The 57,671-nt window shown below is 67.5% G+C and carries 43 protein-coding genes (2 of these 43 only partly in view); 22 read left to right on the top strand and 21 right to left on the bottom strand.

All coding sequences use genetic code 11. The annotated features are described in order from the left end of the window. From U858_RS0110100 to U858_RS0110090, 3 genes are all read right to left on the bottom strand, one after another. A protein-coding gene (locus U858_RS0110100; RefSeq protein ID WP_025137039.1) for an efflux RND transporter periplasmic adaptor subunit crosses the window boundary here: on the bottom strand, positions 1 to 536 show its 5' portion. The gene continues 595 nt to the left of window position 1, outside the view; 536 of the gene's 1,131 nt are visible here — the first part of the coding sequence; its start codon is at positions 534 to 536; its stop codon lies off the left edge, out of view. Between the two features lie 185 nt (positions 537 to 721). Then, positions 722 to 2,692: a choline BCCT transporter BetT gene (locus U858_RS0110095; RefSeq protein ID WP_025137038.1), complete on the bottom strand. Its 1,971-nt coding sequence runs from the start codon at positions 2,690 to 2,692 to the stop codon at positions 722 to 724. A gap of 124 nt (positions 2,693 to 2,816) precedes the next feature. Further along, the gene (locus U858_RS0110090) at positions 2,817 to 3,440 is read right to left on the bottom strand and encodes a TetR/AcrR family transcriptional regulator (RefSeq protein WP_025137037.1); all 624 of its coding nucleotides are present in this window, start codon (positions 3,438 to 3,440) and stop codon (positions 2,817 to 2,819) included. A gap of 160 nt (positions 3,441 to 3,600) precedes the next feature. Here U858_RS0110090 and U858_RS0110085 point away from each other — a divergent pair, with 160 nt between their 5' ends. Genes U858_RS0110085 through U858_RS0110075 form a run of 3 tightly spaced genes read left to right on the top strand, consistent with a single transcriptional unit; the run spans position 3,601 to position 9,445 of the window. Further along, a complete protein-coding gene (locus U858_RS0110085) occupies positions 3,601 to 4,707 on the top strand; it encodes an efflux RND transporter periplasmic adaptor subunit (protein WP_025137036.1) in 1,107 nt (368 codons plus the stop codon). Next, positions 4,704 to 7,874, top strand: coding sequence for an efflux RND transporter permease subunit (locus U858_RS0110080; RefSeq protein WP_025137035.1), 3,171 nt, complete (start codon positions 4,704 to 4,706; stop codon positions 7,872 to 7,874). Before U858_RS0110085 ends, U858_RS0110080 begins: the two co-directional genes overlap by 4 nt. Positions 7,875 to 7,876: 2 nt before the next feature. After that, positions 7,877 to 9,445, top strand: coding sequence for an efflux transporter outer membrane subunit (locus U858_RS0110075; RefSeq protein WP_025137034.1), 1,569 nt, complete (start codon positions 7,877 to 7,879; stop codon positions 9,443 to 9,445). 58 nt (positions 9,446 to 9,503) lie between these two features. Here U858_RS0110075 and U858_RS0110070 read toward each other — a convergent pair whose 3' ends face one another. Then, a complete protein-coding gene (locus U858_RS0110070; RefSeq protein WP_029953712.1) occupies positions 9,504 to 10,274 on the bottom strand; it encodes an IclR family transcriptional regulator in 771 nt (256 codons plus the stop codon). Between the two features lie 266 nt (positions 10,275 to 10,540). On the opposite strand from U858_RS0110070, the gene U858_RS0110065 reads away from it, so the two are divergent. From U858_RS0110065 to U858_RS0110045, 5 genes are all read left to right on the top strand, one after another. After that, positions 10,541 to 11,554 (top strand): tripartite tricarboxylate transporter substrate binding protein, encoded by a 1,014-nt coding sequence (locus U858_RS0110065; RefSeq protein WP_025137032.1) that lies wholly within the window; start codon positions 10,541 to 10,543, stop codon positions 11,552 to 11,554. After that, positions 11,554 to 12,444: a polysaccharide deacetylase family protein gene (locus U858_RS33640; protein ID WP_025137031.1), complete on the top strand. Its 891-nt coding sequence runs from the start codon at positions 11,554 to 11,556 to the stop codon at positions 12,442 to 12,444. Before U858_RS0110065 ends, U858_RS33640 begins: the two co-directional genes overlap by 1 nt. Beyond that, complete coding sequence (locus U858_RS0110055) at positions 12,441 to 13,277, top strand: polysaccharide deacetylase family protein (protein ID WP_025137030.1); 837 nt, start codon at positions 12,441 to 12,443, stop codon at positions 13,275 to 13,277. Before U858_RS33640 ends, U858_RS0110055 begins: the two co-directional genes overlap by 4 nt. 125 nt (positions 13,278 to 13,402) lie before the next feature. Next, positions 13,403 to 14,539, top strand: a complete 1,137-nt coding sequence (locus U858_RS0110050; RefSeq protein WP_025137029.1) for a C45 family peptidase — start codon at positions 13,403 to 13,405, stop codon at positions 14,537 to 14,539. A gap of 35 nt (positions 14,540 to 14,574) precedes the next feature. Next, positions 14,575 to 16,137 (top strand): ABC transporter substrate-binding protein, encoded by a 1,563-nt coding sequence (locus U858_RS0110045; RefSeq protein ID WP_025137028.1) that lies wholly within the window; start codon positions 14,575 to 14,577, stop codon positions 16,135 to 16,137. 310 nt (positions 16,138 to 16,447) lie between these two features. On the opposite strand, the gene U858_RS0110040 is transcribed toward U858_RS0110045, so the two are convergent. The 7 genes from U858_RS0110040 to U858_RS0110010 form a co-directional block, all read right to left on the bottom strand. Next, a complete protein-coding gene (locus U858_RS0110040; protein ID WP_025137027.1) occupies positions 16,448 to 18,007 on the bottom strand; it encodes an ABC transporter substrate-binding protein in 1,560 nt (519 codons plus the stop codon). A 203-nt stretch (positions 18,008 to 18,210) separates the two neighbouring features. Then, the gene (locus U858_RS0110035) at positions 18,211 to 18,831 is read right to left on the bottom strand and encodes a GntR family transcriptional regulator (protein ID WP_025137026.1); all 621 of its coding nucleotides are present in this window, start codon (positions 18,829 to 18,831) and stop codon (positions 18,211 to 18,213) included. Between the two features lie 93 nt (positions 18,832 to 18,924). Beyond that, the gene (locus tag U858_RS0110030; protein WP_025137025.1) at positions 18,925 to 20,580 is read right to left on the bottom strand and encodes an ABC transporter ATP-binding protein; all 1,656 of its coding nucleotides are present in this window, start codon (positions 20,578 to 20,580) and stop codon (positions 18,925 to 18,927) included. Then, entirely contained in the window at positions 20,577 to 21,398 is an 822-nt protein-coding gene (locus U858_RS0110025) for an ABC transporter permease (protein WP_025137024.1), read from the bottom strand. Before U858_RS0110025 ends, U858_RS0110030 begins: the two co-directional genes overlap by 4 nt. After that, positions 21,395 to 22,339, bottom strand: coding sequence for an ABC transporter permease (locus U858_RS0110020; protein ID WP_025137023.1), 945 nt, complete (start codon positions 22,337 to 22,339; stop codon positions 21,395 to 21,397). Before U858_RS0110020 ends, U858_RS0110025 begins: the two co-directional genes overlap by 4 nt. Positions 22,340 to 22,400: 61 nt before the next feature. Continuing rightward, positions 22,401 to 23,261, bottom strand: a complete 861-nt coding sequence (locus tag U858_RS0110015) for a hydrolase (RefSeq protein ID WP_025137022.1) — start codon at positions 23,259 to 23,261, stop codon at positions 22,401 to 22,403. A gap of 616 nt (positions 23,262 to 23,877) precedes the next feature. Next, complete coding sequence (locus U858_RS0110010; RefSeq protein WP_025137021.1) at positions 23,878 to 24,303, bottom strand: Lrp/AsnC family transcriptional regulator; 426 nt, start codon at positions 24,301 to 24,303, stop codon at positions 23,878 to 23,880. 288 nt (positions 24,304 to 24,591) lie between these two features. Between U858_RS0110010 and U858_RS0110005 the strand changes: the two genes are divergently transcribed. Next, a complete protein-coding gene (locus tag U858_RS0110005) occupies positions 24,592 to 26,835 on the top strand; it encodes a TonB-dependent siderophore receptor (RefSeq protein WP_025137020.1) in 2,244 nt (747 codons plus the stop codon). Positions 26,836 to 26,941: 106 nt separating this feature from the next. Here U858_RS0110005 and U858_RS0110000 read toward each other — a convergent pair whose 3' ends face one another. Continuing rightward, a complete protein-coding gene (locus U858_RS0110000; protein WP_025137019.1) occupies positions 26,942 to 27,853 on the bottom strand; it encodes a DUF808 domain-containing protein in 912 nt (303 codons plus the stop codon). 79 nt (positions 27,854 to 27,932) lie between these two features. Next, the gene (locus U858_RS0109995; RefSeq protein ID WP_025137018.1) at positions 27,933 to 28,286 is read right to left on the bottom strand and encodes a gamma-glutamylcyclotransferase family protein; all 354 of its coding nucleotides are present in this window, start codon (positions 28,284 to 28,286) and stop codon (positions 27,933 to 27,935) included. 178 nt (positions 28,287 to 28,464) lie between these two features. On the opposite strand from U858_RS0109995, the gene U858_RS34760 reads away from it, so the two are divergent. The 4 genes from U858_RS34760 to U858_RS0109975 all read left to right on the top strand — a co-directional run bounded on the left by U858_RS34760 (position 28,465) and on the right by U858_RS0109975 (position 43,274). After that, positions 28,465 to 29,133: an STN domain-containing protein gene (locus U858_RS34760; RefSeq protein ID WP_157838794.1), complete on the top strand. Its 669-nt coding sequence runs from the start codon at positions 28,465 to 28,467 to the stop codon at positions 29,131 to 29,133. Then, the gene (locus U858_RS0109985; protein ID WP_025137016.1) at positions 29,130 to 29,642 is read left to right on the top strand and encodes an RNA polymerase sigma factor; all 513 of its coding nucleotides are present in this window, start codon (positions 29,130 to 29,132) and stop codon (positions 29,640 to 29,642) included. The genes U858_RS34760 and U858_RS0109985 overlap by 4 nt, the downstream gene beginning before the upstream one ends. A 108-nt stretch (positions 29,643 to 29,750) precedes the next feature. After that, positions 29,751 to 30,725: a DUF4880 domain-containing protein gene (locus tag U858_RS0109980; protein ID WP_025137015.1), complete on the top strand. Its 975-nt coding sequence runs from the start codon at positions 29,751 to 29,753 to the stop codon at positions 30,723 to 30,725. 156 nt (positions 30,726 to 30,881) lie between these two features. Continuing rightward, on the top strand, positions 30,882 to 43,274 hold the full coding sequence (locus U858_RS0109975; RefSeq protein ID WP_025137014.1) for a filamentous haemagglutinin family protein: 12,393 nt from the start codon (positions 30,882 to 30,884) through the stop codon (positions 43,272 to 43,274). A gap of 118 nt (positions 43,275 to 43,392) precedes the next feature. Here U858_RS0109975 and U858_RS0109970 read toward each other — a convergent pair whose 3' ends face one another. Further along, positions 43,393 to 43,650: a hypothetical protein gene (locus tag U858_RS0109970; RefSeq protein WP_025137013.1), complete on the bottom strand. Its 258-nt coding sequence runs from the start codon at positions 43,648 to 43,650 to the stop codon at positions 43,393 to 43,395. Between the two features lie 42 nt (positions 43,651 to 43,692). Next, positions 43,693 to 43,896, bottom strand: a complete 204-nt coding sequence (locus U858_RS0109965) for a cold-shock protein (protein ID WP_025137012.1) — start codon at positions 43,894 to 43,896, stop codon at positions 43,693 to 43,695. Between the two features lie 506 nt (positions 43,897 to 44,402). Between U858_RS0109965 and U858_RS0109955 the strand changes: the two genes are divergently transcribed. Beyond that, positions 44,403 to 44,852, top strand: coding sequence for a hypothetical protein (locus tag U858_RS0109955; RefSeq protein WP_025137011.1), 450 nt, complete (start codon positions 44,403 to 44,405; stop codon positions 44,850 to 44,852). Positions 44,853 to 44,873: 21 nt separating this feature from the next. Here the strand turns inward: U858_RS0109955 and U858_RS0109950 are convergent, their stop codons facing one another. Continuing rightward, the gene (locus tag U858_RS0109950; protein WP_025137010.1) at positions 44,874 to 45,224 is read right to left on the bottom strand and encodes a hypothetical protein; all 351 of its coding nucleotides are present in this window, start codon (positions 45,222 to 45,224) and stop codon (positions 44,874 to 44,876) included. Positions 45,225 to 45,405: 181 nt separating this feature from the next. Here U858_RS0109950 and U858_RS0109945 point away from each other — a divergent pair, with 181 nt between their 5' ends. Continuing rightward, positions 45,406 to 46,005, top strand: a complete 600-nt coding sequence (locus U858_RS0109945) for a LysE family translocator (RefSeq protein ID WP_025137009.1) — start codon at positions 45,406 to 45,408, stop codon at positions 46,003 to 46,005. A 131-nt stretch (positions 46,006 to 46,136) separates the two neighbouring features. After that, entirely contained in the window at positions 46,137 to 46,901 is a 765-nt protein-coding gene (locus tag U858_RS0109940; protein WP_025137008.1) for an SDR family oxidoreductase, read from the top strand. Positions 46,902 to 46,953: 52 nt separating this feature from the next. Here U858_RS0109940 and U858_RS0109935 read toward each other — a convergent pair whose 3' ends face one another. From U858_RS0109935 to U858_RS0109925, 3 genes are read right to left on the bottom strand one after another with little or no spacing between them, the layout of a single operon-like run. Further along, positions 46,954 to 48,207 (bottom strand): amidohydrolase family protein, encoded by a 1,254-nt coding sequence (locus U858_RS0109935; RefSeq protein WP_025137007.1) that lies wholly within the window; start codon positions 48,205 to 48,207, stop codon positions 46,954 to 46,956. Between the two features lie 13 nt (positions 48,208 to 48,220). Beyond that, positions 48,221 to 48,733 (bottom strand): GAF domain-containing protein, encoded by a 513-nt coding sequence (locus U858_RS0109930; RefSeq protein ID WP_025137006.1) that lies wholly within the window; start codon positions 48,731 to 48,733, stop codon positions 48,221 to 48,223. Positions 48,734 to 48,735: 2 nt separating this feature from the next. Beyond that, positions 48,736 to 50,094, bottom strand: coding sequence for an MFS transporter (locus U858_RS0109925; protein WP_025137005.1), 1,359 nt, complete (start codon positions 50,092 to 50,094; stop codon positions 48,736 to 48,738). A gap of 123 nt (positions 50,095 to 50,217) precedes the next feature. Here U858_RS0109925 and U858_RS0109920 point away from each other — a divergent pair, with 123 nt between their 5' ends. From U858_RS0109920 to U858_RS0109910, 3 genes are all read left to right on the top strand, one after another. Next, a complete protein-coding gene (locus tag U858_RS0109920; RefSeq protein WP_025137004.1) occupies positions 50,218 to 51,144 on the top strand; it encodes a LysR family transcriptional regulator in 927 nt (308 codons plus the stop codon). Between the two features lie 96 nt (positions 51,145 to 51,240). Continuing rightward, a complete protein-coding gene (locus tag U858_RS0109915; RefSeq protein WP_025137003.1) occupies positions 51,241 to 51,516 on the top strand; it encodes a helix-turn-helix domain-containing protein in 276 nt (91 codons plus the stop codon). An 87-nt stretch (positions 51,517 to 51,603) separates the two neighbouring features. Next, complete coding sequence (locus U858_RS0109910; RefSeq protein WP_029953706.1) at positions 51,604 to 52,002, top strand: hypothetical protein; 399 nt, start codon at positions 51,604 to 51,606, stop codon at positions 52,000 to 52,002. 25 nt (positions 52,003 to 52,027) lie between these two features. On the opposite strand, the gene U858_RS0109905 is transcribed toward U858_RS0109910, so the two are convergent. Further along, positions 52,028 to 52,768, bottom strand: a complete 741-nt coding sequence (locus tag U858_RS0109905) for an SDR family oxidoreductase (protein WP_025137002.1) — start codon at positions 52,766 to 52,768, stop codon at positions 52,028 to 52,030. 25 nt (positions 52,769 to 52,793) lie between these two features. Next, on the bottom strand, positions 52,794 to 54,134 hold the full coding sequence (locus U858_RS0109900) for a CitMHS family transporter (RefSeq protein WP_025137001.1): 1,341 nt from the start codon (positions 54,132 to 54,134) through the stop codon (positions 52,794 to 52,796). 305 nt (positions 54,135 to 54,439) lie between these two features. On the opposite strand from U858_RS0109900, the gene U858_RS0109895 reads away from it, so the two are divergent. The 3 genes in view from U858_RS0109895 to U858_RS0109885 are tightly spaced (at most 3 nt apart) and all read left to right on the top strand, a layout consistent with a single transcriptional unit that may run on beyond the window. After that, entirely contained in the window at positions 54,440 to 55,213 is a 774-nt protein-coding gene (locus tag U858_RS0109895) for a response regulator transcription factor (protein ID WP_025137000.1), read from the top strand. Positions 55,214 to 55,216: 3 nt separating this feature from the next. After that, positions 55,217 to 56,620: a sensor histidine kinase gene (locus U858_RS0109890; protein ID WP_025136999.1), complete on the top strand. Its 1,404-nt coding sequence runs from the start codon at positions 55,217 to 55,219 to the stop codon at positions 56,618 to 56,620. Beyond that, positions 56,610 to 57,671: the 5' portion of an ABC transporter substrate-binding protein gene (locus U858_RS0109885; protein WP_029953703.1), read on the top strand. Its footprint extends 9 nt past the window's final position; 1,062 of the gene's 1,071 nt are visible here — the first part of the coding sequence; its start codon is at positions 56,610 to 56,612; its stop codon lies off the right edge, out of view. Before U858_RS0109890 ends, U858_RS0109885 begins: the two co-directional genes overlap by 11 nt.

Genomic DNA, 57,671 nt, shown 5'->3' with positions numbered 1-57,671 from the left:
TTCACGCGGCGCACCCCCAGCACGCCGTCGAACGGCGCCTTGATGCGTTTTTGCTCGATCAGCGCCTGGATGCGCTTGATGTCCCCGGCGGCCTGGTCGTAGTCGGCCTGCGCCTGGTCCAGCTGTTCCCGGGTGGCGGCCTGCAGCGGCACCAGGCGGCGGGTGCGGTCCAGCAAGGTCCGCGCGTTCTTGGCCTGGGCCTGCAGCCGGGCCAGTTCGCCCTGTTCGGGCGCGTCGTTCAGTTGCACCAGCAGTTGGCCGGCGCGGACTCGGTCGCCCGCGGTGAACAGGATCTGCGCCACCCGGCCGTCCACTTCGGCGGGCACCAGCACCTGGCGGGTGGCCTCCAGCGACGCGATGCCCGACAGCGCCACGGGGAAATCCGCCTGCGCCGCAGGGGCCACCGCGACCTTGGCCGGCGCCATGGCCCAGCCGCCCTTGTGCGACGACCCGCCGAACTTCCAATACAGGCCGCCGCCCGCCACCACCGCCACGACCAGGATGCCGGCCGCCCATGCGCCAGATGTTGCCTTCATGATTCGCTCGCTATTTATCAAAGGAATGGCTTGGATAATCCGCGAAATCCCGAAGGAAGTCAAAATACCTAAAGTAATGTTGAGGATTGATAAATCCTATCGGCGAAAAAAAGCCGCCGGCACGGGGCCGGCGGCAGGGCGATGCGGGGAAAGACAACCGGGCCGGTACGGGACCGGCCGGGCGCCTAGGTGCGCACCATATGCAGGTAATGGCGGTGGCGTTCGTACTGGTCCAGGATGTCGCCGATGACGGCGTCGCGGCTCCAGCCCATGATGTCGTAGTCCTGCCCGCCTTCGCGCAGATGCACTTCGGCGCGGAAATACTTGCGTTCTTCTTCGTCGGCCGCCTCTTCGGGCGTCAGGCTGGGGCGCACGAAGGCCCGCGGCTGCACGGAATAGAAGAAGTCCAGGTGCTCGCCGTGGTTCACTTCCAGCACGGCGCTGCCCTCGTCGGCGTCTTCCTTGACCACGACGTCGTAGCCCTGCTTGCGCAATTCGTCGGCCACGTCTTCCAGCGCGGGCGTGACCACGTCGGACACGAAGCGCACCACGTGGGCCCGGCGCGGCATCATCACCATGTTGCGCAGCCGGCGCTCCCACGACTGGCCGCCGCGTGTCGGCCGCGACAGGGTCAGCGACTGGTAGCGGATGCCGCGCTTGGTGGCGTCCAGCTTCAGCGCCTTGAACAGGCCCCACAGCGACAGCAGCAGGATGATCGAGAACGGCAGCGCACTGGCGATGGTGGCCGTCTGCAATGCCGTCAGGCCGTCGGCCAGCAGCAGCGCGATGGCCACCGCCCCCATCGACAGCGACCAGAAGATGCGTTGCCACACCGGGGTGCGGTCGGCGCCGCCGGAGGCCAGCAGGTCCACCACCAGCGCCCCGGAGTCGGCCGAGGTGACGAAGAACACCGCCACCATCGCGATCGCGAAGATCGACATCACGCTGCTCCAGGGCAGCAGTTCAAAAAACGCGAACAGAGCCAGCGCGTTGTCGTTCTTGACCGTTTCGGCAAAGCCCTTGACCCCGTCGACCAGGATGAAGTGGATGGCGGTGTCGCCGAACACCGTCATCCAGAACAAGGTGAACCCGGCCGGCACCAGCAGCACGCCGCTGACGAATTCGCGGATGGTGCGGCCGCGCGAGATGCGGGCGATGAACAGGCCCACGAACGGCGACCACGCGATCCACCAGCCCCAATAGAACAGCGTCCAGCCGCCGATCCAGTCGGACGGCTCGTAGGCATACAGGTTGAAGGTCTTGTTGACGATGTCGGACAGGTAGGCGCCAGTATTCTGCACGAAGGTCTGCAGCAGGAACACGGTAGGGCCGGCCACCAGCACGAACAGCAGCAGGATCACCGCCAGCACCATATTGGCTTCGGACAGGATGCGGATGCCCTTGTCCAGGCCGCTGGCCACGGACAGCGTCGCCAGGCCGCAGGTGATGACGATCAGGATGATCTGCGGAATCACGCCCACCGGAATGCCGAACAGGTGGTTCAGGCCGCTGTTCATCTGGGCCACGCCCAGCCCCAGCGACGTTGCCACGCCCAGCACGGTGCCGATGATGGCGAAGACGTCGACCGCGTGGCCGATGGGGCCGTGGATGCGGTTGCCGATCAGCGGGTACAGCGCCGAACGCAGGGTCAGCGGCAGGCCGTGGCGAAAGCTGAAGAACGCCAGCGTCAGCGCCACCACCGCGTAGATGGCCCAGGCGTGCAGGCCCCAGTGGAAGAACGTGATCTTCATGGCTTCGCGCGCCGCGGCGGCGGTGGCGCCCTCGCCCACCGGCGGCGACATGAAGTGCATGACCGGTTCGGCCACGCCGAAGAACATCAGCCCGATGCCCATGCCGGCCGAGAACAGCATGGCGAACCAGGTGAAATTGCGATAGTCGGGCTCGCTGTGGTCGGGCCCCAGCTTGATGTCGCCATAGCGGCTGATGGCCAGGAAGGCCACCGACAGCAGGATGATGGCGACCACCAGGATGTAGAACCAGCTGGCGTTGCCCAGGATCCAGCGCTGGATCGATTCGAACAGGTTCTGCGCGGTCTTGGGCGCCGTGATGGCAAAGCCCACCAGCAGCAGGGTGAACAACGCAGCCGAAAAGAATACGGGTCGGTTGATCGTGGATGGTCGGGTTTCTGAAGACATGCTGCGGCTCCTTTCGCCCGAGGGATGCGGGGCTGCGGCGCTGGCCCCCTCAGTCCAGCCGGCGCGCCGCCGTTATTACTATCATGCCGCGCGCCCGCCTGACAAACCGGCGGGCGTCCTGTCCTTAATCCGGGCCGTGCTCGCCGAACACGACGCGGCGAAAGAATCCGGCCAGCACCGATTCGGTGGTCTCGGCCGTGACGCCCTGCGGGTCGAAGGCGAAGCTGAAGTGCATGCCGTCGGACAGCGCCAGCAGGCCGATGGCCAGTTCGCGTGCGGGCATGGGCAACGGCGTGCCGACCCGCTCGGAAAACTGGCTGACGTATTCGGTGGTGGCTTGGCGCAATTCACGCAGACAGGCGGTGAAGCCGACCCGGAATTCCGGGTCGCGGGCGGCCTGCAGCTTGCCTTCCATCCAGAGCAGGAAGCATTCGTTGTCGCGGAAATGGGTGCTGTAGTAGTGCAGCACGCTGGCTTCCATCTGCTCGCGGGTTTCGCCGGCATCGAAGATGGCGCGCATGTCGGCCATGACGTTGTCGTGGTCGCGCTTGAGCAGTTGCAGGAACAGGTCGGATTTGCTTGCGAAATTGGAATAGAACGCGCCGCGCGTGTAACCGGCGAGCTCGGCGATGTCTTCGACGCTGGCGGCGACGAAACCCTTGGACAGGAAGATCGATTGCGCGGCATCGAACAGGCGCTGGCGCGTCTGGTCGCGGCTTTGCTCTCGGGTAAGGCGGACTTTTGACATGGGGCGATTCTAGCACCGCCACGCATTTCAGATTCACCCTTGTATTTGAATACATTGCTGCATTAGAATCCATGCCGTATCGGATTGCCAGCGCGTCTCGACCGCCTGTAAAGGCCGCCTCGCACCCGTCTCTCTTACTGCCCGCGTCGCGAGGTGTTTCGTGAATTTCCCTGTTCCTGGCGCGCTAGCCGCGCTGACTCTGGCACTGGCCCTGGCCGGCTGCGGCAGCAAAGAACCCGAGGCGCCCGCACCGCGCCCGGTCGTGGCCATGCCCGCCAAGGCCGACGCCGCCCTGCCCGCCTGGACCCTGCCCGGCGAAGTGCAGGCGCGCTACAGCACGCCGCTGTCGTTCCGCGTGGGCGGCAAGATCGTCGAGCGCCTGGTGCGCCTGGGCGACACGGTCAAGCCCGGCCAGGTGGTGGCCAAGCTGGACCCGGCCGACGCCACCAAGAATGCCGCCAGCGCCCGCGCCCAGCTGTCGGCCGCCCAGCACCAGCTGGACTACGCCAAGCAGCAGCTGGACCGCGACCGCGCCCAGGCCAAGGAAAACCTGATCGCCGCCAACCAGCTGGAACAGACCCGCAACGCCTACGCCTCGGCGCTGGCGCAGCGCGACCAGGCCGCGCAGCAGGCCGCCCTGTCGGCCGACCAGCTCAAATACACCACGCTGGCCGCCGACCATGCCGGCGTCATCACCGCCGAACAGGCCGACACCGGCCAGAACGTCTCCGCCGGCCAGGCGGTCTACAACCTGGCCTGGTCCGGCGATGTCGATGCCCTGTGCGACGTGCCCGAAAGCGTGCTGGCGGGCCTGGCCATCGGCCAGCGCGCCACCGTCACGCTGGCGCCGCTGCCCGGCAAGACCTTCACTGCCGTGCTGCGCGAGATCGCGCCGGCGGCCGACCCGCAAAGCCGCACCTACCGCGCCAAGCTGACCCTGGAATCGCCCCCGCCCGAAGTGCGGCTGGGCATGACGGCCAACATCAGCTTCGACAACCGCCAGGCCAACGGCGCCGTCACCTACACCGTGCCGGCTACCGCGTTGTTCCATGACGGCACCGAACCCGCCGTGTGGGTGGTCAAGCCGCAGGAAGACACGCTGGAACTGCGCCGCGTGCAGGTGCTGCGCTACGACGCGCGCACCGTCACGCTGTCGCAGGGCGTGCAGGCCGGTGAACGGGTGGTCTGGCAAGGCGTGCACGCCGTGTCGGCCGGCGAGAAGGTCCGCGCGGTGCCGCCGCTGCACCCCGAGGACTTCGCATCATGAGCGCGCCGGTTCCCGAACATCCCGACGCGCACCGCCACGAAGAAGGCAAATTCAACCTGTCGGCCTGGGCCCTGCGGCACCAGCCGCTGGTGATCTTCATCATCACGCTGGTGACGCTGTTCGGCGTGCTGTCGTATTCGCGGCTGGCGCAATCCGAAGACCCGCCCTTCACGTTCCGCGTGATGGTCATCAAGACCCTGTGGCCCGGCGCCACCGCGCAGCAGGTGCAGGAACAGGTCACCGACCGCATCGCCAAGAAGCTGCAGGAAACGCCTTCCACGGACTTCATGCGCAGCTACTCGCGCCCGGGCGAATCGCTGATCTTCTTCACCATGAAGGACTCGGCGCCGGCCAGCGAGGTGGCCAACGAGTGGTACCAGGTGCGCAAGAAGGTCGGCGACATCGGCGCGACCCTGCCGCAAGGCGTGCAGGGGCCGTTCTTCAATGATGAATTCGGCGACGTCTACACCAACATCTACACCCTGGCGGGCGACGGCTTTTCGCCGGCCCAACTGCGCGACTACGCCGACAACCTGCGCACGGTACTGCTGCGCGTGCCCGGCGTGGCCAAGGTGGATTACTTCGGCGACCAGCCCGAACACGTCTATATAGAAATCAGCAATACCCAACTGACGCGCCTGGGCGTGTCGCCGCAGCAGATCGCCGAGGCCATCAACAACCAGAACGCGGTGGCCAGCGCCGGCACGCTCACGACTGCCGACGACCGCATCTTCGTGCGGCCCAGCGGCCAGTTCAGCGACACCCGCGCCCTGGCCGAAACGCTGATCCGCGTGAATGGCAAGTCGATCCGGCTGGGCGACATCGCCACCATCCACCGCGGCTATGACGACCCGCCGGCCGAGCAGATGCGCACCGGCGGCCAGCCGGTGCTGGGCATCGGCATCACGATGCAGCCGGGCCAGGACGTGGTGCACCTGGGCCGCGCACTGGACGCCAAGTTCAGCGAACTCAAGGCGCGGCTGCCCGCTGGCCTGACGCTGACCGAAGTGTCGAGCATGCCCAAGGCGGTGTCGTTCTCGGTGGACGAATTCCTGCGTTCGGTGGCCGAGGCCGTGGCCATCGTGCTGATCGTCAGCCTGGTGTCGCTGGGCCTGCGCACCGGCATGGTGGTGGTGATCTCCATCCCCGTGGTGCTGGCCATCACGGCGCTGTTCATGGACATGTTCGGCATCGGCCTGCACAAGGTGTCGCTGGGCACGCTGGTGCTGGCGCTGGGCCTGCTGGTGGACGACGCCATCATCGCGGTCGAGATGATGGCGGTGAAGCTGGAACAGGGCTGGAGCCGCGCACGCGCGGCCGCCTATGCCTACACCAGCACCGCCTTCCCGATGCTGACCGGCACGCTGGTGACGGTGGCGGGCTTTCTGCCGATCGCGCTGGCCAAGTCCAGCACCGGCGAATACACCCGGTCCATCTTCCAGGTGTCGGCGATTGCGCTGATCACGTCCTGGTTCGCCGCCGTGGTGCTGATTCCGCTGCTGGGCTACCGCATGCTGCCCGAACGCAAGCGCGAGGCCCATCTGCCCGATGACCACGAGCACGACATCTACAACACCCGCTTCTACCAGCGCCTGCGCGGCTGGGTGGCGTGGTGCGTGGACCGACGCTGGCGCGTGCTGCTGGCCACCATCGTGATCTTCGTCGTGTCGATGGCCGGCTTCAGCCTGGTGCCGCAGCAGTTCTTTCCCAGTTCGGACCGCACCGAGCTGCTGGTGGACGTGCGGCTGCAGGAAGGCGCGTCGTTCGCCGCCACGCTGCGCCAGGTGGAACGGCTGGAAAAGGCGCTGGAAGGCCGCCCCGAGATCGCCCATTCGGTCAGTTTCGTGGGCACCGGCGCGCCGCGCTTCTACCTGCCGCTGGACCAGCAGCTGGCCACGCCCAATTTCGCCCAGGTCGTCATCACCGCGAACTCGGTGGAGGACCGCGAAAAGCTGGCCCGCTGGCTGGAACCCATGCTGCATGAACAGTTCCCGGCAATCCGCAGCCGCCTGTCGCGACTGGAAAACGGCCCGCCCGTGGGCTTTCAGGTGCAGTTCCGCGTCAGCGGCGACAAGATTGCCGACGTGCGCCAGGTGGCGGAGAAAGTGGCCGCCGAGGTCCGCGCCGACAGCCGCTCGGTCAACACGCAGTTCGACTGGGACGAGCCGTCGGAACGCTCGGTGCGCTTTGACATCGACCAGCAGAAGGCGCGCGAGGTCGGCGTCACGTCCAACGACATTTCCAGCTTCCTGGCCATGACGCTGTCGGGCTACACCGTGACGCAATACCGCGAACGCGACAAGCTCATCAACGTGAGCCTGCGCGCCCCCAACGACGAACGCATCGACCCCGCCCGCCTGGCCACCCTGGCCATGCCCACGCCCAATGGCCCGGTGCCGCTGGGCAGCCTGGGCCACGTGCGCTACGGCCTGGAATACGGCGTGATCTGGGAACGTGACCGCCAGCCCACCATCACCGTGCAGGCCGACGTCAAGAGCGGCGCCCAGGGCATCGACGTGACCCACGCCATCGACAAGAAGCTGAACGCGTTGCGGGCCGAGCTGCCCGTGGGCTATCGCATCGAGGTCGGCGGCCCGGTCGAGGAAAGCGGCAAGGGCCAGTCGTCCATCAATGCGCAGATGCCGATCATGGTCGTGGCGGTGCTGACCCTGCTGATGGTGCAGCTGCAAAGCTTCGCCCGGGTACTGATGGTGGTGCTGACCGCGCCGCTGGGCCTGATCGGCGTCGTGGCTGCGCTGCTGCTGTTCGGCAAGCCCTTCGGCTTCGTGGCGATGCTGGGGGTGATCGCAATGTTCGGCATCATCATGCGCAACTCGGTGATCCTGGTGGACCAGATCGAGCAGGACATCCGCGCCGGCCACAAGCGGGTGGACGCGATCGTCGGGGCCACGGTGCGGCGTTTCCGCCCCATCACCCTGACCGCCGCGGCCGCCGTGCTGGCGCTGATTCCGCTGTTGCGCAGCAACTTCTTCGGCCCCATGGCCACCGCGCTGATGGGCGGCATCACCAGCGCCACCGTGCTGACGCTGTTCTTCCTGCCCGCCCTGTACGCGGCCTGGTTCCGCGTGCGCCACGACGAGCGCGAAGAACCCGAAGGCGTGCCGCCCGGCGCCAATGCCGGCGACACGGCCGTACGAGGAGCCTGACGATGCAACCCCGTCACCCCGCCCCCGCCTGGCGCCTGGCCGCGCTGCCCCTCGTGCTGGCGCTGGGCGCCTGCGCCTTCGCGCCCGACAGCAAGCCGCCAGCGCTGGCCGCGCCCACGCACTATGGCGTGGAAGCCCTGCCCGCCGCCGGCGCCCCCGCCCAGGGCGTGGCGCAGCGCTACGAGCAAGGCGCGCGCCCGGTGCCCGAATGGTGGAAACGCTATGGCTCGGACGCGCTGAACGCCATGGTCGAGGAAGGCCTGGCCAACAGCCCCGACCTGGCTGCCGCCGAACGCAACCTGGCCGGCGCCCGCGAACAACTGCGCGGACAGGTCAATTCGTCGCTGCTGCCGTCCATCGACGCGGGCACCGACGTCACGCGCAAGCGTGCGCTGACCATGCCCAACCTGCCCGAGCCCACCGCGCTCTACAACGTCTTCACCGGCCAGATCCAGGCCAAGTACGACCTGGACCTGTTCGGCGCGGCGCGCTTTGAAAACGCATCGCGCGCGGCCAAGGTCGAGCAGCAGGCATTCCAGCTGGAATCGGCGCGCCGTTCGCTGGCCGGCAACATCGTCACCGGCGCCATCACGTCGGCATCGCTGGCCGAACGCGTGGCGCTGACCGAGCAACAGGTGGTGCTGTCGCGCCAGGTGGCGCGCGACACGCAGCGCCGCTTTGAGCTGGGGTCCGCCTCGCAGAACGACGCCTTGCAGGCCGACCAGGACGCCGCCACGCTGGAAGCGTCGCTGCCCGGCCTGCGGGCGCAGTGGCAGACCACGCGCCACGCGCTGGCCGTGCTGATGGGCCGCAGCCCCGACCAGGCGCCGCCCGACCTGGCTTTCGGCATACTGGCCGTGCCGCCGGAGGTGCCGGTGCTGGTGCCGTCCGAATTGTTGGCCGCGCGGCCCGACATCCATATTGCCGAAGCCGTGCTGCAAGCGGCCGCCGCCGACGTCGGCGTGGCCACCGCGCAACTGTTCCCCAGCCTGTCGCTGTCGGCATCCATGGGCAAGGGCGGCTTCAGCTGGCCCACGGCGCTGTCCGGCGCGGGGTCAATCTGGGCGGTGGGCGCGTCGCTGACGCAGCCGATCTTCCATGGCGGCGCGCTGCTGGCCGAACGCAGCGCGGCCAAGGACCGCTATGAAGCCTCGGTGCTGCAATACAAGCAGACGGTGCTGACGGCATTCCGCGACGTGGCCGACACGCTGGCGCGGCTGGACGCCGACGGGCAGGCGCTGGCCTCGGCCGAAGCCTCGCGCCGGGCGGCCGAGCAGTCGCATCGCAACACCGCCAGCCAGGTGCGCCTGGGCGCGCTGGCGCCGTACACGGCATACGCCAGCGAGCAGCATTACGTTGCCGCCCGGGTGCGCGAAGTGGAATACGCCAGTGCCCGGCTAACGGAGACGGCGGCGCTGTTCCAGGCCATGGGGTCGCCGCTGCGGGCGCCGCAAGCGACAGCCCAGGCTGGCGCGGCGCCGGCGGACGCCGCGTCCGACCCGGCCGCAACCGTGCCGCAATCACGGCAGCAGCAGCAGCAGCAGCAGCAGCAGCAGCAGCAGCAGAAGTAAAGCAACCGCCCACCCAGACAGGCAGCCCCCGAGGCCGCCCCGCACAGGCCCCCGACGCTTACGGCGCGGGGGCCTGTTCCTTGATGCGGGACGCCAGCGCCAGCGACTCGATCCGCCGCGCCGCCGCTTGCAGCAGCGCCGTGGTCTTGTCCTGCGCGATGGTGTTCAGCCGGGTCGCCAGGAACGTGACCGTCAGCGCACCGAAGATGCGGCGGTCTTCCTGGAACACCGGCACGGCGATGCCTGCACGCTCGGGCGACATCTCGCCCACGCCCAGGTACGAACCGCGCACGCGGATCTCGTCCAGCCGGCGGGTGAATTCGGCCTGCGTCTGCCCCAGGCCCGCGGCCTCGACGTCGGCGGGATGCGCCTCGTAGAGCTTGCGCTGGTCCTTGCGCGGCAGGAACGCGATGATGGTCTTGGCCGTGGCGCCGCGAAACAGCGGGTGCGCGCGGCCGCGGCCGTGGGCGATGCCCAGGTCTTCCGGGCCGCGCTCGTGGTGGATGTTCAGAATGCGCAGGCCGTGGATCACGCTGAGCAGCACGTCACCGCCCACCTGGTCCACCACCTCGCGCATGATCGGCCGGGCGGCGCCCAGCACGGGATCGCCGTCGATGATCAGGTGGTCCAGCTCGATGATGCGCGGCCCCAGCTTGTAGCCCCCGCCCGTCATGCGCAGCAGGTAGCCCAGGTCCGACAGGTCGCGGATGTACCGGTAGCCGGTGGGCGCCGAATAGGACAGCTTCGAGATGATCTCTTCCGCGGTCAGCACCGGCGTGGCCAGGCTGAAGAGGTCAAGAATCGCTAGGGCTCGCTTCAGGGTGGACATGGGCAGGGCAGCAAAGAGGCAACGCGGAATCGGCGCAGCGTATCACAGGGGCGCAGCCTGGGGCGGCGGGCCATAAAGCGCCGCTATCGAGATCGTCGACGACCATCCCATTCATCTATCGTTTTTCTTATTTTTATCATTTATAGATAAAAACTAATTGGTGAAGATTGTTTTTTATCGAATAATGATACTCAAGCAGCCGACCAGCAGGCACCCACAAGCGTGCGGCCGGCGATGCCTGGCATGCACATCCAAGGGGAAATCGCATGAAGCAACGCAGCAGCGCAACGGGCGGCATCAGCCGCCGGCAATTCATGGCGGCGTCGGCCGCCACCCTGGCGGGCGCCGCCTTGACGCGACCGGGCCTGGCCCGCGCGGCCGGCTACCCCACCGAGCACCCGATCCAGTTCATCGTGCCGTTTCCCGCGGGCGGCGGCACCGACCTGGTCGCCCGGCCGCTGGCCCAGGGCATCGGCGAAGCGCTCAAGCAAAGCGTGGTGGTCATCAACAAGGGCGGCGCGGCCGGCATCATCGGCACGCAGCAGGCGGCCCGTTCGGCGCCCGACGGCTATACCGTCGCGCTCGGCTCCACCGGCACCCACACGGTGAACCAGAGCCTGTACGAGAACATCGCGTACGACCCGATCAAGGACTTCGAACCCGTGTCGATGGTCTGCTACTACAACAACGTGCTGGTGGTGCACCCGTCGTTTCCGGCCAAGACCCTGCAGGAATTCGTGGCCCTCATCAAGGCCAACCCCGGCAAGTATTTCTACGGCATCACCCAGAACGGCAGTTCCGCCCACCTGGCCATGGAATTGCTCAAGGCCACCGCCGGCCTGGACCTGCCTGGCGTGCCGTACAAGGGCGCGGCCGCCGCCGTCAATGATTTCCTGGGCGGCCAGTTCCCGGTGCTGATGGACGTGGTGATCAACCAGCAGCAATTCATCCAGGGCGGCAAATCGCGCCCCCTGGCCGTCACGTCCGCATCGCGGGCGCCGGCCCTGCCGGACGTGCCCACCGTGGCCGAATCCGGCTTTCCCGGCTACCAGGCCATCGGCTGGAACGGCGTGTTCGTGCCCGCCGGCACGCCGCCCGCCATCGTGCAGACGCTCAATGCCGCCGTGCAAAGCGCGCTCAAGCAGCCCGCCCTGGCCCAACTGACCCAGAACGGGCTGGAACTGCACGGCGGCACCCCTGAAGAACTGCGCCGCTTCGTCGCCACCGAAAGCGAGAAGTGGCGCACCCTGATCAAGAACGCCAACATCAAGGCCACCTGATGCAAGCCATCCCCTATGGCGTCCCGCTGGACGCCGCCGCCAACCCCTGGCTGACGCTGGACCGCGAACTGCGCGACCAGGGCCTGCGCGCCCCTGACGCGCCGCCCGTGCGCGCCGTGGTCTGCGTGACCGTGCACGTAGACGGCCCCGCCGTCGAGGTGGGCCGCAAGCAGTTTCCCGCCGGCCTGCATACCGCCGGCCGCTACGCCATCCGCCGCGGCGTGCCGCGGCACCTGGAGATCCTGGCGCGCCACGCCATGCCCGCCACCTTCTTTGCCTGCGGCTACGACGTGGAGCATTACCCGGAAACCTTCCGCGCCATCCTGGCCGCCGGCCACGAGATCGCCGCCCACGGTTACCTGCACGAAGCCTGGGACCTGGGCGAGGACGAGTCCGCCCTGCTCGAAAAGACCCACACCCTGATCCAGCAGCAACTGGGCGTGACGCCGGTGGGCTGGTGTTCGCCGTCGGGCCGTAAAAGCCACCGCACCCTGCCCGCGCTGCGCCGGCTGGGCTACTGCTACGACGCCAGCGAGAAAGACCGCGACCGCCCCTACCTGCCCGCGGATGCCGCCGACGACGGCTTCGTCATGCTGCCCAACAACACCGTGTCACTGGACGACTACCCGTTCTACTTCACCGGCCACAGCCTGGCCGCGGAAGCCTGCGACAACTGGATCGAGGAATTCGAGGCCCTGCGCCAGGCCGAGGGCTACATCCACCTGACCGTGCACCCCAAGGCCGCCGGCGGGTCCGGCACCCCCGCCCGCGCCGCCGCCATGGACCGCTTCCTGGCGCATGTGGCCGCGCAGGCGGACGTGCACTGCATGACCCTGGAAGCGCTGGCCCGCCACTGCCTGGCCCACCCCGATGCCTGGAGAACCGAATGAGCGCCGCTCTCGCCAACGCAACCTCAAACGCGACCACCCAGACGATCGCCTCCGCGAAGTCCGCTGCCAAGACGGTGCTGGTCACCATCAACGTGCAAGGCATCGGCCCCGAGGCCGCCACCCGCCCCGAGCACGAACTGCACGGCCGCGACGGCCATGGCCGCTACACCTATGGCGGCGGCCTGTCGCGCCTGCTGGACATGCTGCGGCGCCAGGACATCCGCGCCACCTTCTTCTGGCCGGCCTTCGAAGCCGAGCGCTGCCGCGACCTGCTCGAACAGAGCCTGCGCGACGGCCACGAAGCCGCCTCGCAAGGCAACGCCTTCGAAGACCTGGCTACGCTGGGCGAGCGCGAAGCCGAGGTGCTGCAACGCGGCCGCGACCGCCTGGCCGCCCTGACCGGCCAGGCCCCCGAAGGTTTCCGCTGGACCGGCGGCGGCTTTACCCCCCGCACCCTGCCGCTCTTGCGCGAACTGGGCTACCGCTACGACAGCAGCGCCCTGGACGACGATGCGCCCTACGCGCTGGACGCCGACGGCGCCCCCGGCATGGTCGAGCTGCCCTGGAGCGAAGGCCTGTGCGACGCCACCCACTTCAGCCGCCGCGTCACCCAGGACCGCGCCTACGCCCACCTGGCCGAACAGGGCGACGCCCTGCTCGCCGCCGACGGCTACGCCTGCCTGACCCTGCACCCGCGCGCCGACCACGGCGTAGGCCGCGCAGCGCGGTTGCAGATGATCGAGCGGTTGCTGCAGCGGCTGCGTGACGCCGGGGCTGGCTTTGCGCGCTGCGACGACCTGGCGCGGCAATGTGTGGAGAAGCGCGTCGGCTAGGCGCCCCCGGCTAGGCGCCCCCGGGCAAACCCTCGGTATTTTTGGCGCCAAAATAAGATAATATTTTTGCAACATCCCGTCTCACCACTCCCGACCCCACGGCGCCCCCGCGCCGCTATCCGTCCATGACCCAGATCACCCAATTTCCCTTCGTATCGGTTTCCGGTACCCCCGAGGCCCGCGGCCGCGCCTATGGCCAGCAGGCCGCCGACCGCGTGCGCAAAAGCGCCGCCATGTACGGCCAGACCCTGGTCGACCTGGGCTATGACGCCATGGCGCGCACCCAGCTGATCACCAGCTTTGCCCGCGAAATCGAGAACTTCGCGCCGCACTACCTCGAAGAAATGCGCGGCATCGCCGCCGGCGCCAACGTGCCGTTCGAAGACATCGTGATGGTCAACGCCCGCACCGAAGTCATCGCCAAGGCCCGCGCCGAAAAGAAAAAGGCCGCCGAACTCGAACCCGGCGACGGCTGCACCGGCGCCCTGATCCTGCCGACCCGCTCGGTCAACGGCCGCCTCATCCACGGCCAGAACTGGGACTGGCGCGCCGAATGCGCCGAAACGGCCATCGTGCTGCGCGTGCGCAACGACAACGGCCCCGACATCCTGACCTTCGTCGAAGCCGGCGGCCTGGCCCGCAGCGGCCTGAACAGCGCCGGCGTGTCCATCACCGCCAACTACCTGGAATCCGACCGCGACTTCCGCCAGCTCGGCGTGCCGCTGTCGCTGATCCGCCGCAAAGTGCTCGAACAGGAACACTTCGCCCTGGCCATCAAGGCCGTCAGCACCACGCCCAAGTCCTGCTCGAACAACATCATGATCGGCATGGCCGCCGGCTTCGGCGTCGACTACGAATGCACCACCGATGAGGCCTTCCCCATCTACCCCGGCAGCGACGACCTGATCGTGCACGCCAACCACTGGGTCAGCGAAGTCGCCCTGGGCAAGCTGCGCGACACCGGCCGCGCCAGCACCCCCGAAAGCGCCTACCGCGACTGGCGCGTGCGCCGCCTCTTGAACGAAAAAGACCAGCTCACCCGCGAAGACCTCAAGCGCGCCCTGTTCGACGACTTCGGCACCCCGTACTCGGTCTGCCGCCCGCCGCGCCCCGGCAGCCACGACAACCTGTCGGCCACCGTCGCCATGGTCATCATGGAACCGGCCGCCGGCCTGATGGAAGTGGCCCCGCTGCCCGCGCTGAACCGCACGTTCACCCGCTACAGCCTGGACGCCGAACCCGAACTGCTGGCCGCCGCCTGATCCCAGGCCGCCCGCGCAACCCTGGAACTCAATCAATGAAAACAAAACTCTTGAACACCGCGGTTGCGCTGGCGCTGGCTGCGCTGGCCGGATCGGCCTGGGCCCAGGCCCAGCCGCCGCTGCGCATCTCGTTCACCGCCGACATCCGCTCGACCGAGCCCGGCGTGAACCGCGACAGCAACAGCGACGCCGTCGTGCTGCACATCGTCGAAGGCCTGGTGGCCTACGGCGAGGACGCCGAAGTGCGCCCCCTGCTGGCCGAATCCATCGACATCAGCCCCGACGGCAAGATCTACACCTTCAAGCTGCGCCAGGGCGTCAAATTCCATAACGGCGCCCCCCTCACCTCCGCCGACGTCCTCTGGACCTGGCAGCACTACACCGCCGCCAATTCCGGCTGGCGCTGTTCCAGCGAATTCGATGGCCGCGGCACCGTCAAGGTCACCGGCGTCGAAGCCCCCGACGCCCAGACCGTCGTCTACCACCTGGAAAAACCCAGCAGCCTGTTCCTGGCCTCGCTCGCGCGCGCCGACTGCGGCGGCACCGGCATCCTGCAAAAGGCCTCCGTCAAGGCCGACGGCACCTGGGACAAGCCCATCGGCACCGGCCCCTTCGAATTCGCCGAATGGAAGCGCGGCGAATACATCCGCCTGACCAAATTCGCCGACTACGCCAACCGCGGCGGCAAGCTCGACGGCTACACCGGTTCCAAGCGCCCCCTGGTCGACGAAGTGCGCTTCATGATCGTGCCCGACGACTCCACCGCCAAGGCCGCCCTGCAACGCGGCAACATCGACATCATCGAAGACGTCTCCAACAACGACGTCCCCGTCCTGCAGGCCACGCCCAACGTCAAGGTCGCCTACGCGCCCGTCATGAGCATGACCGCGCTGCTGCTGCAAACCAAGGACCCGCTGCTGTCCAACCCCAAGATGCGCCAGGCCCTGGCCCACGCCATCGACTACGAACAACTGGCCGCCGCCGTCACCGAAGGCCTGGCCAAGCCCAACAACTCCATCGTCCCCCTGGTCTCGCCCTACCACGACGCCGCCCAGAAAGAAGGCTGGAAGTACGACGTCGCCCTGTCCCAGAAGCTGCTGAAAGAAGCCGGCTACAAGGGCCAGGAAATCGAACTGATGACCACCAAGCGCTACCCCCAGTCCTACAACTCCGCCGTCATCATCCAGGCCATGCTCCAGGCCGCCGGCATCAACGCCAAGCTGTCAGTCGCCGAATGGGCCACGCAGCTCGACCGCTACAACGCCGGCACCTACCAGATGATGACCTTCCCCTACTCCGCCCGCCTGGACGCCGCCCTGAACTACGAAATGGTCACCGGCGAAAAATCCAAGCAACCGCGCAAGGTCTGGGACAACCCCGAAGCCCAAAAACTCCTGGACGCCGCCTCGGTCGACACCGACCACGCCAAGCGCCAGACGTCGTTCGACCAACTGCACAAGCTATTCCTGGCCGACGTCCCCAGCATCCCCCTCTACAACGGCCTGGACATCGGCGCCTACCGCAGCGACGTCAAAGGCTACACCCCCTGGGCCGTGAAAAAGCCCCGCGCCTGGGAAGTAGAACGCGTGGCAAAGTAAAGCCGCACAAGCCAAATGCAAAGAGGCCGCGAAAGCGGCCTCTTTGCATTACAGAACAACACCCCCAAAGCCCGCCAAGGTACAGACAGTAGAGCCTGACGCGTCGGTGGCCTGCGGTGTGCGGGGCGTGTAGATGCGCCCGAGGGAATCTGAAGGAACCGCCGAAGGCGGTGACGAAGATGACGAAGGGGAAGTCCGGAGCGAAGGCTCCGGACCGCAATCGTAGCCCCGCACACCGCAGGCCACCGACGCGTCAGGCGGCCCCAGCAGCACAATCACCACCAGCAACCACCCCAAAAACCCAACCTACTTACTTACCCACAATCTTAGTCTCCCAAGCCCGAGGCTTCCCTTCCCAAACTGAAAACCCCTCAACCCGCTTATTAGTAGCCCAAGCATCCGCCCCGTTATAAAGCACCAACAACGGCGTCTGCTCCAACATCAACGTATGCAACTGGTCAAACAGCTTCTGCCGCTTGGCCGGATCAGATTCAAGAAAGCTCTCGTCAATCAGCTTCTGCGCCGCAGGATCATCCCAGACCTTGCGCGGCTGCTTCGACTTGTCCCCCGCGAACTGCTCAAAGCTCAACGAAGGATCGATCCGCGACGAGAACGTGAACGAACTGATCTGGTACTTGCCCGTGTTGTAGCGATCCAGCTGCGTCGCCCACTCCAGCACCTCGATCTGCGCATTGATCCCCACCGACTGCATCATCGCCTGCGCGATCACCGCCACCTGGTAGCTCGGCACGTGCGCCCGCTTGTTCGCATAGATGACGATCGGCTCGCCCTTGTAGCCCGCTTCCTTCAGCAGCTGCTGCGCTCGCGCCGGATCGTACTTGTACGTGCGCTTCTCCGTTTCCTGGTAATAGGCCGACCCCGCATACACCGCCGAATTGTTCAGCTGGCCCAGCCCTTCGGAAGCCGCCGCCACCACCTGCGGAATATCCAGCGCCGCCGCAATCGCCTGGCGCAGCTTCACATTCTTGAGCACCGGGTCCTGCGTCTGGAACAACAGCGTGTGCTTGGTCGCGTCGTGCGGGCTCATCACCGACACCGTCGGGCTCTTCTTCAGTTCAGCCACGTCCGTGATCGTGATCTGGCTCGCATCGATCGCGCCCGACACCAGGCCCGCCTTCGCGGTGGACGGGTCCGGCACCACCAGGAACTTCACCTCGTCGGCCAGCGGACGCTTCGCGCCCACATAGCCGTCCGGCTTGTCCCCCGCCGATGGCGACACGTAGTCCTTGAACGCCGACAACAGCACGTATTCGCCGCGCTTCCATTCCTTGAACTGGTACGGGCCCGTGCCCACCGGCTTGTTCCACGAACCGTCGGCGTTGACCGAATCCTTGCTGAGAATCGCCGTCATGCCGCAATCGGTGCGGGCCAGCGAATCCAGGAACACCGCCGACTTGCGGTCGATCTTCATGATGACCGTCTGCGCGTCCGGCGCCGACACTTCCGTCACCTTCAGGCCGTTGCGGCCGTCGAAATCGCTGCGGCAGCGCCAGTCGGTCTTGGCGTCCATGTAGCGTTCCCAGCTCCAGATGACGTCAGCCGACGTCAACGTGGCGCCGTTGTGGAACTTCACGCCGTCGCGCAGCTTGAAAGTGTAGGTCAGGCCGTCTTCCGACAGATCGACCGATTTCGCCAGCAACGGCGCCACCGTGCCGTTCTCCCGGTAGCCGACCAGGCCTTCCACCACGTTCAGCACCACGCCGTCGGTGGTGTTGTCGCGGTTGACGCCCGGATTGGTCGAGCGGATGTCGGCCGGCTGGGCGATCGTCAGGGTAGCGGCGTGGGCCGTGCCTGCGGCGGCCAGCGCCAAGCTGAGCGCAAGCGCTCGGGAAACAGATTGGTGGTGCATTGCGGAAACTCCCCCGGGGGCATACGACGCCTGATTCATGACTATATTGGCGCCAAAAATAGCAGCCTATTATGAACGCTCAAACCCGGACTGGCATCGGGGGTATCCCTGTGAATCTCATCAATCGGACACCCGGAAACGACTTGCGGCGGCCCCTTTTCAGGATGGCCGCCGCAAAAGTCAGGCAAATCGTCCGGAATCGGTCAGGAAATGTCCTGCCCCACGTGCTGGGCAATGATTTTCTGCAGCCGCTTGACGTCGCGCGCCTCCAGCGCCTCGACCATGTCGAAGTGCTCGCGGGCCGAGATTTCGATGCGCGAACGCGTCACCCATTCCTTGGCCGGCGCCGCCGGGCCGCGGGCCCGGGTTTCCTGGATCAGGGAAGCCAGCTCGCGGTTGGAGCACATGTCGTACATCCCGGCGTGAAACGCCAGGTTGACCTCGTACTGCTCCAGCAGCGTGCCGTCGTGCAGCAGCTTGGCGAAACGTTCGGCCAGCGTGCGCAGGGCGCGCACCTTGGCCGCCGTGACGTTGGGCATCAGGTCGGCCGCGGCGCCGGTTTCCAGCAGCACGCGAATATCGCGGATCTGCACGTGCTGGTCCGGGTCCATCGCGTAGACGTGGTAGCCCCGGTTCGGGATGTGCGAAATCAGCCGCTTGGCGGCCAATTGGTCAAGCGCCCGCCGAACGTCCAGACGCTTGGCGTCGTAGCGTTCCTGCAGGTCGATCTGTTTCAGCCACGCGCCGGGACCAAAGATGCCCGACTGAATATCATGGGCAATACGGTCAACCAGGCCCGGCTGTGTCGCCGCCGCTTTCGGCATGGACCACTCCCGTGAATCAAATCCAAACCGCGTATTTTATGCATAAGTCCGCGCCGGGCCGCCAGCCCCGGCGGCCGGCGCGGATCCGTCCCTTCAAGCCGTGGCCCGAGACGGCTCCTGCCCGTCCAGGCGCCAGCGCAGACGCACGCCGCCCGTATCGGTGGATTCCAGCGCCGGAATGGCCGACAGCAGGCTGCGGGTGTATTCCTCGCGCGGATGGTCGAAGACCTCGTCGCGGGTGCCCTGCTCGACAATGCCGCCGTCGCGCATGACCACCACCCGGTCGGCCACCTGCTCGACCACGCCCAGGTCGTGGCTGATGAACAGGCACGAAAAGCCATGGCGTTCCTGCAGGTCGGCGAACAGGTCCAGCACCTGGGCGCGCACCGTCACGTCCAGCGCGGACACCGGCTCGTCGGCAATCACGAAGGCCGGCCGGCGCACGATCGCCCGGGCGATCGCCACGCGCTGGCGCTGGCCGCCCGACAGTTCGTGCGGAAAGCGCTTGGCATACTCGGACCCCAGGCCCACTTCGGCCAGCACTTCATCCACGCGGCGGCGTTTTTCGGCCGACGCCATGTCGGTCAGCATGCGCAGGCCTTCGCCCACCAGCTGGCCGATGGTCATGCGCGGGTCCAGCGACGAATACGGGTCCTGGAACACCATCTGGCAGTTCAGGCGGTAGTCGCGCCAGGCGGCCGAGCGGCGGCTGACCGCCTGGTTGCGGAACAGGATCTGGCCGGACGTGGGCGACAGCAGGCCCGCGATGGCGCGGCCCAGCGTGGTCTTGCCCGAACCCGACCCGCCCACCACCGCCACCACTTCGCGCGGCTTCACGTGCAGGTCGATGCCGCCCAGCGCGCGCTTGGCGCCGGTGCGCGAGAACAGCCGCTGGTGGCCGGCGTAATCCACCACCAGGTTCTTGACCTCGACGATGGGCGCCTCCTGCGTCACGGGCCGGGCCGGCAGGCGGCGCGGCATCGCGTCCAGCAGCTTGCGGGTGTAGGGATGCTGCGGGCGTTCGAGGATGCCGGCGGTGGTGCCGGTTTCCAGGACCTTGCCGTGCTGCATCACGACCATGCGCTCGGTGTAGCGCGCCACCATCGGCAGGTCGTGGCTGATCATCAGCACGGCCGTGTTGTGCTCGCGCGTCAGGTCCACCATCAGTTCCAGCACGTCGCGCTGCACCACCGCGTCCAGCGCGGTGGTGGGTTCGTCGGCGATCAACAGCGCCGGCTCCAGCAGCATCACCGAGGCCAGCATCATGCGCTGGCGCATGCCGCCCGAAAACTCGTGCGGCCAGGCTTCCATGGCGGCCTTGGGGTCGCGGATGCCCACGCGCCGCAGCATCTCGAGGATGCGTTCACGGCGCTGTGCGGTCGACTGATCGCGCCGGTGCAGCTTCAGGCCTTCGTCCAGCTGGCGCCCGATGGGCATGGACGGGTTGAGCGAGGTCATGGGTTCCTGGAACACCATGCCGATGCGCGCGCCGCGCAGCTTGCGCAGCTGGGCCGCGCTGGCCTGGGTCACTTCCACACCTTCGAAGCGGATCGAGCCGCCGGCCACCACCAGCGGCGGCGGGGTCAGGCCCATGATGGCGCGGGCGGCCTGGGTCTTGCCGCTGCCGGATTCGCCGACGATGCCGACCATTTCGCCCGGCGCCACCTCGAAGGACACGCCGCCGACGATTTCACGGCCGCCGCGGCCGACGGTCAGGGACAGATTCGATACGGTTACCAGTGCGCTCATTGCACGCCCCTCATGCGGGGATCGAAACGGTCTCGCACCGCGTCGCCCAGCAGGTTGATCCCCAGCAGCGCGAGGGCGATGGCCAAGCCGGGAAGAATGGAAAGATAGGACGCCTGCGCCATGAACGGCCGGGCGGCGGCCAGCATGTTGCCCCAGGTGGGCGCGGGCGGCGGAACCCCCAGGCCCAGGAACGACAGCGCGCTTTCGGCCAGGATGACCCAGCCGAACATCGAGGTGGCCAGCACCGTCAGCGGCGCCACGCAATTGGGCAGCACGTGGCGGAACATGGTGTAGAGCTCGGAATTGCCCAGCACGCGGGACGATTCGATGAACTCTTTTTCACGCAGCGACAGCACGGTGCCGCGCACGATGCGCGTGACCGACGGCGTGTAGGCCAGGCCCAGCGCCAGGATGATGCCGTACTTGTTGGCGCCCACCACGGCCAACAGGCCCAGCGCCAGCAACAGGCCCGGGAAGGCCAGCAAGGCGTTGTTGAAGGCCATGATGATGCGGTCGGTCCAGCCGCGCACGAAACCGGTCAGGGTGCCGATGGCGGTGCCCGCCACGATGGCGAAGCTGACGGTCAGGAAGCTGATCCAGACGCTGCTGGACGCCCCGGCCAACAGGCGCGACAGTTCGTCGCGGCCGAATTCGTCGGTGCCCAGCAGGAAATCGCCGCCGGGCGGCTTGAGCCGGGCCACGAAGTTGATCTTCAGCGGATCATGCGGCGTCCAGAAGGCGCCCATGATCGCCGCGACGATCATCGCTGCCACGATCACGCCGCCTATCAGCGCGTTAGCTGCAATTCGCTTTTTCATTCGGCGGTCACTCTCGGGTCGAAGATGGGATAGCAAAGGTCGATCAGCAGGTTCACGATCACGTAGACCACGCCGACGAACAGCAGGCAGCCCTGGATGACGGGGTAGTCGCGGGCAAAGATCGAATCCACCAGCAGCCGGCCCAGGCCGGGAATGGTGAACACGGTTTCGACCACGGCAATGCCGCCCAGCAGGTTGCCCAGCACCAGGCCGATCAGCGTCCAGGTCGGGCCGAAGGCGTTGCGAAAGGCATGGCGCATCAGCACGGCCGATTCGGACAGGCCCTTGGCGCGTGCGTGGGTGATGTAGTCCAGCCGCAGCACTTCCAGGGTGCTGGCGCGCGCCATGCGCATCAGCACGCCGATTTCGTGCAGGAACAGCGTCAGGATGGGCATGGCCAGGTACAGCAGGCCGGCCTTCCAGTCTTCGCCGATGGACACGTAGCCCACCACGGGCAGCCATTGCAGCTTCAGGCCGAAGAAGATCAGCAGCAGCAGGCCCAGCCAGAAGGTGGGAATGGACACCAGCAGCGTGGCGGTGCCGACCAGGATCAGGTCGGGCGCCTTGTTCTGCTTCCAGGCGGCGATCATGCCCGCGGGCACGGCCACCATGGCGGCGAACAGCACGGCCACCAGCACCACGCGGCCGCTGATCAGGAAGCGGTCCCACACCAGCGGCAGCACGGGCTGGCCGGTGTTGATGGACGAGCCCAGGTCACCATGCAGCATGTTGCCGAACCAGATGCCGAACTGGGTGGTCCAGCTCTGGTCCAGGCCCAGGCGGGCGCGCAGGTCGGCCAGAGCGGCCGGGGTGGCCAGGTCGCCCAGCAGCAGTTGCGCCGGATCGCCTGGAATCAGGCGGATCATGACGAATACGGCCACCGCCACGATCAGCAGCGTGGGGATGGCCATGACGATACGGGATAGCGCGAAACGCAGCATGCCCCTCTCCTATCGCGGCTGACGGGCGCAGATGCGCCCGCCGCACTTCTTGTTTTCGGTGTTATTCATTTCGCAGCTTGCGCAGCTCGGCGGCCAGGAAGTCCTGCACCTGGCCGACGCACTTCAGGCCGTCGTGCGGCACGTTGTCGACGACGTCCAGCACGGCCTTGACGCCGGCCGCTTCGAACGAGCGGCGCAGGGATTCCAGGCGCTCGGGGCGGGTGGAGCCGGCGGAGTTGGCGCCGGGCATGAAGAACTTGCCGCCTTCGCGGTGGGTGATTTCCCAGGTTTCGAGGTCTGCCTTGCCGACGATCATGTGGACGGCAACCTGGCGCAGGGCGTCGACGTCGACAGCCTTGCCGAAGCGGGCTTCGGCGTCGCGCACGCCGACCCACCAGTCCTGGCTGGGGTCGAGCAGGGTGACCGAGCCGGGCGCGCCGATGGAAACGGCCCACAGGGTTTCGGGGTGCAGCAAGGCGTAGCGGTTGACGAACTGGCCGCCGCCGGAATAGCCGAACAGGGCGAAGCGCGAGAAGTCGCAGCCGAATTTTTCGCCGACTTCGGCGACCATGTCCTGCAGGACGTGGTCGTAGCGGATGTTGCCTTCGTGCAGTTGCTTGAAGCCGTCGCGGTTGCCGTCGCCCAGGGGGCTGACGGGAAAGAGCGGGCACAGGACGATGCAGTCGTTCCAGCGGGCGAATTCGGCGAAGGCGTCGCGGTATTCGACGAAGGCGCGGCCGGTGCCGTGCATGATCACCACCAGTTGCATGGGGTGCTTGGCCTGGTCGATGTGCGGGGGGACGTACATGCAGTACGAGAAGCGCGGGTCGACGCGGGCGGAGAAGACGGTGCTGTGGCCGAGGTCGTAGATGGCGCGGGCGCGGGCGGCTTCGGGGGTGAGGGTGGGTGCTGCGGAGGGCATTGCTTGATCCTTGAATCCTGGCGGCTTGGAGGCCTGGGGGGGCTGGCTGGCTGTGTTTGTTTGCATAAATTGGCGCCAATTTTAGGGTTCGGGGTGTGGGGGGGCAACCGGGGGGAATCCCTAACGGGGTGGGGGTTCGCCTTTGCGGCGGGGTTTGTTCCTGGTTTTTTGCTGGTGCAGGTTCGTGTTCTTCTGCCGCGTGGCGGGCAGGCGCACAGGGAGGGCGGGGCTACGATTGCGGTCCGGAGCCTTCGCTCCGGACTGCCCCTTCCTCATCGTCGTTGTCGCCTTCGGCGACTGCCTTCCGATTCCGTCGGGCGCATCTACACGCCCCGCCCTCCCTGTGCGCCTGCCCGCCACGCTGTGGTGATGCGGGTTTGGGGCGGTGTTGGGGTGGGGGGTGTGCTTGACGTTCTGGTGGGGAACGGGGGTGGGGTGGAGGGTCTTGCGGGGTCGCCCAAACGGCCGCGCGGGCGGCCTTTTTGGGCGTTGGGGGGGTGGTGCGTCGAGGGGATTTGGGCCGGTTTTTTGGGGAGGACGGGGGGGTGGTCTGCCGTCAGGAGGGCTGTGTTGGGGGCTGTTGTGTTGATTGAGGGGTGCACCCTGCCCTGTTTTTTTAGTCCAGCTTGTAGCTCTTCAGGTGGATGCTGGTTTCCGTGGCGGAGATGGCCTTGATCAGGCGGACGCGGTCCAGGACGCGGGACATTTCTTCGATGTTGGCCACGCGTAGTTCGGCCAGCAGGTCCCAGCGGCCGTTGGTGTCGTGCAGGGCGACGACGGCAGGGTCGCCTAGCAGGATGCTGACGACGCGGCGGGTTTCGTTGCCGTCTACGGCGATGTTCATCCAGGCGCCGATCTGGTCGGGCTCGGATTCGGGGCGCAGGCGCACGGTGTAGCCGACGATGATGCCGTCGTCTTCCATGCGGGCGATGCGGTTGTTGATGGTGCCCCGTGATACGTCGAGCTTTTTGGCCAGGGTTGCCACGGTTGCGCGCGCGTCGGCGCGCAACAGTCCCAGCAATTGCTGATCTAGTGTGTCCATGATGGTTCCCGCGTCAAAAAATTGGCGCCAATTTCACATCTTATACGGATTCGGCTGGGCGCAGGCGCGCGGGTGCGGTTGGCCAGCCGGAGGGTCGTGGGGTGTTTTTGCCACGGCCCCAATTTACCGCGTTTGGATTGGCGCCAATTTTTGCTATATTTTCGGCGGCTTGTGCAGGGGCTGCCGGCTGCCTCTTGCCGAGCTTGTGTGCGCAGTCCGCCCCGGCCTAGAAAAGATTCTCAATTTGATTGTCGCTCTCATTATTTGAGAGCCATTCCTGGAACCTCCATGCTGATCCCCTTCCCCCCGCGACGCCTTGCGCTCGCGCTGGCCTTGCTGACCGTGGCCGCCAACGGCTACGCCCAAACCGCCGTGAAAGGTGCGCCGACATCTGGCGCGGCGCCGGCTTCCGCGTCTTCGGCGGGCGCTGCCGCCGCGACGCCGGCCGCTTCGACATCCGGTGCTGCGGCCGGCGATGGCAGCACGCTGGGCGCGATCAGTGTGGTGGGCGATTGGCTGGAGAATCCCAGCGACGAGAAGGTGCTGGAGCACGGCGGCGCGCGCACGATCATTGATCGGGCGGCGTTCCAGGATACGGGCGCGACGAATGTGCGCGATGTGCTGCGCCGGATTCCGGGCGTGCAGGTGCAGGAAAGCAATGGCACGGGCGGCAGCGATGTGTCGTTGAACGTGGGGGTGCGCGGGTTGACGTCGCGGCTGTCGCCGCGGTCGACGATTCTGATGGACGGCATTCCGTTGGCGGTGGCGCCTTATGGGCAGCCGCAGCTGTCGATGGCGCCGGTGGCGCTGGGCAATCTGTCGGCGGTGGACGTGGTGCGCGGCGCGGGATCGGTGCGCTATGGCCCGCAGAACGTGGGCGGGATCATCAATTTCGTGACGCGCGCGATTCCGCAGGACTTCACGGCGGATGCGTCGGTCGAGACCGACATGTACAGCCACGGCGGCGTGAAGACGACGCCGAGCGCGTTCATCGGCGGCACCAACGACCGCGGCCTGGGCGGCGCCCTGCTCTATTCGGGTACGCACGGCAACGGCTTTCGCGACAGCAACGATCGGGTCGATATCGATGACGTGATGCTCAAGGGCACGTACCGCATCGGCGCGGACGACAGCATTTCGGCCGCGCTGCACCACTACGAAGGCCGCGCGGGCATGCCCGGTGGCCTGACGACCAAGCAGTATTCCGAAGACCCGTTTCAGTCGACGCGGCCATACGACAGTTTCACGGGCCGGCGCACCGATGCGTCGTTCCGCTACAACCACGACGACGGCGTGAACAAGTTTGAGTTGCTGACCTACTACACGGACAGCTTCCGGGGCAGCAGCATCGAAACCGAAGGCACCGGGGCCAACGCCGGCCAGCGCCGCCTGACGTTCAATCCGCGCAATTACCATACGTTTGCGATCGAGCCGCGCTATTCGCGCCTGTTCCGCGGGTCCGACATCACGCAGGAAGTCAGCGTGGGCTACCGCTACCTGAAGGAAGCCAGCGACGAACGCGCGTCGCGCACGGCGTTCTACGTACCGGACGGCCCCTTCGATCCGCTGAACGCGCCGAACCCGCAGTATCAATTCCGCACCGGCGGCACGACCGCGCACGCGGTCTATATCGACGACACCATCAATGTCGGCAACTGGACCATCACGCCAGGCGTGCGCTACGAGTTCATCGATTCGTTCCTGAACGACAAGTCCAACCCGGCCGCGACGAAGTCCACGAGCATCAAGTCGGAAGAGCCCCTGCCCTCGCTGTCGCTCGTGTATCACGTCAGCGAGCAATGGAGCGTATTCGCCAACGCCGGCCAGTCGTTCGGCCCGCTGCAGTACTTCCAGATTGCGTCGACCACCAACGGCCTGCATCCGGAAAAGGCCACCACGTATGAAGTGGGCACGCATTTCAATGGCGGCGGCTGGAAGGGCGAACTGACGCTGTTCAACATCAACTTCGACGACGAACTGCAGCTGCGCGGCGGCACCAATGGCGGTTCGGACGCCTGGACCAACCTGGGCGCGACCCGCCACCGCGGCCTGGAAACAGGCCTGTCGTACGACCTGGGCGAACTCACCGCCGCGCTGTCGGGCATGTCGGTGTACGGCACCTATACCTACACGCAGGCCACCTACAAGGCCGGCGTGTTCGAGGGCCGCGACCTGCCGTTCTATTCGCGCAACGTGGCGTCGCTGGGCGCGCGCTACACGCGCAACCAGTGGACCTACAACGTGGATACGTTCCTGCAGTCCAAGCAGCGCTCGCCCGGTTCGCCCGACCCCGGCGCCACGTACCAGACGGCCGAAAGCGCCAACGGCGCCTATGGCGACATCCCCGGTTACGGCACGGTGCATGTGCGCGCCGCCTACGATTTCGGCAAGCAGATGCACAACCTGAACATCGCGCTGGGCGTGAAGAACCTGTTCGACAAGCGCTACTTCACCCGTTCCACCGACAACAACGCGGGCAAGTACGTGGGCATGCCGCGCACGGTGTACCTGCAAGCCTCGCTGGCGTATTGATGATCGGTTGACATACCGGCGCCGCGCGGCCGGCAAAGCCGCTGGCTTTGACGAGGTGTGCGCCCTAGCGGTATCGCGGGTCCCGGGCCCGCCCAGGCCGGGCGCCCTATTTCCGCAACAGGCGCTTGGCCAGGCTGACGCCGCCCAGCACCACGGCCCCGGCGACGATGCCGAACAGGGCGCTGAGCAACGTCGACACCAACAGCGGCACCAGGCCGCTGCCGGTGGCTGCCGCGACGTGCTCGATGGCAGCGCCCAGCGGGGCGATACCATGGGTAAGGATGCCGCCGCCAACCATGAACATGGCGGCGGTGCCCACCACGGAAAGCGTCTTCATCAAGTAGGGCGCGGCCGCCACGATGCGCTTGCCCAGCCAGGCGACCGCCTGCGAGCGCTTGGTGCTGAGATACAGCCCCAGGTCGTCCAGCTTGACGATGCCCGCCACCAGGCCATAGACCCCGACCGTCATGACCAGGGCGATGCCGGCCAGCACGATGGTCTGGCGCACCATGTCGGCGCCGGCCACGGCGCCCAACGTGATGGCGATGATTTCGGCCGACAGGATGAAGTCGGTGCGCACCGCGCCCTTGATCTTGTCGCGCTCGAACGCCACCATGTCCACCGAGGCGTCCTGCAGGGCTTCGGCCCGCGCAGCATGATTGCCGTCGGCGGTATCGCCGTGCGGCAGGAATTTATGGGCCAGCTTTTCCACGCCCTCGAAGCACAGGAAGGCGCCGCCCACCATCAGCAGCGGTGTCACCGCCCAGGGCGCGAAGGCGCTGATGACCAGGGCCGATGGCACCAGGATCAGCTTGTTGATGAACGAGCCCTTGGCCACCGCCCACACCACAGGCAGTTCGCGGTTGACCGGCACGCCGGAAACCTGCTGCGCGTTCAGCGCCAGGTCGTCGCCCAGCACGCCGGCGGTTTTCTTGGCTGCCACCTTGGTCATGACGGACACGTCGTCCAGGATGGTGGCGATGTCGTCGAACAGGGCAAAGAAGCTGCTGCCGGCCATGTCAGGCCCCCGAAGTCGAGATGTCCGAGTGTACAGGCGCCGAACCGCCGGAAACCGCCGCGGCGCAGCGCGCCCGGATTCAGGCCTTGATGTACACCCAGGCGTGCACACCGGATTTCAGCAGCACCGACACGCGCTTGTAGTCGGACACTTCGTAGCGGTCGGCGGCTTCGAGTTCCTGCTGGGTGATCTCGAACACCATGCCGGCCACTTCGTCTTTCGGGTCGTAGCTGGCGTAGACGATGGGGTGCTGGGCCAGGCCGCTGGTCTTGATGACGTCGGGGTCGGTGATTTCGACCCAGCGCTGCACGTAGCCGGTCATGGCGTCGGGCTTGCCGGTAAGTTCGCGGCCGAAGTTGGCGCGCTGCACGGCCTTGTCCTGCAGGGTTCCGTACGAAAACAGCAGAACCGCGGTTTGGTTCGATTCAGGCACCTTCGTGTCCTTTAGGAAATGGTGTACACGCGACTTTACACCAGCCGCTCCGTGTCATCGCCATGCAACCAAAGGGTCACATTCGGGCCCTACCATGTCGGCTTCCCCACCGCCTCGCGGCGGTCAGCGTCCGACTTCCCGCGCGTATGCCTTCCTTCGCCATCCCCGACAACCTGCGTTGCCAGCCGCCGATGTGCGCACCGGCTTGAAACGCCTGCAGGCGATGATGACAGTGATGGCCGCCGGCGCTGCCCTGGCCGCGTCGGCCGCGGCGGCCGAGGGCGCGCGTGAATACCCCTTCGACTGGCCGCGCCAGCCCCTGCACAACGCCTTGCAGCAATACAGCCAACTTACGGGCGACTCGGTGCTCTACGACAGCGCGCAAACCGCGGACCAGACCGCCCCTGCCATCACCGGCCGCTACACCGCGCGCGACGCGCTGGCCCGGCTGTTGGCCGAAACCGACCTGCAGGCCCGCTACACCGCGCCGCGGGCGCTGATGCTGATGCCACGCGTGCGCACCCCGCCGGCCCCGGCGTCGCAAGCCTCGCAGGCCGCCCGCCAGCAGTATTACGGCCGGCTACAGGCCCGGGTGCTGGCCGCCCTGTGCGCCCGGCCCGAGCTGCATGTCGGCGAATACCGCGTGGCGCTGCGCGTGCCGCTGGACCCCGCCCACGCCATACGCGGCGCCCAGGCCTACGCCACCGGCCGGCCCGACATGGGGCCGCGATTGCAGGAGGCCCTGGAAGGCCTGCCGATCGGCGCGCCGCCCGCCGGCTTCGGCCTGCCGGCCACCCTGCTGATCACCCCCGAGGCGGCGCGCCGCTATGGCGGCTGCCGGCGATGAGCGGCGCCGGCCTGGCCAATCTGCGCCGCCTGGTGGCCGAGCGCTATGAAGCGCTGCGGCGCCAGGTGGCGCGCCGCCTGGGCGGCGCATCGGACCTGGCCGGCGATGCGCTGCACGATGCCTACCTGCGCCTGTCGGCGCGCGACGACCTGGACGATGTGCGGCATCCGCAGACCTATCTGGTCAATACGGCCGTGCACGTCGCCATCGACCGCATCCGCCAGGACGTGCGGCTGCTGAGCGAAAGCGAGGTCAGCGAGTTCTTCGACGTGCAGGACGATGCCCCCGGGCCCGGCGGCATCGCCGAGTCGCGCTCGGACATGGACCATATGTTCAAGGCGCTGGACGCCCTGACGCCGCGCCAGCGCGACATCCTGATCGCGGCGCGGGTCGAGGGCCTGTCGCGGCCCGATCTGGCCAAGCGCTGGGGCATCTCGGTGCGGCTGGTGGGCCGCGAATTGCAGACGGCGCACGAGCATTGCGTCCGGGCGATGGCGCGGGGGCAATGAAAAATGAAAGAAAGTGTATTTTTTTCGCGAATCCGGTTCCGTTTGCCCCGCGCCGGATCGTCTAAGTATGAAAGCGGCGGATAACGCCGCCCGCAGCCAGCGATACCCATGAGCCCGACATCGTCCCCCGGCCCCCTGCCCGATTCCGCCCTTGAGCGCGAGGCCCATGCCTGGGCGCGCGCCTTGGCCACCGGCGCGCCCACCACCGAGGACGGCGCGGCGTTCAAGGCCTGGCGTGCGCAAAGCCCGGCGCACGCGCGCGCCTGGACCGAAGCCGCCCGCGCCTGGCGCGAGCTGGGCCGGGTGACGCAAGCCTATGCGGCGACCCACCCCGCGGCGCGCCGCCCCCAAGCGCCCAACCCGCGTCGGCGCTGGCTGCTGGCCGGCGGCGCCAGCGCCTTCGCCAGCCTGGCGGTGGCTAGCGTGCTGCGGCCGCCCTTGGGGCTGTGGCCATCGTGGTCCGAATTCAATTCCGACTACCGCACCGCCACGGGCGAACAGCGCAGCTTCGCGCTGGACGGCCAGCAGGTCACCCTGGCGCTGAACACCCAGACCAGCGTCAATGTCTCTACCCGCGGCGGCCTGCCGGAAATCGAATTGGTGTCGGGCGAAGCCGCCATCCACGCGGCGCGCAGCCAGCCATGCGCGGTGCTGGCCGGCGCCGCCCGCATGACCCTGGCCAGCGGCGACATCGAAGTGCGGCGCCTGGCCCAGGGCGAGGTGCAGTTGCGCTGCAATGCCGGCCAGGTCGACGTGCAACACCGGGATGCCAACCTGGTGGTGCGCGCCGGCCAGCAGTTGCGCTACACGGCGGACGCCATGCAGCCCCCGATGGCCATCGCCCAGGACGCCTCGGACTGGCGCGCGGGCATCGTCAGCTTCCACGACCTGCCGCTGAACCAGGCGATCGACGAGATCAACCGCTACCGCCCGGGGCGCGTGGTGCTGATGAACGATGCGCTGGCCCGCCACCGCCTGAGCGCGCGCTACGAGGTCAAGGACCTGGACCAGGCCATCACCCAGATCCAGCAGCTGTACGGCGCCAGCGTGCGCCGCGTGGGCGACGTGGTGTTCTTGAGCTGACCGCAGCCGCCGTCCCGGAAACCGCCATGACGCGTTTGTCATAAAAAATTCACGCGGTTTCCTATGCCGACTGCGCGGGCGTCATTCGACTAGATGAGTAAGCGGGCACGGTGGCGATGCCACTGGCGCCCTTCATCGACATTCCTGAATCACGCCATGTCCTCGTCTACGTCCGCCCAGCCTGCCGCCCGCTCCGCCTCCAACGTCCGTTCGTCCGCCCCTGCCGTTCCTCCCCGCCGCAGCGTACGCCGCCGCGCCGGCTGGCGCCTGCGGCCGCTGTCCCAGGCCATGGCGATTCTGGCGCTGGCGGGCGGCTGGAGCGGCGCGTCCCAGGCGCAGACGCGCGCCTTCAGCCCCGGCTGGTTCGCCGACAAGAACGCGGTGCAGTCGACCGCGCAGCGCACCGGCCGCATGCCCGACGGCAGCTTGGCCGGCATCGGCACCAGCGCCCGCCAGCAGGCCGAGGCGCGCCAGCAATTGCAGAAGTCGCTGGACAACCTGAATCGCACCGCGGCCGCCGTGGCGGCGCAGCAGGCCGCCCAAGCCGCGGCCCGCGCCGCGGCCGCTGCCAATGGCGCAAACGTGCCCGACGGCCTGGTCGAGGGCGGCCTGTGGGAAGCCCGCGGCGCCCTGGCCAAATGGGAGGGCGCCAAGGCCGCCCGCGCCAGCACCGAAGGCGGCCGCCAGGTCGTCACCATCGAACAGACGCAGTCGCGCGCCATCCTGAACTGGGACACCTTCAACGTCGGGCGCAACACCACCGTGCAGTTCAAGCAGAACGCCAGCGACGCGGTGTTGAACCGCGTCGTAGGCGCCTCTGCCAGGCCCAGCGAGATCCAGGGCGCGATCAAGGCGGACGGCAGCGTGCTGGTGGTGAACCAGAACGGCGTCATCTTCACCGGCACCAGCCAGGTCAACGTGCGCAACCTGGTCGCGGCGGCCGCCACCATCACCGACACGCAATTCCGCGACCAGGGCATCTATACCGACACCGACGGCACCCTGCCCGCCTTCAAGGATGCGATCGGCCAGGTGCAGGTGCTGGCCGGCGCGCGGATCGACACCGCGGTCTCCAACACTGCCACGCGCGGCGGCGGCTACGTACTGCTGCTGGGCAGCGACGTGCGCAACGGCGGCGCGATCACCACTCCGGGCGGGCAGGTGACGCTGGCTGCGGGCGACGACTTCTATATCCGCAAGGGCTACGGCACCGACGGCAATCTCAAGTCCACCACCACCGGCAACGAAGTCAGCGCCACGTTCAAACCCGGCAGCGCCGCCGGGCGGGTCACCAACACGGGGCTCGTCAGCGCCCCCACCGGCGACATCACCCTGACTGGCCGCCAGGTGCGCCAGGATGGCGTGCTGGTCGCCACCACCGACATCGGCACGCGCGGCGCCATTCACCTGTTGAACCGCGCGGGCGATGCCACCGGCAGCGTCACGCTGGGCGCGGACAGTGTCACCGCGGTGCTGCTGGAAGCCTCTGCCGTCACCGGCCTGGACAGCCAGCGCGCCGCCGCGATCAAGACGCTGGACGGCAAGCCCGACAACAAGACGGGTGGCGCCTTCGACAACCTGAGCACGATCGCCGACCGCCGCGACTTGTCGCGCATCGAAGTGGTGACGGGCAATCTCGCCACCTTCGAGAGCGGATCGACCACGGTGGCCACCGGTGGCCAGATCGCCGTGTCGGCCAGAAAGCAGACGCTGCTCGACAGCGGCGCCCAGGTCGACGTGGCCGGCGCCATCGGCGTGCACGTGTCGATGGAATCGAACAACCTGCAGATCAACGTGCAGGGCAACGAGCAGCGCGATGCGCCGGTCAACCGCGACAGCAAGCGGCTCAACAGCAACGACGTCTGGGTCGACCGGCGCACGCTGGTCAAGGTGGCCAGCGGCACCAATGGCTATGCCGGCGACCGCTGGTACACCAGCGGCGGCCTGCTCGAAGTGGGCGGCTACCTGGCCACCAGCGGCCACACCGCCGCCGAATGGCTGGCGCAGGGCGGCACCGCCACCTTCACCGGCGGCGAACTGGTGACGCGCGCCGGCTCGAACATCAACCTGTCCGGCGGCACGCTGGACGTGCAGGACGGCATCATCCGCCAAAGCTGGCTGCGTGGATCGGACGGCCGCCTGTACGAGGTATCGCGCGCCCCGGGCGACCTGCTCTACACCGGCCTGTACAAGGGCTTTGAGCAGGAGCATGCACGCTGGGGCGAAAAGGCCACGCGCGTCTTCTACAACCCGCTCATCGCGCCGCGCGAGCGTTTTGAAAACGGCTACACCGTGGGCCGCGACGCGGGCAGCCTGGTCGTGGCCACCACCAAGGCCCAGCTCGCCGGCGACGTCACGGGCGAGGTCTACCAGGGCGCGCGCCAGATCGACGCGCCGCAATGGGACCTGGAGGGCTACTACCAGTCGCAAAGCGCCCTGGCGCGCCGCGCGCAACTGGTCGTGGGCAACTACACCCCCCTGTACGATGCCGCCTCCGGCCTGCTGAACTGGGGCCTGACGGGCCTGGCCCAGCAGGTGGTGGTGGGTGCCGGGCCAGCCGGCATCGACGAAATCCGGCTGGATGCGGCCTGGCTGAACGCCATCGGCCTGGGCTACGTGCGCCTGGCGGGCAAAGCGCGCGTTGCGGTGGAACAAGCCGTGGCGCTGGCGCCGGGCGCGGGCCTGGTGCTCTATGCCCCGCAGGTCGACATCAACGCCAGCATCTCGGCCCCCGCCGGGCGGATCCAGGCCGGCAACATGCTGCGACAGCTCAGCGACAACGGCCGGGTCGAGGATACCCCCGTCAAAGCCGCGGCCGGCAAACCCACCGGCGTCACGCTTGCCCAGGGCGCCGTGCTGGACGTTGCCGGGCTGTGGAGCAATCTCAGCCTGAACCCCGCGGCCTCGCCCGGCATCGCCTACCGCAACGGCGGCTCGGTCGCGGTGCGCAGCACCGGCGATGTGTCGTTGGCGCCGGGCAGCGCGGTCGACGCCAGCGGCGGCGCGGCCATGCTGGCCACTGGCAAGACGCGCAACGGCCGCGGTGGCGACATCCTGCTGGAAGCAGGCTCGGGCGGCGCCACGGGCGCACTGTCGCAACACGCCGCGCTATCGGGCTACGGCGTGGACGGCGGCGGCAAACTGACGCTGCAGGCCTACCAGGTGCGCATCGTGCGCGCCGACGCGTTGAACGATCCGGCGCCGGCCGGCGTCTCGGTGCTGGCTGACAGCGCCTTCGCGCAAGGCTTCTCGCAATACGACGTGATCGGCACCCATGGCCTGGAGGTCGCGCCGGGCGCGCAACTGGTGGTACAGATGCCGGTGCAGCGATATGCCTCCGGCGCCCGCGCGGCGCAGGACAAGGCCCAGGCCTTGCAAGTGTGGACGCCCGCGTTGTATCAGGAAGACCCGCTCAAGAGCGTGCTGACGCAACGCCGCGGCGCCAGTGTGCTGCTGCAGACCGGCACCCTGCTGAGCTCGCCGAACGATGTGGCCGGCTCGTCGCTGGTGGTGGCCGACGGCGCGCGCGTCGAGGTCGACCCCGGACAGCGCATCGCCCTGGCCGGCATCGGCCAGATCACGCTGAACGGCGTGTTCAACGCCTGGAGCGGACGCATCACGGTGTCGATGGTCGGCGACACGCAGATGGAAGACCTGACGGCGCAAGGCTCCGGCCGTTCCATCTGGGTCGGCGAACACGCCAGGCTGGATGTAGCGGCGCGCGCCGCGACCGCCGTCAACCGCGACGGGCAGACCTACGGCAAAGTGCTGGACGGCGGCGTCATCACGCTGGGCAGCGCGGTGGACCTGGCCAAGGGCAACGTCATTGCGCCCAATGCCTTTGTGGTGTTGCGCCCCGGCAGCGTGCTCGATGCGTCGGGCAGCGCCGCCACCCTGCTCGTCAATGGCGTGCCCACCGAGGTGGCCAGCGCGGGCGGCACCATCGCAATCAGCTCGGGCAACGGCCTGTACCTGGATGGCCGCATGGTGGCGCGCGCCGGCGGCGCCGGCGCAGCGGGCGGTTCGCTCACCCTGGGCCTGGACGGCCCCGCCTACAAGAGCAGCCCCATCCAGAACCGCGTCAAGGGCGCACGCAACTTCGTCCTGTCGCAAGACGCCGCCGCCGATGCGCTGGCCGGCTACGGCGACGCCGCCGCAGCGGCGGACCATCTGGTCTATGGCCGCGCGGCGCTGGGCGCATCGCAGGTGGAACAAGGCGGCTTCGACACGCTCAACCTGCTGGTGAACGGTCAGCTAGGCTTTTCCGACGATGTCACCCTGCGCCTGAACAACAGCCTGCGGTTGATGTCAGGGTCCCTGGGCATGACTGCCGATGCGCGGCCCACGGCCAACGTGTTGCTGGCCGCGCCTTACGTGCTGCTGGGCGGCGCCACCGACACCAATGCCAAGGAAGGCTACGAACGCCCCTCTGGCTCGCTGCCGCCTGCACTGCGGACCAGTGAATCGGTGCTGCGGGTCAACGCCGGCCTGATCGATATCCGCGACAACGTGAAACTGGATGCGCTGACGACCAACCGGTCGCCGTCGGGCCAGGTGGTCAGCTACACCGGCACGGGCTTTCCCATGGCCGAGCTGTACAGCCACGGCGATATCCGCATCCTGGGCGGCCTGGGCACGCTGGACCGGTCCAACCTGGTCTACACCACCCAGCTGAGCACACCGGGCAGCCTGACGCTGACTGCCGCGCAGATCTACCCGGAAACCGGCGCCATCGTCCGCGTCATCGCAGGCATCGGTGGCAAGCGCAACGGCCAGTCCGGCTACGAAGAAGGCAGCCGCCTCATCATCGGACGCAGTACCCAGGACGTGCCGGACATGCCCTACAGCGCCTTCGGCTCGCTGATAATGGCGGCCGACATCATCGAACAGGGCGGCGTGCTGCGCGTGCCCATGGGCCTGTTGGAAATCGGCAAGGCCGACGACCGTGCCGGCGTGACGTCACGCGTGACCCTGCTGCCCGGCAGCGTCACCTCCGTCAGCAGCCGCGGCCTGGTCATGCCCTATGGCGGCACGGTGGATGGCGTCAGCTACAAATACATCGGGCAAGACGTCCTGCTGACCGGCCAGGGCGCCGGTACGCTGGACGGGCAGCTCACCCGCGGCATCGCGCTGGGGAGCGAAAACGTGCGTATCCAGGAAGGGGCGCTGGTGGACGTGTCCGGCGGCGGCCAGTTGCTGGGAGCCGGCTTTGTCTCCGGCCGCGGCGGCTCCACCGATGCCCGCTTCAGTCCGCTGGTGCAGTTCAATGGCCAAGGCGGCGGCTTCACGCTGCCGGGCCTGGCCACCAATCCTGTCTATGCGTTGGTGCCGGGCGCACAGCCCCGGGTCGCGCCCACTGCGCCGGATGCCGGCCAGAGCCAGCCGCAGATCGGCCAGCAGGTGACCATCGGTGCAGGCGTACCCGGCCTGCCCGCCGGCACGTACACGCTGATGCCCGCCACCTACGCACTGATGCCCGGCGCCTTCCGGGTGGAAATCAACGGGGCGGCCCAGGGCCAGGCCAGCGCGGGCGCACAAGCCCTGCGCAATGGCTCCTGGTCGATCGCGGGCCGCCTGGGCAACAGCGCCGCGGGCACCGCCGACGCCACCGCCAAGCAATTGCTGGTCACCTCCGGCCAGGTGCTGCGGCAGTACTCGCAGTACAACGAAATGGACTACGCCACGTTCGTGGCCGCCGAAGCCACCCGCCGCGGCATTCCCCGCGCCATCCTGCCCGCCGACGCCCTGACGCTGAAGATCGGCCTGGCCAGCGCCACTCCCGGGCAAGAGTTCTACTTTGCCGGCAAAGCCGACTTCTCGGCCGGCGCCGGCGGCTATGGCGGCACCTTCGCCGTGATCTCCAAGAACAGCACGCGCGACAGGACCGAAGTGACCGCCCCCGGCGCCGGCCGCACCCCCGGATTCGTCGGCATCTCGCTGGATGCCGGACAGTTGAACGCCGTTGCCGCCCCCCGCATGATCCTCGGTGCCGTCCCAAGCGTGGACTACGCCAACAACAGCAACCTGGTCCACATGGGCTATGGCGGCAGCCACTTCGGCGGTCTGACGCTGCGCAGCGGCGCCATGCTGCGGGCCGAGGAAGTGATGCTGATCACCAGCGCCCCGGAGGCTGGCATCCTCATCGAGCGTGGCGCCGGCATCAACACCATCGGTCGTGGCCGCACGCTCTTCGATTCCACCAACGGCTATTCCTACGCCCCCAGCACCAGCAGCATGCTGGCCGTGTCCAACGGCTGGCTCAACGTGCTGCCCCCGGCCGAAGACCTGCTCCCGGCCGGCTCCGGCCCCATCCGCATCGGCGTCTGCAGCACGCCCGGCTGCACGGGCGAAGCGCAGCTCTACACCGAAGGCACCCTGGCCGCCGCCACCAACAAGGCGTTCGAGCTGGACAGCTCGGCTAGCTACGGTGCGCGCTACCTGACTTTGGCGGTGGGCGCCGTCAATGCGGGCAGCGAACAGGCGCTGGCGGCAGCCGCCGCCCGCGGCGGCATGACCAGCGGCCTGACCCTGAACCAGTCGCTGCTGAACCGCCTGATGGCCGGCGACACCCGTTACGGCGCCCCCGCGCTGGAGATGTTGACGCTGGCGGTGGCCGACTCGTTCAACTTCTTCGATGGCGTCACGCTCGATACCACCGACCCCGTGACGGGCAAGTCGCGCCTGCAGACGCTGGCGCTGACCACCCCGGCCATCTATGGCTACGGCCAGGCGGGCGATGTGGCCACGATCCGCGCAGGCAACCTGATCTGGAACGGCTCCGTCATGGCCCCGGCGGCGGTCATTCCCAACGGCGCCGGCACCGGTAGCGGCCGCCTGCGGATCGAGGCCGAACGTATCGAGCTGGGCTACGGCCCCTACACGCAACCGCTCGGCACGCTGGACAACGCACGCCTGACATTGGGCTTCGCTGACGTCACCTTGCGCGCCACCGACCGCATCACCGCCAACCACCAGGGCAGCCTGAAGGTCTACCAAACTCGCGGCGCCTACGACACGGCCACCGGCTGGCAGTACAGCGGCGGCTCGCTCACCCTGGAAACGCCGCTGCTGACCGGCGAGGCCGGCTCGGTCAACCGCATCCAGGCCGGCAACGCCATCACGCTGAACCCGCTGGCCGGCACGACCAGCGCACCTGTGCCGCGTGGCCTGGGCGCCGACCTGACGCTGGACGCAGGTGCAGTCACCCTCAACGGCCGCATTGCGCTGCCCACCGGCAAACTCACCGTGCGCGCCGACAATGCCCTGACCCTGAACCCGGGCGCCGACCTGGACCTGGCGGGCCGTCCCGTGCTGTTTGACGACGTGGTCAAGTACAGCTGGGGCGGTGACGTCACGCTGGAAAGCCGCCACGGCGACATCGTCCAGGCTGCAGGCAGCCGCATCGACCTGTCGGCCCGCTACAACCGCGCCGGCCGTCTGACGGCCATCGCGCTGGATCCCAATGCCGGCCGCGTGGATTTGCAGGGCAGCATCCTGGGGTCCGCCTCGGGCGATTATGAAGCGGGTGGCACGCGGGTGCCCTATGCCTACGGCGGCGCCGACATCCGCGCCCAGCAAGTGGATTTTGCGGCGTTGAACCAGCGCCTGAACGACGGCCAGGTCTACGGATCGCGCAGCTTGCAGCTCAAGCGCGGCAACCTGGTCATCGGCGACGAGGTCCGAGCCCGCGAGGTCAATATTTCCGTCGATGCGGGCAGTCTCACGGTTGCCGGACGCATCGACGCCAGCGGCGCGGGCGTGGGCAGCATCCGGCTGTCGGCGCGCGACGGCCTGCGCCTGGCCGGCAACGCCGTGCTGGATGCGCACGGCACCGATCTGCGCGTGGACAGCTACGGCAAGATCATCGACTCGCCCAACCGCGCCATCGTCGAACTCAATGCCGGCAAAGGCAAGCTGCAACTGGACAGCGGCGCCCGCATCGACCTGCGCGCCGGCACCGATTCTGCCCGCAACGATGGCCTGCCGCGCGGCACGCTGGAACTGAATGCGCCGCGCCTGGGCGGCATCACGGGCGGCGACATCGACATCGATGCGCGGGGTCCGCTGGACATTCGCGGCGCGCGCAGCATCGCCGTGAACGGCGTGTGGGTCTACACCGATGCGCCCGCCGGCACCGAGAACAATGCGGGCGGCAAACCCTACCAGGTCATCGACCAGGCCTACCTGAACCAGCTGAACAGCGACAGCCGCGACTTCATCGACAATGCGCTGGCCAATCGCAACCTGGTGGACAACAAGCTGGCCGGACTGCGCCCCTACGCCGACGCGCTGCACCTGCGTCCCGGCGTGGAAATCCGCAGCGCCACGCCCGATGGCGATCTGGTGGTGCAAGGCGACCTGGACCTGTCGGGCATGCGCTACGCCAGCCTCAATCCGCACACGCCGCTCAACCCGGCCATCTATGGCTCGGGCGAGGTCGGCAACCTGGTCATCCGCGCCGGTGGCGACCTGCAGATCCATGGCAGCATCAACGACGGCTTCGCGCCGCCGCCCGACGTCAAGCAGGATGCCGACGGCTGGCGCCTGCTGCCGGGCTTCGACTTTCTGGGCGGCGACCTGGTCACGCCGCATGCCGGCGTGACGCTGGCAGCCGGCACCCAATTCCCCGGCGGCGTGGTGTTGAACTACGCCGTGCCGTTGCAAGGCGCCACCTACCTCCCTGGCACCGTGCTGCCCGTGACCGCGCCGCTGGCCCGGCCGCTGACGCTGGCGGCGGGCACGGTCCTGTCTTCCGCCATTCTGAATCCGAACGGCAGCGTGGCGTACGCCGCGGGCACCGTACTGCCCCAGGCGCTGACCCTGCCCGAGAACATGCAGCTGTCGGCCGGCTGGCGCGTCATGGTCAACACCTTCCTGGGCCCCGTCACCTGGCCCGCGGGCATTGCCCTGCCCAACCTGCCGGATGCCACTTTCCAGGCCAATGCCGTGAAACTGGCCAGCGCCATCACGCTGCCGCGCGGTGGCCTGATCCCGTCCGGCACCAAAGTGCAACTGCTGGCCGGTGTGGACTACGTGGACCTGCGTCCCGCCGTCAACGGCGTACAGGGCCAGGCCTGGGCCATCGCGCCCATGCTGCCCGAAGGCACGCAATCGTGGTCCATGCGCCTGGCCGGCGGCGCCGACCTGAGCGGCGCCGACACGCGCACCACCCAGTACGGCACCGCCCGCGGCAACCTGGTGCTGGCCGACAGCCACTACGGCATGTATGGCATCGACGCGCCGGGCAACTACAAATGGAGCCAGCAGGCCGCCGATGACCTGGGCATGCCGGAGCTGTTCGACACCGTCATCGACGACCAGTTCATCAAGGAAATTGCCGGCATCGATACCGCATCGGAATTCTGCCGGTACAGTCCCGAATACTGCATCCCCAACGATCCCCGGAACTATATCGGCAAGCCCGCCACCGCCCGCTTCAGCGTGCTGCGCACCGGCACCGGCGACCTGGACCTGGTGGCCGGCGGCGATGTGCGCATGCAGTCGCTGTACGGCGTCTACACCGCGGGCACGTCCACCCAGGCGACACGCGCCAACGACCCCTACAACCAGCCGCGCCACGCCGGCCCCGGCGGCCGGGTGCTGGCTGACGCCAACCAGGCCTTCGACGCCTTCGTCGACGGTGGCCCCCAAAGCGTCTACCGCGCCTGGTATCCCGACGGCGGCGGCAATCTCACCATCCGCGCCGGCGCCAACCTGATCGGCGACACCATCGCCCGCCCCCAAGGCTCCTACGGGCGGCCAGTAGACACCTCAGTCGCCTACAACGGCGCCGACGTGGGCAACTGGCTCTGGCGTCAGGGCTCCGGCGATGCCCCCATCGGGCAGAAGCAACCCACTGCCTGGTGGATCAACTTCGGCACCTATGCTTCCCTCAACGATGGCCAGCAAGGCGATGAGCTGATCGGCTTCACCGGCTTCGGCACTCTGGGCGGCGGCAACCTCAGCGTGGACGTCGGCGGCAACGCCGGCTTGCAGCTGTCGCATGCCCTGGCATTCACCGAACGCCACATCAATGGCCGCAGCCAGTCGCTGGTGCTGGCAGTGGGCAGCACGGGCCGCGTGCTGGCCGACGGCAGCCTGGCGCTGACCGGCGGCGGCGACATCGACCTGCGCGTCGGCGGCCAACTGAATCCAGCGCTGCCCATCATGTTCGAGTCCGCTGGCGCGGTCACCAACCTGCGTGGCCAGACCTTGCTGCGCGCTGCGTCGCTGGGCCGCCTGGATCCGCTCTACAACGTTCTGGCCGCGCGCGACGTGCGTGGCCTGGACCGCTTCCAGGCCGCCGACGCCACGCCGTCCGGCGCCCCGGTCCTGAATGTGGGAGACAGCGCATTCCGCATCGACAGCCTGCGCGACCTGGCCATCGGCGCCGCGGACGACCCTGGCCGCGTCCTCGTGCCCGTGTCCATGCCCTACCTTCAGGCCGACGGCACGCCGGGCATCCATGGCTCGCAATCCTGGTTCTCGCTCTGGACCGCCAACAGCGCGGTGGACGTGTTCTCGGCGGGCGGCAACGTGGCGCCGGTTGCTCCACGCACGCCCGGCTACGACACCGTCATCACCTACCCGTCGCAACTGTCGGCAGTCGCGGCAAACGGCAGCATCTACTACAAGACAGCCTTCACACTGGCGCCGGGCCCCGCGGCGCGCCTGGATCTGCTGGCAGGTCAATCCATCTACGGTGGCGACGCGCCGGTGGGACGCAGCAGCGCCTCGCCGGACTCCGTGGCCTCGGTCTTCAAACCTGCGTTCGTAGGCAAGGTGCCTTCCCCCACCAGCAGCGCCATTCTCTGGGGGCCCACCACGCTGTCGCGGGACGGCGCCTACGGCGACCTTGTCCTGTTCGCCTTCGGACCGGGTTCCGCGGCCACCACCGGTCAGGTCGAACCGTCGCGCTTCTATGCGATGGACGGCGACCTGGTCGGCGTCACCAGCGGCCGCCTCATCCGCTTCGGCAGCCCCAGCACCCTCACCGGCAAGCAGTGGTATTCCGGCGGCGGCCCGGTACGCATGCTCGCCGGACGCGATATCGTCGGCAGCGGCAGCCCGGTAGGATCCATGGACTGGACGATGTACCCCATCACCTTCACCTACAACAACAACCTGTTCGTCCACGGCGATCCGCGCGACATCTCGCTGGTACGCGCCGGCCGCGACATCATCGAAAGCAATTTCACCGTCGCCGGCCCCGGCACGCTGGAAATCAGCGCCGGCCGCAACATCCTGATGGCGGACAAGGCTGCCGCCACCAGCCTGGGTCCCGTCGTCCCGGGCGACTTGCGCCCCGGCGCCAGCATCGCTGTGCAAGCCGGCCTGGGCGCCCAGGGCGCCGACTACGCCGGCTTCCTGCGCCGCTATCTGGACACCGACCACGTAGCCGATCCGGCCCGTCCGCTGACGGACCAAGGCGTGCCCTTCAAGACCTACGAAAACGAACTGCTGCTGTGGCTGACGCAGACCTACGGCTTTGCCGGCAGCACGGCCGACGCACGCGCCTTCTTCGACGCCCTGCCCCCCGAACACCAACGCATCTTCGCGCGCCAAGTCTATTTCGCCGAACTGCGCGCGGGCGGCCGTGAATACAACGACAAGGCCAGCCCGCGCCTGGGCAGCTACCTGCGCGGCCGCCAGGCCATTGCGGCGCTGTTCCCGCACCAGGACAGCTACGACGGCAGCATCACCATGTACGGCGGCGCAGGCGTGCAGACCCGCAACGGCGGCGACATCCAGGTGCTCACGCCCGGCGGCGCGCAGGTCTATGGCATCGAGGGTGCGGCGCCGCCGTCCACGGCTGGCGTGGTCACGCAGGGTCGCGGCGGTATCGACTTCTACGCCCGCGACAGCATCCTGCTGGGCCAGAGCCGCGTCATGACGACCTTCGGAGGCAGCATCCTGGCCTGGTCGGCGCAAGGCGACATCAACGCCGGCCGCGGCTCGAAGACCACCGTGGTCTACACCCCGCCGTTCCGGCGCTACGACGGCGTGGGCAACATCAGCCTGTCGCCCGCGGCCCCCGCCACCGGCGCCGGCATCGCCACGCTGGCGCCGCTGGCCGAAGTGCCCGCCGGCGACGTCGACCTGTATGCGCCGCTGGGCACCATCGATGCAGGCGAGGCTGGCATTCGCGTGTCGGGCAACGTCAACATCGCCGCGCAGACGGTACTGAACGCCGCCAACATCAAGGCCAAGGGTGAAAGCACCGGCATCCCCGTCACCGCTGCCGTGAACACGGGCGCGCTCACCTCGGCCAGCAGCGCCGCGACCTCTGCCGTCAACGCGGCGCAGGATTCGGCCCAGCGCAGCCAGAACCAGGCACGCCAGAATCAGCCGTCCATCATCAACGTGCAGATCCTGGGCTACGGCGCGGAACCGGTTGCCGGCAGCACGCCGCAGGCACCGGCAGGCGCTGCGCAAGAGGTGTCGTCCTACCGCCCCAACAACATGGTGCAGGTGGTGGGCGACGGTGCGCTGACTCCTGCCCAGCTGGCCAAACTGAGCAACGAGGAAAGGCAGGCGTTCGGCCTGTAGGCCAGGGGCCGCACCCGGCCTGAAAAACAAGAAGGCCGCCCGGTTGCCCTGGGCGGCCATGTTGATTGGGTTACCTCAATGCGCATGCGCCGGGGTGGCGCAGCGCCCGCGCTAGCGTTCATGCCGGTCTGGCATGCGCGTCGACCACGGTGCGGCCATGATTGATCGCGGCGTCCACCGCCATGCCCGGGCTGGACACGAAGCCGCCCGATGCGAACAGCGGCACGACATAGGGTTCGCCAAGACGATCCTGATCACCCGCGAGTTCCACGGCCACGGTGGCAGTGAAAGCAGGCCGGCTCGAACCGCCTACCGAAATGCGCGACACCGCGGCAGTCAGGCGGTAGCCCTTGTAAACCATGTTGTTGTGAAGCATAAGCCTCCCGTCATTGATCAAAAGGCCCCATGGGGCCTTCATTCACAAGGTGCGGATTTGCGTGGCGTGGGGGCCTTTGGCGCCCTGGGCCGTAACGTAGCTGACGCGCTGGTTTTCAAGCAGCACCTTGTGGCCGTCGCTCACGATTTCCGAAAAGTGGGCAAACAAATCCTTGCCGCCGTTCTCGGGCATGATGAAGCCAAAGCCCTTGGCATCGTTGAACCATTTGACGATTCCGGTTTCCATAATCCCTTCCTTTAAATAGCGGGCAGCGCCCGCGAATTGAGCCTGTCAAGGAAAGGACTGCGAACAATGAAGCGCCCCGCAGTGGGGGAGCAAGACCGGACGAAAATCACGATGCTCGAAAAGCTTCAAGTCCACTATGGGTGCAGGGGCAACTTATGTCAATCGGCGTTTCCAATTACCACCCTTATTGGATCTGGTCGCATCTATTGCCTGCTTTTCGCGCAAAAGCGGCCTTATATCCCGAAGAAATCACGTTATTCATGCGTTAAAGCGTCTTTATGCGTTACACCCGGGGCTTTTTCATACGGCCCCGCGGCAAAGCGCGTATCCTGCAAGGATGGTGCTTGAACGCGCGTCCCTCGCCGCATCGCCATGCCCAGGAGCACGGCCATGAACAAGCAGCCGCAGCAGCACTCGCACGATTCGCAGTTTTCGACGCCCTCTTATTACGACTTCCCTCTTTACGACTTCCCTCGCCCCGTCCGCGCGCTACCGGCAGCGCTCACGTGAGCGCGTTCAGGCGTTCTGTCGCGCGCTTCGCCAACGCTTGCGTCAAACTGCTGCCCAGCGCCTCGAGCCCGCCGCCGGGCGGAACGCCACGCAACGCATCACACGCGGATGCCCGGCCCAGCCACGCTGCGATCTCATCGCCCTGGCGCATCTACCGCATCTACGCGCGCCCCGACCATCTGCTGATCCGCAATGAACATGGGCAGATTCTCGACCTGGGCATCATGAAGGGCAGCGAGCCCAACCTGGCGTACCGCTTGAATGCCCGGAACCTGCAGGGCCAGGGCTTCGCCACGCGCACCCTGCTGCTGGACGACATCGCGCGTCGCATCGAAGCCGGTGAAATCGGCCGCGAACTGCTCACGCTGCCCGAATGCAGCATGCCGCTGGGCGCCGACCTCGATCGTGGCACCCATACCGACGTTTCCATGAAACTGGCGCGCTAGCCAGTCTGCGACGCGAGCGCGTCAGAACGTCGGCAGCCGCTTCAGGCAGACATCGGCCACCGCTACCACCGCCTTTTCCAGCCGCTCGCGCTCGGCGGCGGGGCCGGCGCTGATCAGCAGCTGTTCGTAGCGCTGGAAATCCTGCAACGGCACCTTGGCCTGCAGGCCGTCCAGCACGCATTGGCAATAGCCCTTGGCCTTCGCATCGACATTGCCCAGGTCCGCGGGCGCCTTGGCCTTGAAGGCTTGCACGCAGGACCCATAGGTGGCGCGCTGCACCTCGGCCGGATATTCCACTTTCTTGCTGCAGGCGGCAAGCAGCGACAGCGCCATCACGCATGCGCCCAAGGCGCGGCACGACCCGATCGGCATGGCATTTTCCTGGTCCTGGACACGAAGACCCGATTTTGGCACGAGCGGCTGGGGCTGTCCTCTTGCGACGGTCCTGTCGCAGCTGCCCGCTTGCGACCGCCCTATCGCGGCGGTCCCGCAGTTGCCGCCGCCTTGGCGCGCGTGCTACAAGACGGCCCGTTGCCCCTTCCCCTATCGCCCCATGTTTTCAGTCTCGGCACTCAGCCTTTTCGTGGCCGGCATCGCTCTGGTGCTGGCCATGCCCGGCCCCACCAATACCCTGTTGGCCGCGGCCGGCCTGCGTCAAGGCTTTGCCCGCTCGGCGCGGCTGACGGGTGCCGAATTGGCCGGCTATCTGGTGTCGATCACGGTCTGGGGACGTTTTCTGGGCCAGGCCGCGCAGATCGTGCCGTGGCTGCCGACGGCAGTGCGCATCGCCAGCAGCGTGTACATCGCCTGGCTGGCCTGGCGCATGTGGCATGCGGCGCGTGCCGTGCCATCGGCCGCGCAACAGGTCATCGGCCTGCGCACCCTGTTCACGGCCACCTTGCTCAATCCCAAGGGCATCCTGTTCGCCAGCACGATCTTTCCCGCGGCGGCGTTCACCAGCTTGAGCGGCTATGCCATCTGCATGGCCGTGTTCTCCATGCTGCTGGTCCCCATCGGCCTGGGCTGGGTGCTGTTCGGCGCCATGCTGGGCGGCGAGCGGCTCAAGGGAATCGACCCGGCCCGGATGCAGCGTGCGGCCTCGATCGTGCTGGGCGCGTTTTCGGTCACGGTGGCCTGGTCGGTCTTCAAGTAGGCGCAAGAAGTAGGCGCAAGACCCCGGGCGCAAGAACGGGCCGCGAAAGCGCCAGCAAGCGCAAGAACCGGATAGCCCGCGCGCGCGGCGATGCCTATCGTTCCAGGGTCAACCTCCCTCAAGGATCGATCATGCATCAATTGGCTGGCAAAGTTGCCATCATCACGGGCGCCAGTTCCGGAATCGGCTATGAAACGGCAAAGCTGTTTGCGCGCGAAGGCGCGCGGCTCGTGCTGGTGGCGCGGCGGCAAGCCGAACTGGACAAGCTGGTGGCCGACATCGAAGCCATGGGCACGCATGCCGCGGCGCTGGCCGGCGACGTGCGCGACGATGCGCTGGCACAAGCCGCGGTAGCCACCGCCCTGGACCGCTTCGGCGGGCTGGATATCGCCTTCAACAATGCCGGCATGACCGGCGACGCGACACCCGTGCACGAGGTCTCGCCCGAGGCCTGGCGCGAGATCCTGGACACCAACCTCACCAGCGCCTTTCTCGGCGCGCGCCACCAGATTCCCGCCTTGCTCGGCCGTGGCGGCGGCTCGTTGATCTTCACGTCCACGTTCGTCGGCCACACGGCCGGCTTTCCCGGCATGGGGGCCTATGCGGCCAGCAAGGCCGGCCTGATCGGACTGACGCAGGTCATTGCGGCGGAATATGGCGCGCAGGGCATCCGCGCCAATGCCCTGCTGCCCGGCGGCACCGATACGCCCATGGGCCGCGCCTCGATGAATACGCCCGAAGCGCGCCACTACGTCGAAAGCCTGCACGCGCTCAAACGGCTGGCCACGCCCGCCGAAATCGCGCGGTCAGCGCTGTACCTGGCCTCGGACGCGTCCAGCTTCACGACAGGTACGGCGTTGCTGGTGGATGGCGGGGTGTCGATCAACCGCGGCTGACAGCCACCGCCCGCCGCTCCGCCACGGGCGGGTGCGGCGGGTCTGTGCCCTATCAGGCCGCCAGGCGCAGGTCGTCGAACTGCACCTTGCCGCCCTGCACCACCAGCGGAATCCGTTCGCCCTGGCCCAACAGGCACGACACGTCGCGCAGCGGGTCACCATCGACCACCAGCAGGTCGGCCATGGCCCCCGGCGCGATGCAGCCCAGCTTGCCCTGCATGCCCAGCACCTCGGCGCCCACCTGCGTCGCGCTGGCGATCACGGCCTGCGCCCCCAACACCTCGGCGCGCAGGCGGAATTCGTCGCTCTGCAAGCGCTGCGACGGCCCCAGCAGGTCGCTGCCGTAACCCATCTTCACGCCCGCATCGCGGTAGATCTCCAGCGAGCGCAGCCCCGCATCGCGCACCTGCGAAATCTTGGCCACGCTTTCCGGCGGCAGGCCGAAGTCGCCGCCCTCGCTGGCCAGCGCTTCGTAGGTCACCAGCGTCGGCACCGCGTAAGCCTGGCTTTGTGCCATCAATCGTGCCGTTTCGGCATCGACCAGGTTGCCGTGCTCGATGGTGCGCACGCCGCAACGCACCGCGCGGGCGATGGCTTCGGCGGTGTAGGCATGGGCCAGCACATAGGTCTGGCGACCGCGCGCCTCGGCCACGATGGCGCGGATCTCGTCTTCGGAATAGCCCCACGCGCCCACCGGGTCGGTCGGCGAGGCCACGCCGCCCGACGCCATGATCTTGATCTGGTCCGCGCCCATCTGCAGTTCCTGGCGGACGGCGCGGCGCACCGCGTCCACCCCGTCCGCCACCCGCGCCAACGCCCCGACCCGCACGCAGCACGGACACGGTGAATCGTCGTTCAGGAAATCGCTGCGGGCCCGCATGTCGCCATGGCCGCCGGTCTGACTGAGCGCACGGCCGGACACGAACAGCCGCGGCCCCTGCACCAGCCCCAGCTCGACCGCCTGCTTGAACGCGTGACCCGCGCCACCGGCATCGCGCACCGTCGTGAAGCCGCGCCGCAGCATGCCGCGCAGGATCGGCGCCGACCGGAACGTGACCAGCACGTTGGGCATGTACACCTGCTGCGCCAGGTTCAGTTCCACCGCGATCACATGCACGTGCAGGTCGATCAGGCCGGGCATCAGGGTCTTGCCCTTCAGGTCGATCACCCGCGCCGAGGCGGCCTGCAAGGGTCGGTCGGACACTTCCTTGATGAGGCCGTCTTCCACCAGCACGTCGTGATCGCCCTGCAATTCTGCCCGGGCCGGGTCCAGCAATGCGGCGTTCTTGAACAATAGGGTTTGCATGAGGTTCCCGCGATCAAAGGGTGAGTAATGCCGGCAGCACCGCCGGCAGCGCCAGTTGCGCATACGGGCGACACGCGGCAGCGTCGGCGGGGCCGTACCAATGGGCTGCGTGCAGCAGGTTCAGCGACCCGAGCGTGCGGCCGCGCCAGCGGATCGGCATGTTCAGCACGCTCTGGCAGCCCAGGGAATCGATCAGCGCGTGGTCCGAAAACACCTGCCGCAGGTCGTCCAGCGTGTGCCCGATATAGGCTTCGCCACGATCCAGCACCGCTTCGGTCCACGGCCCCTGCGCCACGGTCTTGCTGCCGCCGGCCGGGTAGGCATCGGGCAGGTTGGAATACAGGCGCGTCGCCAGCGCCGTGTCGGGGTCGTAGGCCAGGATGGTGAACAGCCGGTGGCCGATCTGCGCGGCCAGCGCGCGATCGACGGCGGCGAATACCGCCTGCGGCTGATCGGTGGCGGCATGGGCGCTTGCCACGGCGTCCAGTTCGGGCGCCACCGGTGCCGGCGGGCTTGTGCGGGTCATCTTCATTGTGCTTCTCCAGCGGCGATTTCCTCGAGCGAGCGGCCTCGGGTCGGCACGCCCATCAACACGACCACGGCGGCACCCAGCAGCAGCACGATGGTCGTGATGCCGAATACCCCCATGAAACCGAAATTCGGATACAGATAGCCCACCAGGATCGGCGACACGATTGCGCCGACCCGCCCGATGGCCGACGCCAGGCCTGCACCGGTGGTCCGCACGGCCGTCGGGAAGACCTCGGCGGTGTAGGCGTAAACGCCGGCATAGGTGCCGTTCATGAAGAACGACATGCAGATGCCGGCCAGCATGATCTGCTCGTTGCTGCTGGAAAACGCCAGGCCCAGCGCACTGGCCCCGCCCAGCAGCATGTAGGTGGCGATCGTGGCCTGGCGCCCGATCTTCTCGTTGAACCAGGCGGCGCTGAAGTAACCCGGCACCTGCGCGCAATAGATCGCCAGCGAATACGAGAAGCTCTTGGTGATGCTCATGCCGGTCTCGACCAGCAGGCCCGGAATCCACACGAAGAACGAGTAGTAGCTGAACGTGATCGACAGCCACATGATCCACGTCATGATGGTGATGCGGGCCTGGCGTCCGGCCAGCAGCAGCATGAAGTTCTCGCGCAGCGTGCCGCTCTTGCCGGTCGCCCCGGCCGGTTCGGGTTGCGGTGCGGCCAGCGTATGGCCCCGCCGTGCGAAATCGGCTTCGATTTTTTCCAGGATGCGCGAGGCCTCGTCCGTGCGCCCCCGGCTTTCCAGCCAGCGCGGCGACTCGGGCAGCGCCCGACGCCACCACAGCAGCATCACCACCGGCAGCGCCGTGATCACCAGCACCATGCGCCAGCCCTCATCGTGCGCCGGCACGATGAAATACCCCAGCAACGCCGCCGCCACGAACCCGAACGAGAAAAAGCCCGCCAGCGATCCCGTGAAACTGCCGCGAAACCGCCGGGCCACGAATTCGGCCAGGTACGGCGCGATGATGGCGCTTTCGGCGCCGGTGCCGATGCCCGCCACGATGCGCGCGGCAAAGAACGGCGGCCAGCTGTTCACGAAGGCGCTGACCAGCGAGGCGACGCAGTACAGCGCCAGCGCCCAGATCATCACGGTCCGACGTCCGATCAGGTCGCCCAAGGTGCCGGCCAGCAAGGCGCCAAAGAAGAAGCCGATATAGGTACTGCTGCCCAGCAGGCCGATCTGCACGCTGGACAGTTCCCAGGTCTTGCGCAGCACCGGCAGGATGAACGCCAGCACCGCGGCGTCCATGGCATCGAACATGTAGCCCAACCCGCCCATCAGCAGCAGGTGTCTATGGAAATGCGCGAACGGCAGACGCTCGATGCGTCCCGAAATCATGGACATGCGGTTCCCCTTGGTCGACGGCTTGGGCCGTACTGGATGAGAGAACGCATGATAGGCACGCGTGGTTTTATCGCACCAATTTATAGTTATGATGCCCTGCATCACCAATGTGAATGACCTGCCATGACCTTCCGTACACTCGACCTGAACCTGCTCAAGGTGTTCGAAGCCCTGATGACGGAAGGCAGCGTCACGCGCGCCGCCAATGCGTTGTTCATGACCCAGCCGGCCGTCAGCAACGCGCTGGCCCGCTTGCGCGACGGGCTGCAAGACCCGCTGTTCGTGCGGTCCGGCAACGGCGTCATGCCGACCCAGCGCGCCGCCGTGCTGTGGGCCGAGCTGGGCGAAGCCCTGGGCCGTATGCGCGGCGCCCTGGACGCGCAAGCCTTCGACCCGGCCCTGGCTTCGGTGGAATTCAGCCTGTCGATGTCCGACTACACCGCCGGCGTCGTCATGCCGCGCCTGTGCAACCATCTGGCGCAAGTGGCCCCGCTGGCGCGCGTGCGCACGATGCCCAATACCGTCCTGAACATCGCCGACCAGCTCGAAGACAACCGCGTCGACTGCGTGCTGAGCGTCTACGTGAACGAAGCCCAGCACGCCAACCACATCCGCTCGCGCTCGTTGTGGCGGGTGGACTATGCCTGCTTCATGCGCGCCGGCCATCCGCTGGCCGCCATGAAGCGCCTGAGCACCCGCGCCTTCCTGGCGGCGCGCCACGTCGACGTCAGCCTGGCCGGCACCGCCTTGCCGTCCTACGACATCTACCTGGCCGCACGCGGCCTGTCACGCAACGTGGTGGCCACCGTCAACCACTATGGCGTCGCCTACGAGATGGTGCGCCATTCCGACATGCTGGCCGTGCTGCCGCGCAACCTGGGCGCGCAATCGCCGCATGCGCCCTACCTGCACACCATGCCGCTGCCCCTGCACGCCCCGCCGCGGATCCTGAGCCTGTTCTGGCATCAACGCAACGACACCGTGCCGGCGCAGCGCTGGCTGAGACAGACGCTGGTGGACATGTTTGCGAGCGGGGAGAATGCGACGTAAATACACCGGACATCGTCCTGTAAGACTTGCGCCGCCTTGCGCCTGCCGGTAGGTCCACGTAAATATGAAGCCAGGCTTCTACCGGAACGTGATGGCATGCGAAAGAACTCTCCGACTATTCCTGTGGGACACATTCCCGCCGACGGTACGATTCCGCACGAAGTCGTCATGCTGATGAGTGGCAACGGCTGGAGCATCGCACGTGCCTGGCGCGAATACCTGGGAGTGACCCAAACCGACATGGCGATTCGTCTGGGCATAAGACAACCCAGCTACGCCGCGATGGAAGCACCGGGTGCCAACCCCAGACGAAGCACGCGCGAGCGGATCGCTGCTGCGCTGGGTATCCAATTCGATCAAATCGACGTGTAAAACAGACAAATGCACGGCTCGGTAACGAGGCAACGCTGAAGCGCCGATTACACTCGTCATCCCGCGATCTCTACCCCCAGCCCCACCATGACGTCCCAGCCCGCCTATCCCGCCGCCATCGACCCCGACCTGGTCGGCGAATACCCCGCCCTGACCCATTCGGGCGGCGGCTATTTCTATGACGACGTGCTGGAATACCGGGTGTGGGTGCATCCCCATGCCGGCGGTGAAGACCTGCACGAGGGCGATGATTATTACTACGCCTTTGCCACCTTCGAAGACGCCGCCGAATGCGCGGATGAAACGCCGGGCGCCGAGCATCCGCTGGTGCTGGTGCGGCAACGGGAATGCATCGGCGAGCCGACGCCGGGTGTGTTCGAGCATGTCACCGTCGAACGCATCACCGAGTGGCGCGTGGAATGGCTGGCGGACTGCAAGCGTACCGCCAACTCGATCCCCGACTTCCTGCGTAGCCGGGGCCAATAGAGCCTGCGGGCGCAGGCCCCGAGCCCTAGCTCATGTACACGCCGTCATTGATGGCGTAGTTGGCGCCGGTCACGAACGCCGCCTCGTCCGAGGCCAGCCAGGCGCACAGCCCGGCCAGGTCTTTGGCTGTGCCCAGCCGGCCCACCGGCACGCTTTCGATGATGCGGTCCAGCAGCGCGGGCGGAAACGCCTTGACGGTATCGTCGGCGATGAAGCCGGGCGACACCAGGTTGACGGTCACACCGCGCGCGGCCACTTCCTGCGCCAGCGACCGGGTGAAGCCGATGACGGCACCCTTGGCCGTGGCGTAGTTGATCTGGCCGATCTGGCCCTTCTCGGCGGCCACCGAACCGATGTTGATGATGCGGCCCCAGCCGCGGTCGGCCATGCTGTCGACCACTTGCTTGGTGCTGTTGAACAGCGTGTCCAGGTTGCTGCGCAGCACCGCCGACCAGTCGGCATGGCTCATCTGGCGAAAGCGCATGTCCAGCATCGCGCCGGCGTTGTTGACCAGCACGTCGATGTCGCCGACCTCGCGGCGCACCTTGGCAAAGGCGGCCTCGGTCGAGACCCAGTCGGTGGCGTCGCCTTCGGACGCGATGAAGTCGTAGCCCAGCGACTTCTGTTCCTTCAGCCAATGATCCTTGCGTGACGAGCGCGGTCCGCAGCCGGCGACGACGCGGTGCCCCGCGTGGTGCAGCGCCTGGCAGATCGCGGTGCCCGTGTGGCCCATTCCGCTGGTGACGTAAGCAATGCGCAAAGCCATGAACGACCTCCTTTGAAGAAACAGGTCAGGCGACGGCGCCGACCAGGGGGAACAGACCGAATGCCAGGGCGGCCGCCAGCATCACCAGGCAGACCAGCGTGGCCCACTTGAGCGAATAGCGCTGGTGGTCGCCGAATTCCACGCCGGCCAGGCCCACCAGCAGGTAGGTGGACGGCACCAGCGGACTGAGCAAGTGCACGGGCTGGCCAATCAGGGACGCGCGCGCCATTTCCACGGGGGTGATGCCGTAGCCCTGGGCGGCTTCGCTCAGGATGGGCAGCACGCCGAAGTAGAAGGCGTCGTTGGACATGAAGAAGGTGAACGGCAGGCTGACCAGCGCGGTGATGCCGGCCAGGTAGGGGCCGAGCGCGTCGGGAATCACGGCCAGCAGGCTGCGCGACATGGCTTCGACCATGCCGGTGCCGGACAGGATGCCGGTGAAGATGCCCGCCGCGAAAATCAGCGACACCACCGACAGCACGTTACCGGCGTGTTGCGCCACGCGGCGGCGCTGTTCGGCCAGGTTCGGGTAGTTGATGATCAGCGCAATGGCGAAGGCGATCATGAACAGCACGGGCAGCGGCAGCACGCCCAGCACCAGGCTGACCATCAGGGCCAGGGTCAGGCCGGCGTTGACCCACAACAGCTTGGGGCGGCGCAGGTCATGGTCGACTTCGATCTCGGGCAAATTCTTGGGGCCGTCTTCGTCGTAGCCGGCATGCAGCGAGGCGCCTTCCGGCAGGGCCAGCACGCCCAGGCGGCGGCGCTCGCGCAGGCCCAGGAAGAAGGCCAGGATCAGAATGGCAACAATGGCCACGCCCATGACGGGTACGAGCGGCACGAAGATGTCGCCGGCATCCACGTGCAGGGCGCTGGCGGCGCGCGCGGTGGGGCCGCCCCACGGCGTCAGGTTCATGACGCCGCTGGCAAGCATGGCCAGGCAGGTCATGGACAGGGCGTTCATCTTCAGGCGCCGGTACAGCGGCAGCATGGAGGCGACGACGATCATGTAGGTGGTCGAACCATCGCCGTCCAGCGAGATGACGAGCGCCAAAACGGTGGTGCCGACGACGATCTTCAGGGGGTCGCCTTTGACGGCGCGCAGGATGCGGCCGACGATGGGGTCGAACAGGCCGGCGTCGATCATGACGCCGAAGTAGAGAATGGCGAACATCAGCATGACGCCGGTGGGCGCGATCTTGCGGATGCCGTCGAGCATCATTTTGTCGATGCCGGCGCCGAAGCCGCCGAGCAGGGCAAAGATGATGGGCACGAGAATCAGGGCAACCAGGGGCGACAGGCGCTTGGTCATGATCAGCGTCATGAACGTGATCACCATGCCGAAGCCGAGCAGGGTCAGAAGCATGAGGGGGGTATCTCCGACTAGTCGTTGTTATGTGCGGCCTTGGCTTGCAAGGCGCTGGGGCGCAAGACTAGGAAGAAAAGCTGTCTGGAACCTGTCGGAAATATTGGGGTCGGGGCGGGTTGGGGATTGTTGCTGGTGGGAGTGGTAGGTATGTAGGCCGTCCGGGGTGGTCGCTGCGCGCTTGCGGGGGTCGTGTGGTGCTCGGTGCTGGGGGTGTGAGTTTGGGGATTTTTGTGACAGATTGAACGTTGGCTGGTGGCTGGTCGGGCGGGGGTCGGCGGTGGGGGGCATGCGACAATTTGGGGATGCGGATACTCGTTATTGAAGATGATGAAGATTTGGCCGACGCGCTCGTGCGACGATTGCGGCGGCTCGGGCATGCCGTGGATTTTCAGGGTGATGGGCTCAGTGCGGATGGTGTGTTGCAGTACGAGACCTTTGATCTGGTGATTCTGGATATCGGGTTGCCGCGGATGTCGGGGTTTGATGTGTTGCATCGGTTGCGGGACCGGGGCAGCAAGACGCCGGTGTTGGCGTTGACGGCGCGGATCGATATTGAGGATCGGGTACACGCGCTGGATACAGGGGCCGATGATTACCTGGCCAAGCCGTTTGATTTTCGTGAGCTGGAAGCGCGGTGCCGGGCGTTGTTGCGGCGGCCCAGTGCGCAGGCGGCGGGGGTGTTGCGGTTTGGGGAACTGGTGATCGATAGCGCAGCGCGGCATGTCAGCCTGGCGGGGCAGCGGATTGAATTGCCCAAGCGTGAATACAGCCTGCTTGAGATTTTGCTGGCGGGCATGAACCGGGCGGTGAGCAAGTCCGAGATCGCGAACAAGCTGTTTGCGTTCGATGACGACGCGGCGCCGAATGCGATCGAGGTCTATATCGCGCGGCTGCGCAAGAAGCTGGAAGGGTCGCCATTGCGGATCGAGACGCAGCGGGGCACGGGGTATCTGCTGACGGCGGTGGACGGGGCTGGAGCGGTCCCCGCCGACACGGCCCCCTTGCGCAACACCGACTCGGCGTCACCGGGTGCGGCGACGGCATCGGCGCCCTTGCCCGAGCCTTCGCGAGACTGATTCGTGCAACCCCGGCGCATCTCCGTTCGCCGTCGCTTGCTGGCGATGCTGCTGGCGCTGTTCGTGGCGGGGCTGGGTGCGCTGTATCTGCTGGTGCGCGGCTATGCGCAGCAGACGGCCGACACGACCTATGACCAGTTGCTGCGCGCGTCGGTGCTGTCGATGGCCGACAGCCTGCAACTGGTGCAGGGCGACTGGCAGATGGACATGCCATATGCGGCGCTGGCGCTGCTGGAACAGGCGCCGCGCGACCGGGTGTTCTACCGGGTGGCGGCGGCCGATGGCGGCTTGATTTCCGGGTATGCCGATTTGCCGGCGCCGCCTGCGCGCGGTGCGGACACGGCCGATACGCCGCAGTTGTATGCGGCCAGCTACCAGGGCCAGCCGGTGCGGGTGGCCTGGATGGAGCGCAAGGTGGCCGGCCCGCGCGCGACCGAAGCCGCACGCATCCAGGTGGCGCAGACGCGCGAGGCGCGCGATGCGCTGGCCGACAGCATTCTGTGGCAAGGCACGCTGGCGTTGATCGGTTTTACGGCCGCGGCCTTGGCGCTGGCCTATTGGGGCCTGCACCGTTCGCTGTCGCCCATCCAGCGCATCGAACGCGAACTGGCCGGGCGCAGCGCGTCGGACCTGCATCCGATTGCGGCGCCGGTGCCCGAAGAACTCGACACGCTGGTGCATTCGCTGGATGGCTTCATGGCGCGCCTGTCGGAAAACCTGGATACGCTGCGCCTGTTCATCGCCGAGGCGGCGCACCAGTTGCGCACGCCGCTGGCGGCGCTGCATGCGCAGATGGAAGTGGCGCTGGACGAGGAAGACCCGGCCGAACAGCGCCGCAGCCTGCTGGCCGTGCTGCGCAATGCCGAAAAGCTGTCGCGGCTGGTCAACCAGCTGCTCAGCGACGCCAGTGTCATTCACCGCAGCAACCTGCGCAGGTTCGAACCCGTGGACCTGGCCGAGCTGCTCAGCCAGGCGGTGTACGACACCGTGCCGCAGGCGGATCCGCAGCCCGATGTGCGGCTGCACCTGCCGGACGCGAACACCCCGCCCGCCCGCGTGCCCGGCGACAGCCTGATGCTGCGCGAGGCCTTCAAGAACCTGGTCGACAACGCCCTGCGTCACGGCGCATCGACGGACGGACACATCGACATCCGGCTGGAACCTGACGACGGGCACTGGCGCATCACCGTCTCCGACTGCGGGCCCGGCATCGCGCCCGCATTGGCGCACAGCGCCTTTGAACGTTTTTCGCGTGGGCCCAATCCGCGCACGCCAGGCGCGGGCCTGGGGCTGTCGATCGTCAAGCGCGTGGTCGACATTCACCAGGGCCGGCTCAGCCTGAGCAACCGGCCCGAGGGCGGCTTGCAAGCCCAGGTCATTCTGCCGGTCAAACGCCATGACGCTTAGACGCTCTACCCTGGCCCGCCTGGCCGCCGCCTGCGCCGCCCTGCTGCTGGGCACGGCCAGCCAGGCCGTCGAAACCAGCGGCGACGGGCTGACGCTGGGCCCCGCCGCGAGCAAGCAGGTGCTGGTGGTGCACGCGTCCAACAGCGTGCAGGTGTTTCGCGGCGTGCTGGAAGACTTCAGCCGGCTCAATCCCGGCGTGCGGCTGGAATACACGGAACTGTCGACCCAGGCGCTGTACAGCGACACCGTGGCGCGGGCGTCCCAGGCGCCCGCTGCCAAAGCCGGCCCGGACCTCATCATCAGCAGCGCCATGGACTTGCAGACCAAGCTGGTCAACGATGGCCATGCCCAGCCCCATGTATCGCCCGAGACGCGCGCCCTGCCCGCCTGGGCCAACTGGCGCGATGAGGTCTTCAGCATCGGCACCGATCCCATCGTGATGGTCTACGACACCCGCAAGCTGGACGCCGCCCGCGCGCCGCGCACCCGCCGCGACCTGCTGGCGCTGCTGCAAGCGCCCGACCAGCCGCTGGCCGGCCGGATCTCGACCTACGACGTGGAAGGCAGCGGCATCGGTTACCTGGCCGCCACGCAGGACGCGCGCCTGGACAGCCTGGCCGGCGCCCTGCTGGCCGCCTTCGGCCGCAACCGCGTCGCCGTGCACGAATCGACCGAAGACGCCCTGGACAAGCTGCAACGCGGCGAGATCACCCTGGCCTACAACCTGCTGGAATCCTATACCCGCCACCGCATCGCCCAAGGCGCGCCGCTGGCCGTGATCTATCCGCAGGACTACACCCTGATGCTGTCGCGCTCGGCCATCATTCCGCGGCAGGCGCCGCGCGCGGACCTGGGCGCCCGATTCCTGGACTACCTGCTGTCGCCGCGCGGGCAAGAAATGGTCGCGCGGCAATCCGGCATGCGGCCGGTGGGCGCGTCCGTGATTCCGGCGGCGGGGGTGCGGCCGGTGGGGCTGGGCGTGGGCTTGCTGGTCTACCTGGACCCGCTGAAAAAACGCCACTTCCTGGATGTGTGGCGAGCCGCCGCACAG

Source organism: Achromobacter sp. DH1f, assembly GCF_000633435.1.
GTDB lineage: Bacteria > Pseudomonadota > Gammaproteobacteria > Burkholderiales > Burkholderiaceae_B > Achromobacter > Achromobacter deleyi.
Note: the sequence above shows the minus strand (reverse complement) of the source record. Positions and strands in the feature narration are given on the sequence as shown.

What these genes read in the sequence shown, in the direction of transcription:
- U858_RS0110095 (WP_025137038.1), bottom strand. Translation starts at nt 2,692, where the DNA reads ATGTCTTCAGAAACCCGACCATCCACGATCAACCGACCCGTATTCTTT.
- U858_RS0110090 (WP_025137037.1), bottom strand. Translation starts at nt 3,440, where the DNA reads ATGTCAAAAGTCCGCCTTACCCGAGAGCAAAGCCGCGACCAGACGCGC.
- U858_RS0110080 (WP_025137035.1), top strand. Translation starts at nt 4,704, where the DNA reads ATGAGCGCGCCGGTTCCCGAACATCCCGACGCGCACCGCCACGAAGAA.
- U858_RS0110075 (WP_025137034.1), top strand. Translation starts at nt 7,877, where the DNA reads ATGCAACCCCGTCACCCCGCCCCCGCCTGGCGCCTGGCCGCGCTGCCC.
- U858_RS0110070 (WP_029953712.1), bottom strand. Translation starts at nt 10,274, where the DNA reads ATGTCCACCCTGAAGCGAGCCCTAGCGATTCTTGACCTCTTCAGCCTG.
- U858_RS0110065 (WP_025137032.1), top strand. Translation starts at nt 10,541, where the DNA reads ATGAAGCAACGCAGCAGCGCAACGGGCGGCATCAGCCGCCGGCAATTC.
- U858_RS33640 (WP_025137031.1), top strand. Translation starts at nt 11,554, where the DNA reads ATGCAAGCCATCCCCTATGGCGTCCCGCTGGACGCCGCCGCCAACCCC.
- U858_RS0110055 (WP_025137030.1), top strand. Translation starts at nt 12,441, where the DNA reads ATGAGCGCCGCTCTCGCCAACGCAACCTCAAACGCGACCACCCAGACG.
- U858_RS0110050 (WP_025137029.1), top strand. Translation starts at nt 13,403, where the DNA reads ATGACCCAGATCACCCAATTTCCCTTCGTATCGGTTTCCGGTACCCCC.
- U858_RS0110045 (WP_025137028.1), top strand. Translation starts at nt 14,575, where the DNA reads ATGAAAACAAAACTCTTGAACACCGCGGTTGCGCTGGCGCTGGCTGCG.
- U858_RS0110040 (WP_025137027.1), bottom strand. Translation starts at nt 18,007, where the DNA reads ATGCACCACCAATCTGTTTCCCGAGCGCTTGCGCTCAGCTTGGCGCTG.
- U858_RS0110035 (WP_025137026.1), bottom strand. Translation starts at nt 18,831, where the DNA reads ATGCCGAAAGCGGCGGCGACACAGCCGGGCCTGGTTGACCGTATTGCC.
- U858_RS0110030 (WP_025137025.1), bottom strand. Translation starts at nt 20,580, where the DNA reads ATGAGCGCACTGGTAACCGTATCGAATCTGTCCCTGACCGTCGGCCGC.
- U858_RS0110025 (WP_025137024.1), bottom strand. Translation starts at nt 21,398, where the DNA reads ATGAAAAAGCGAATTGCAGCTAACGCGCTGATAGGCGGCGTGATCGTG.
- U858_RS0110020 (WP_025137023.1), bottom strand. Translation starts at nt 22,339, where the DNA reads ATGCTGCGTTTCGCGCTATCCCGTATCGTCATGGCCATCCCCACGCTG.
- U858_RS0110015 (WP_025137022.1), bottom strand. Translation starts at nt 23,261, where the DNA reads ATGCCCTCCGCAGCACCCACCCTCACCCCCGAAGCCGCCCGCGCCCGC.
- U858_RS0110010 (WP_025137021.1), bottom strand. Translation starts at nt 24,303, where the DNA reads ATGGACACACTAGATCAGCAATTGCTGGGACTGTTGCGCGCCGACGCG.
- U858_RS0110005 (WP_025137020.1), top strand. Translation starts at nt 24,592, where the DNA reads ATGCTGATCCCCTTCCCCCCGCGACGCCTTGCGCTCGCGCTGGCCTTG.
- U858_RS0110000 (WP_025137019.1), bottom strand. Translation starts at nt 27,853, where the DNA reads ATGGCCGGCAGCAGCTTCTTTGCCCTGTTCGACGACATCGCCACCATC.
- U858_RS0109985 (WP_025137016.1), top strand. Translation starts at nt 29,130, where the DNA reads ATGAGCGGCGCCGGCCTGGCCAATCTGCGCCGCCTGGTGGCCGAGCGC.
- U858_RS0109980 (WP_025137015.1), top strand. Translation starts at nt 29,751, where the DNA reads ATGAGCCCGACATCGTCCCCCGGCCCCCTGCCCGATTCCGCCCTTGAG.
- U858_RS0109975 (WP_025137014.1), top strand. Translation starts at nt 30,882, where the DNA reads ATGTCCTCGTCTACGTCCGCCCAGCCTGCCGCCCGCTCCGCCTCCAAC.
- U858_RS0109970 (WP_025137013.1), bottom strand. Translation starts at nt 43,650, where the DNA reads ATGCTTCACAACAACATGGTTTACAAGGGCTACCGCCTGACTGCCGCG.
- U858_RS0109965 (WP_025137012.1), bottom strand. Translation starts at nt 43,896, where the DNA reads ATGGAAACCGGAATCGTCAAATGGTTCAACGATGCCAAGGGCTTTGGC.
- U858_RS0109950 (WP_025137010.1), bottom strand. Translation starts at nt 45,224, where the DNA reads ATGCCGATCGGGTCGTGCCGCGCCTTGGGCGCATGCGTGATGGCGCTG.
- U858_RS0109945 (WP_025137009.1), top strand. Translation starts at nt 45,406, where the DNA reads ATGTTTTCAGTCTCGGCACTCAGCCTTTTCGTGGCCGGCATCGCTCTG.
- U858_RS0109940 (WP_025137008.1), top strand. Translation starts at nt 46,137, where the DNA reads ATGCATCAATTGGCTGGCAAAGTTGCCATCATCACGGGCGCCAGTTCC.
- U858_RS0109935 (WP_025137007.1), bottom strand. Translation starts at nt 48,207, where the DNA reads ATGCAAACCCTATTGTTCAAGAACGCCGCATTGCTGGACCCGGCCCGG.
- U858_RS0109930 (WP_025137006.1), bottom strand. Translation starts at nt 48,733, where the DNA reads ATGACCCGCACAAGCCCGCCGGCACCGGTGGCGCCCGAACTGGACGCC.
- U858_RS0109925 (WP_025137005.1), bottom strand. Translation starts at nt 50,094, where the DNA reads ATGTCCATGATTTCGGGACGCATCGAGCGTCTGCCGTTCGCGCATTTC.
- U858_RS0109920 (WP_025137004.1), top strand. Translation starts at nt 50,218, where the DNA reads ATGACCTTCCGTACACTCGACCTGAACCTGCTCAAGGTGTTCGAAGCC.
- U858_RS0109915 (WP_025137003.1), top strand. Translation starts at nt 51,241, where the DNA reads ATGCGAAAGAACTCTCCGACTATTCCTGTGGGACACATTCCCGCCGAC.
- U858_RS0109910 (WP_029953706.1), top strand. Translation starts at nt 51,604, where the DNA reads ATGACGTCCCAGCCCGCCTATCCCGCCGCCATCGACCCCGACCTGGTC.
- U858_RS0109905 (WP_025137002.1), bottom strand. Translation starts at nt 52,768, where the DNA reads ATGGCTTTGCGCATTGCTTACGTCACCAGCGGAATGGGCCACACGGGC.
- U858_RS0109900 (WP_025137001.1), bottom strand. Translation starts at nt 54,134, where the DNA reads ATGCTTCTGACCCTGCTCGGCTTCGGCATGGTGATCACGTTCATGACG.
- U858_RS0109895 (WP_025137000.1), top strand. Translation starts at nt 54,440, where the DNA reads ATGCGGATACTCGTTATTGAAGATGATGAAGATTTGGCCGACGCGCTC.